Annotated in this window: 58 protein-coding genes and 2 pseudogenes (1 of these 60 running past the window's edge); 22 read left to right on the top strand and 38 right to left on the bottom strand. The window is 72.4% G+C overall.

Features of this window, described 5'->3' with window-relative positions; genetic code table 11:
- Positions 1-114 (top strand): annotated as a pseudogene (locus tag AC57BS_RS20175) (IS30 family transposase); the annotation flags it as partial.
- 48 nt (positions 115-162) lie between these two features.
- Entirely contained in the window at positions 163-1671 is a 1509-nt protein-coding gene (locus tag AC57BS_RS20180; protein WP_496413238.1) for an HNH endonuclease signature motif containing protein, read from the top strand.
- A gap of 267 nt (positions 1672-1938) precedes the next feature.
- Here AC57BS_RS20180 and AC57BS_RS20185 read toward each other — a convergent pair whose 3' ends face one another.
- The 4 genes from AC57BS_RS20185 to AC57BS_RS20200 form a co-directional block, all read right to left on the bottom strand.
- Complete coding sequence (locus AC57BS_RS20185) at positions 1939-2568, bottom strand: YwaF family protein (RefSeq protein WP_496413239.1); 630 nt, start codon at positions 2566-2568, stop codon at positions 1939-1941.
- Between the two features lie 99 nt (positions 2569-2667).
- Positions 2668-3168, bottom strand: a complete 501-nt coding sequence (locus AC57BS_RS20190; RefSeq protein WP_496413240.1) for a P-loop nucleotide/nucleoside kinase family protein — start codon at positions 3166-3168, stop codon at positions 2668-2670.
- Between the two features lie 12 nt (positions 3169-3180).
- Complete coding sequence (locus AC57BS_RS20195) at positions 3181-3423, bottom strand: glutaredoxin family protein (RefSeq protein WP_496413241.1); 243 nt, start codon at positions 3421-3423, stop codon at positions 3181-3183.
- Entirely contained in the window at positions 3420-4970 is a 1551-nt protein-coding gene (locus AC57BS_RS20200) for a class I adenylate-forming enzyme family protein (protein ID WP_496413242.1), read from the bottom strand. Before AC57BS_RS20200 ends, AC57BS_RS20195 begins: the two co-directional genes overlap by 4 nt.
- 31 nt (positions 4971-5001) lie before the next feature.
- Here AC57BS_RS20200 and AC57BS_RS20205 point away from each other — a divergent pair, with 31 nt between their 5' ends.
- The 3 genes from AC57BS_RS20205 (at position 5002) to AC57BS_RS20215 (ending at position 8062) form a co-directional block, all read left to right on the top strand.
- Positions 5002-5889, top strand: a complete 888-nt coding sequence (locus tag AC57BS_RS20205; protein WP_496413243.1) for an HAD family hydrolase — start codon at positions 5002-5004, stop codon at positions 5887-5889.
- A 129-nt stretch (positions 5890-6018) separates the two neighbouring features.
- Positions 6019-6759 (top strand): sigma-70 family RNA polymerase sigma factor, encoded by a 741-nt coding sequence (locus AC57BS_RS20210; RefSeq protein WP_496413244.1) that lies wholly within the window; start codon positions 6019-6021, stop codon positions 6757-6759.
- Positions 6760-6838: 79 nt separating this feature from the next.
- Positions 6839-8062, top strand: a complete 1224-nt coding sequence (locus tag AC57BS_RS20215; protein WP_496413245.1) for a DUF5667 domain-containing protein — start codon at positions 6839-6841, stop codon at positions 8060-8062.
- Positions 8063-8071: 9 nt separating this feature from the next.
- On the opposite strand, the gene AC57BS_RS20220 is transcribed toward AC57BS_RS20215, so the two are convergent.
- From AC57BS_RS20220 to AC57BS_RS20260, 9 genes are all read right to left on the bottom strand, one after another.
- Complete coding sequence (locus AC57BS_RS20220; RefSeq protein WP_496413246.1) at positions 8072-9211, bottom strand: lysophospholipid acyltransferase family protein; 1140 nt, start codon at positions 9209-9211, stop codon at positions 8072-8074.
- Positions 9204-10190, bottom strand: coding sequence for an SDR family oxidoreductase (locus AC57BS_RS20225; RefSeq protein ID WP_496413247.1), 987 nt, complete (start codon positions 10188-10190; stop codon positions 9204-9206). The genes AC57BS_RS20220 and AC57BS_RS20225 overlap by 8 nt, the downstream gene beginning before the upstream one ends.
- An 11-nt stretch (positions 10191-10201) precedes the next feature.
- A complete protein-coding gene (locus AC57BS_RS20230; RefSeq protein ID WP_008356322.1) occupies positions 10202-10303 on the bottom strand; it encodes a 30S ribosomal protein bS22 in 102 nt (33 codons plus the stop codon).
- 120 nt (positions 10304-10423) lie between these two features.
- Positions 10424-10630, bottom strand: coding sequence for a helix-turn-helix domain-containing protein (locus AC57BS_RS20235; RefSeq protein ID WP_129454864.1), 207 nt, complete (start codon positions 10628-10630; stop codon positions 10424-10426).
- A 182-nt stretch (positions 10631-10812) separates the two neighbouring features.
- The gene (locus AC57BS_RS20240; RefSeq protein WP_496413248.1) at positions 10813-11994 is read right to left on the bottom strand and encodes an acetoin utilization protein AcuC; all 1182 of its coding nucleotides are present in this window, start codon (positions 11992-11994) and stop codon (positions 10813-10815) included.
- Between the two features lie 26 nt (positions 11995-12020).
- Positions 12021-12638: a class F sortase gene (locus AC57BS_RS20245; protein WP_496413249.1), complete on the bottom strand. Its 618-nt coding sequence runs from the start codon at positions 12636-12638 to the stop codon at positions 12021-12023.
- Positions 12639-12712: 74 nt separating this feature from the next.
- Positions 12713-13651 (bottom strand): hypothetical protein, encoded by a 939-nt coding sequence (locus AC57BS_RS20250; protein ID WP_496413250.1) that lies wholly within the window; start codon positions 13649-13651, stop codon positions 12713-12715.
- A 132-nt stretch (positions 13652-13783) separates the two neighbouring features.
- Positions 13784-14584: a pyrroline-5-carboxylate reductase gene (gene proC, locus AC57BS_RS20255; protein ID WP_129454866.1), complete on the bottom strand. Its 801-nt coding sequence runs from the start codon at positions 14582-14584 to the stop codon at positions 13784-13786.
- Positions 14585-14631: 47 nt separating this feature from the next.
- A complete protein-coding gene (locus AC57BS_RS20260) occupies positions 14632-15567 on the bottom strand; it encodes a proline dehydrogenase family protein (protein ID WP_496413251.1) in 936 nt (311 codons plus the stop codon).
- An 83-nt stretch (positions 15568-15650) separates the two neighbouring features.
- Between AC57BS_RS20260 and AC57BS_RS20265 the strand changes: the two genes are divergently transcribed.
- Complete coding sequence (locus AC57BS_RS20265) at positions 15651-16031, top strand: hypothetical protein (protein ID WP_496413252.1); 381 nt, start codon at positions 15651-15653, stop codon at positions 16029-16031.
- Here the strand turns inward: AC57BS_RS20265 and AC57BS_RS20270 are convergent.
- From AC57BS_RS20270 to AC57BS_RS20290, 5 genes are all read right to left on the bottom strand, one after another.
- Positions 16012-16749 (bottom strand): ABC transporter permease, encoded by a 738-nt coding sequence (locus tag AC57BS_RS20270; protein ID WP_496413253.1) that lies wholly within the window; start codon positions 16747-16749, stop codon positions 16012-16014. The genes AC57BS_RS20265 and AC57BS_RS20270 overlap by 20 nt on opposite strands.
- A complete protein-coding gene (locus AC57BS_RS20275) occupies positions 16746-17465 on the bottom strand; it encodes an ABC transporter ATP-binding protein (RefSeq protein ID WP_496413254.1) in 720 nt (239 codons plus the stop codon). Before AC57BS_RS20275 ends, AC57BS_RS20270 begins: the two co-directional genes overlap by 4 nt.
- A gap of 74 nt (positions 17466-17539) precedes the next feature.
- On the bottom strand, positions 17540-18133 hold the full coding sequence (locus AC57BS_RS20280; protein WP_496413255.1) for a TetR/AcrR family transcriptional regulator: 594 nt from the start codon (positions 18131-18133) through the stop codon (positions 17540-17542).
- Between the two features lie 7 nt (positions 18134-18140).
- On the bottom strand, positions 18141-18935 hold the full coding sequence (locus tag AC57BS_RS20285) for a sugar phosphate isomerase/epimerase family protein (protein WP_496413256.1): 795 nt from the start codon (positions 18933-18935) through the stop codon (positions 18141-18143).
- A 2-nt stretch (positions 18936-18937) separates the two neighbouring features.
- Positions 18938-19882, bottom strand: a complete 945-nt coding sequence (locus AC57BS_RS20290) for a Ppx/GppA family phosphatase (protein ID WP_496413257.1) — start codon at positions 19880-19882, stop codon at positions 18938-18940.
- A gap of 26 nt (positions 19883-19908) precedes the next feature.
- Between AC57BS_RS20290 and AC57BS_RS20295 the strand changes: the two genes are divergently transcribed.
- From AC57BS_RS20295 to AC57BS_RS20345, 11 genes and pseudogenes are all read left to right on the top strand, one after another.
- Positions 19909-20691: a DUF3109 family protein gene (locus tag AC57BS_RS20295; RefSeq protein WP_496413258.1), complete on the top strand. Its 783-nt coding sequence runs from the start codon at positions 19909-19911 to the stop codon at positions 20689-20691.
- 93 nt (positions 20692-20784) lie between these two features.
- Complete coding sequence (locus tag AC57BS_RS20300; protein WP_496413259.1) at positions 20785-22005, top strand: inositol-3-phosphate synthase; 1221 nt, start codon at positions 20785-20787, stop codon at positions 22003-22005.
- Positions 22002-22862: an SCO3242 family prenyltransferase gene (locus AC57BS_RS20305; protein ID WP_496413260.1), complete on the top strand. Its 861-nt coding sequence runs from the start codon at positions 22002-22004 to the stop codon at positions 22860-22862. Before AC57BS_RS20300 ends, AC57BS_RS20305 begins: the two co-directional genes overlap by 4 nt.
- Complete coding sequence (locus AC57BS_RS20310; RefSeq protein ID WP_496413261.1) at positions 22859-23734, top strand: sugar phosphate isomerase/epimerase family protein; 876 nt, start codon at positions 22859-22861, stop codon at positions 23732-23734. Before AC57BS_RS20305 ends, AC57BS_RS20310 begins: the two co-directional genes overlap by 4 nt.
- Positions 23731-24375, top strand: coding sequence for an EboA domain-containing protein (locus tag AC57BS_RS20315; RefSeq protein WP_496413262.1), 645 nt, complete (start codon positions 23731-23733; stop codon positions 24373-24375). The genes AC57BS_RS20310 and AC57BS_RS20315 overlap by 4 nt, the downstream gene beginning before the upstream one ends.
- Before the next feature lie 59 nt (positions 24376-24434).
- Positions 24435-24878: pseudogene (locus AC57BS_RS20320) on the top strand (TatD family hydrolase); the annotation flags it as partial.
- Between the two features lie 206 nt (positions 24879-25084).
- Positions 25085-25273, top strand: a complete 189-nt coding sequence (locus AC57BS_RS20325) for a hypothetical protein (protein WP_496413263.1) — start codon at positions 25085-25087, stop codon at positions 25271-25273.
- A gap of 5 nt (positions 25274-25278) precedes the next feature.
- Complete coding sequence (gene eboE, locus AC57BS_RS20330) at positions 25279-26448, top strand: metabolite traffic protein EboE (RefSeq protein WP_496413264.1); 1170 nt, start codon at positions 25279-25281, stop codon at positions 26446-26448.
- A gap of 45 nt (positions 26449-26493) precedes the next feature.
- Positions 26494-27864: an alkaline phosphatase family protein gene (locus AC57BS_RS20335; protein WP_496413265.1), complete on the top strand. Its 1371-nt coding sequence runs from the start codon at positions 26494-26496 to the stop codon at positions 27862-27864.
- A gap of 59 nt (positions 27865-27923) precedes the next feature.
- Complete coding sequence (locus AC57BS_RS20340) at positions 27924-28562, top strand: VOC family protein (RefSeq protein ID WP_496414212.1); 639 nt, start codon at positions 27924-27926, stop codon at positions 28560-28562.
- 110 nt (positions 28563-28672) lie between these two features.
- On the top strand, positions 28673-29356 hold the full coding sequence (locus tag AC57BS_RS20345) for a class I SAM-dependent methyltransferase (RefSeq protein ID WP_496413266.1): 684 nt from the start codon (positions 28673-28675) through the stop codon (positions 29354-29356).
- A gap of 22 nt (positions 29357-29378) precedes the next feature.
- Here the strand turns inward: AC57BS_RS20345 and AC57BS_RS20350 are convergent, their stop codons facing one another.
- The gene (locus AC57BS_RS20350; protein WP_496413267.1) at positions 29379-30422 is read right to left on the bottom strand and encodes a LacI family DNA-binding transcriptional regulator; all 1044 of its coding nucleotides are present in this window, start codon (positions 30420-30422) and stop codon (positions 29379-29381) included.
- A 504-nt stretch (positions 30423-30926) separates the two neighbouring features.
- Between AC57BS_RS20350 and radA the strand changes: the two genes are divergently transcribed.
- Both radA and disA read left to right on the top strand, forming a co-directional pair.
- Positions 30927-32324, top strand: coding sequence for a DNA repair protein RadA (radA, locus tag AC57BS_RS20355; RefSeq protein ID WP_496413268.1), 1398 nt, complete (start codon positions 30927-30929; stop codon positions 32322-32324).
- A gap of 114 nt (positions 32325-32438) precedes the next feature.
- Positions 32439-33521: a DNA integrity scanning diadenylate cyclase DisA gene (disA, locus tag AC57BS_RS20360; protein ID WP_496413269.1), complete on the top strand. Its 1083-nt coding sequence runs from the start codon at positions 32439-32441 to the stop codon at positions 33519-33521.
- A gap of 431 nt (positions 33522-33952) precedes the next feature.
- On the opposite strand, the gene AC57BS_RS20365 is transcribed toward disA, so the two are convergent.
- From AC57BS_RS20365 to AC57BS_RS20375, 3 genes are all read right to left on the bottom strand, one after another.
- Positions 33953-34315, bottom strand: a complete 363-nt coding sequence (locus tag AC57BS_RS20365; protein WP_496413270.1) for a hypothetical protein — start codon at positions 34313-34315, stop codon at positions 33953-33955.
- A 5-nt stretch (positions 34316-34320) separates the two neighbouring features.
- Positions 34321-34629 carry a hypothetical protein gene (locus AC57BS_RS20370; RefSeq protein WP_496413271.1) on the bottom strand — a complete coding sequence of 103 codons (309 nt, stop codon included), beginning with the start codon at positions 34627-34629 and terminating at the stop codon, positions 34321-34323.
- Between the two features lie 77 nt (positions 34630-34706).
- Entirely contained in the window at positions 34707-35525 is an 819-nt protein-coding gene (locus tag AC57BS_RS20375; RefSeq protein ID WP_496413272.1) for a hypothetical protein, read from the bottom strand.
- Between the two features lie 68 nt (positions 35526-35593).
- Here AC57BS_RS20375 and AC57BS_RS20380 point away from each other — a divergent pair, with 68 nt between their 5' ends.
- Positions 35594-36475: an HhH-GPD family protein gene (locus AC57BS_RS20380; RefSeq protein ID WP_496413273.1), complete on the top strand. Its 882-nt coding sequence runs from the start codon at positions 35594-35596 to the stop codon at positions 36473-36475.
- Positions 36476-36506: 31 nt separating this feature from the next.
- Here AC57BS_RS20380 and AC57BS_RS20385 read toward each other — a convergent pair whose 3' ends face one another.
- The 10 genes from AC57BS_RS20385 to AC57BS_RS20430 all read right to left on the bottom strand — a co-directional run bounded on the left by AC57BS_RS20385 (position 36507) and on the right by AC57BS_RS20430 (position 47606).
- Positions 36507-39080 carry an ATP-dependent Clp protease ATP-binding subunit gene (locus AC57BS_RS20385; RefSeq protein ID WP_496413274.1) on the bottom strand — a complete coding sequence of 858 codons (2574 nt, stop codon included), beginning with the start codon at positions 39078-39080 and terminating at the stop codon, positions 36507-36509.
- 168 nt (positions 39081-39248) lie between these two features.
- Complete coding sequence (locus tag AC57BS_RS20390) at positions 39249-39578, bottom strand: histone-like nucleoid-structuring protein Lsr2 (RefSeq protein ID WP_496413275.1); 330 nt, start codon at positions 39576-39578, stop codon at positions 39249-39251.
- Between the two features lie 74 nt (positions 39579-39652).
- A complete protein-coding gene (locus AC57BS_RS20395) occupies positions 39653-40423 on the bottom strand; it encodes a type III pantothenate kinase (RefSeq protein ID WP_496413276.1) in 771 nt (256 codons plus the stop codon).
- A gap of 10 nt (positions 40424-40433) precedes the next feature.
- The gene (gene nadC, locus AC57BS_RS20400; RefSeq protein ID WP_496413277.1) at positions 40434-41351 is read right to left on the bottom strand and encodes a carboxylating nicotinate-nucleotide diphosphorylase; all 918 of its coding nucleotides are present in this window, start codon (positions 41349-41351) and stop codon (positions 40434-40436) included.
- Positions 41348-43108 carry an L-aspartate oxidase gene (locus AC57BS_RS20405; RefSeq protein ID WP_496413278.1) on the bottom strand — a complete coding sequence of 587 codons (1761 nt, stop codon included), beginning with the start codon at positions 43106-43108 and terminating at the stop codon, positions 41348-41350. Before AC57BS_RS20405 ends, nadC begins: the two co-directional genes overlap by 4 nt.
- 9 nt (positions 43109-43117) lie before the next feature.
- Entirely contained in the window at positions 43118-43534 is a 417-nt protein-coding gene (gene panD, locus AC57BS_RS20410; RefSeq protein WP_496413279.1) for an aspartate 1-decarboxylase, read from the bottom strand.
- Between the two features lie 12 nt (positions 43535-43546).
- Positions 43547-44479 (bottom strand): pantoate--beta-alanine ligase, encoded by a 933-nt coding sequence (panC, locus tag AC57BS_RS20415; RefSeq protein ID WP_496413280.1) that lies wholly within the window; start codon positions 44477-44479, stop codon positions 43547-43549.
- A complete protein-coding gene (locus tag AC57BS_RS20420; RefSeq protein WP_496413281.1) occupies positions 44476-45378 on the bottom strand; it encodes a Rossmann-like and DUF2520 domain-containing protein in 903 nt (300 codons plus the stop codon). Before AC57BS_RS20420 ends, panC begins: the two co-directional genes overlap by 4 nt.
- Positions 45379-45564: 186 nt before the next feature.
- Positions 45565-46515: a hypothetical protein gene (locus AC57BS_RS20425; RefSeq protein ID WP_496413282.1), complete on the bottom strand. Its 951-nt coding sequence runs from the start codon at positions 46513-46515 to the stop codon at positions 45565-45567.
- Positions 46512-47606 carry a sulfotransferase family protein gene (locus AC57BS_RS20430; protein WP_496413283.1) on the bottom strand — a complete coding sequence of 365 codons (1095 nt, stop codon included), beginning with the start codon at positions 47604-47606 and terminating at the stop codon, positions 46512-46514. Before AC57BS_RS20430 ends, AC57BS_RS20425 begins: the two co-directional genes overlap by 4 nt.
- Positions 47607-47664: 58 nt before the next feature.
- On the opposite strand from AC57BS_RS20430, the gene AC57BS_RS20435 reads away from it, so the two are divergent.
- Positions 47665-48777 (top strand): glycosyltransferase family 2 protein, encoded by a 1113-nt coding sequence (locus AC57BS_RS20435; protein ID WP_496413284.1) that lies wholly within the window; start codon positions 47665-47667, stop codon positions 48775-48777.
- A 110-nt stretch (positions 48778-48887) separates the two neighbouring features.
- Here AC57BS_RS20435 and AC57BS_RS20440 read toward each other — a convergent pair whose 3' ends face one another.
- The 3 genes from AC57BS_RS20440 to AC57BS_RS20450 form a co-directional block, all read right to left on the bottom strand.
- Positions 48888-49835, bottom strand: coding sequence for an ABC transporter substrate-binding protein (locus tag AC57BS_RS20440; RefSeq protein ID WP_496413285.1), 948 nt, complete (start codon positions 49833-49835; stop codon positions 48888-48890).
- Between the two features lie 64 nt (positions 49836-49899).
- The gene (locus AC57BS_RS20445) at positions 49900-50691 is read right to left on the bottom strand and encodes an ABC transporter permease (RefSeq protein WP_496413286.1); all 792 of its coding nucleotides are present in this window, start codon (positions 50689-50691) and stop codon (positions 49900-49902) included.
- Complete coding sequence (locus AC57BS_RS20450; RefSeq protein ID WP_496413287.1) at positions 50670-51368, bottom strand: ABC transporter permease; 699 nt, start codon at positions 51366-51368, stop codon at positions 50670-50672. The genes AC57BS_RS20445 and AC57BS_RS20450 overlap by 22 nt, the downstream gene beginning before the upstream one ends.
- A 3-nt stretch (positions 51369-51371) precedes the next feature.
- Between AC57BS_RS20450 and AC57BS_RS20455 the strand changes: the two genes are divergently transcribed.
- Positions 51372-52355 carry an ABC transporter ATP-binding protein gene (locus tag AC57BS_RS20455; RefSeq protein WP_496413288.1) on the top strand — a complete coding sequence of 328 codons (984 nt, stop codon included), beginning with the start codon at positions 51372-51374 and terminating at the stop codon, positions 52353-52355.
- 93 nt (positions 52356-52448) lie between these two features.
- On the opposite strand, the gene AC57BS_RS20460 is transcribed toward AC57BS_RS20455, so the two are convergent.
- The 3 genes from AC57BS_RS20460 to AC57BS_RS20470 all read right to left on the bottom strand — a co-directional run.
- Positions 52449-53537 carry a GNAT family N-acetyltransferase gene (locus tag AC57BS_RS20460; RefSeq protein WP_496413289.1) on the bottom strand — a complete coding sequence of 363 codons (1089 nt, stop codon included), beginning with the start codon at positions 53535-53537 and terminating at the stop codon, positions 52449-52451.
- Between the two features lie 210 nt (positions 53538-53747).
- The gene (locus AC57BS_RS20465) at positions 53748-54386 is read right to left on the bottom strand and encodes a hypothetical protein (RefSeq protein ID WP_496413290.1); all 639 of its coding nucleotides are present in this window, start codon (positions 54384-54386) and stop codon (positions 53748-53750) included.
- A gap of 10 nt (positions 54387-54396) precedes the next feature.
- Positions 54397-54692: the 3' portion of a DUF3180 domain-containing protein gene (locus tag AC57BS_RS20470; RefSeq protein ID WP_496413291.1), read on the bottom strand. The gene runs 199 nt beyond the window's last position; 296 of the gene's 495 nt are visible here — the last part of the coding sequence; the start codon falls outside the window, past its right edge; its stop codon occupies positions 54397-54399.

The following is a 54692-nucleotide window of genomic DNA, read 5'->3' on the forward strand; positions in this document are numbered from 1 at the left end:
GACACCGACTGCGACGCCGTCGCCCTGCAGCTCAACACCCGACCCCGCAAGACCCTCGAATGGCAGACTCCCGGCCAGGCACTCAACAAGAGGCTCGTTGCAACAGCCGGTTGAACTAGCGAGCCACGGCCACTGTCGGTGGGCTTCCGTAGACTCGAACACATGATCGACGGACTGGCAGCCGGGGCACGGGGGGTCGCAGACGACCTCTCGGCCTCCGAGGTGCTGTCAGAGATCCGCGACCGCAAGGCTGCCGAGGACCGGGCCGCGGCCGAGCAGCTCGTGCTTGCCGCCCGGTGGGCGGACCTGCACCCGCCGGAGTCGATCCACGACGCGGCATCGTTCACGGTGCCGGGGTGTGAGCACGAAGAGCCCATCGCCGGCGAAGGCGCACCCTTGGTGGCGGAGTTCTGCGTCGCCGAGCTCGGCACCACCCTCGGCATCTCGACCACGGCGGCGAAGAAGCTCATCGGCCACGCGCTCGAGCTGCGCCACCGCCTCCCGCGGCTGTGGGGCCAGGTCCAGGCTGGTCGGGTGCCGGCGTGGCGGGCACGCGCGGTGGCGGACACCACCATCCACTCCTCACCCGCACTCACGGCCGAGGCGGCGGGGTTCGTCGACTCCCAGGTCGCCGCCGTCGCCGGACGCATCGGGTCCGCGCAGCTCGACCGGCTCGTGGCCGAGACGATCAAGCGCTACGACCTTGCCGTCGCGGACCCGACGAAGGACCCCGAGGACGGCTACCTCGCCGTCGATCCGCGCCACGTCACGGTCGACAAGGACGACGTGCACTACGCCGGCACCCTGCACCTGGAGGCCGACCTCGACATCGCCGACGCCCTCGACCTCGACCGCGCCGTCGCCCACCACGCAGCGGTCCAGAAGGCACTCGGGTCGAAGCTGCCGCTCGACGCACGCCGGGCCAAGGCCCTCGGCGACCTCGCCCGTACGCAGACCGCACTCGACCTCGCCTTCCAGGACGATGCAGCCCGGGAGGGTGGTGTCGAGGCTCGCGGAACTCATCCTGAGGAGCCGACGGACGAGGCGTCTCGAAGGGCTCGCACCACAACCACCGAAGACAGGGGCGAGGACGACGACCACCCCAACCTGCCCGCCGCTCGCGAGGTCGTCATCCACGCCCACTTCGACGCCACCTTCTCCGGCGACACCACGGTCTTCGGTCCCACCGGACGCATGGAGAACGGGCAGCGGCTCGCTCTGCTCGACCAGGTCCGCTCTTGGTGCTCAGACTCGCGCACCAAGGTCACCGTCAAGCCCGTCATCGACCTCAACGCCCAGCTCACCGCGCAGGGCTACGAGATCCCCGCCCGGATCCGCGAGCAAGTCCAGCTGCGAGATCGGACGTGTGTGTTCGCGTGGTGTACCCGCCCAGCCCGTGGCTGCGACGTCGATCATGTCGTCGCGTACGACCACGACGCCGAAACCGAGGGCAGACCCCAGCCCGGTCCCACACGGACCGACAACCTCGCCTGCCTGTGTCGCTTCCACCACCGGCTCAAGACCCACTCCGCCTGGCGCTACGCGATGGTCGAGAACGGGGTGTTCGAGTGGACCTCACCCCACGGCCACCGCTACCGCCGCGACCACACCGGCACCACCGCGATCGACCCACCCGCCCCGCCCGGCGTCCCGCGACCACGGCGACGATGACCCCGCCCCACACCCCGCCGATCAACGATTGGCGGGGTCACAGGCACGTCCTGACCCGAGATGGGCGCCGACCCGCCTCCGCATGCTGTTCGTCCGTCCGGACTCGAACAGCAGCGACTCCCGGCCCCGGCCATCCGACCTTGCTCATCGACGCTCGCCGGAATCCACCAGCGGGCGTCGGTGTGGCGCGGACCGCGAGGCGGCGGCCAGCCACGGCAAGGTCATCAGAGCCCACACCAGGCACACCACGACGACCTCCACCACGACCTACCCGGGCCAGGGCCCGAAGAGGTCCAGCAAGGTGCCCGACGCCGGCTTCCGGTTGAGATAGCCATAGTTGGTGCCGGCAGCCATGTTGAAGGACATCGCCGCCACAGCCCACGCGAGGGTGACGACCACCGCGAAGCGATAGCTCTTCCACGTCACCGGGACGCGGAGGCCGAAGATGAGGTAGACCGCCGCCCAGACGACCAGGAAGTGCATGCCCCAGAACATCAGGTAGCGCGGGTCCGGGAACGGCTGGCTCAAGGCCGGGGTGATGATGCCCTGGACCGTCAGGGTCAGGCCCCAGAAGTACACCAGCGCGGTCGCCGCCCAGTGCCGCGTCCACAGCGCCACCACGGCCGCGATCCAGGCGAGGTCGCACAGCTGGAGCGGGAGTGACGTGGCGATGTCGTAGTCGCCCGGGAGCAGCTGCAGCACCTGCATGGGCACCGTGAAGCAGATGATGAGGACGGCGAAGCCACGCCGAAAACCGATCTCGGTGGGGCTGCCGCGGTGCGCCCGACCCAACAGGGCCAACGCGACGCAGACTGCCAAGAAGCCGGCGATGAGCACGTAGTGCTCGAGCGAAAAGGTGTCGAAGCGAGTGGCAGCTGCCGAGGCGGTCAGGGTCATGACCTCAGCGTGACCCGGGTCACATGTCGCACGCCCGAGTAGCGGCGCTCAATCACTGTCCGGTCGAGGGCCCTTTGCGCCTGGTCACCGGAAACCGCATCACCCCAGCATCGACCGCACCAGCGCCGCGACCTCTACCACGTCGACGGCACCGGACGTGTCCACCTCGAGGAGCGGCCCGAGCCCGAGGTGGGCCACCTCCTCGCCCCACAGCTCCGCCTCGCCGCGCAGCCCGTCGAGGTGTCGCTGGTCCCTCACCCGACCGAGGTAGCGCTCGCGGGCGATCTCCACCGGCACCAAGCAGCGCACCTCGACGATCGGCCCGGGCAGCGAACGGGCGAGCGGTTCCGCGTAGGGGTACCACGTGCTGTCGATGACGGCAGCCGGACAACCCTGCGCAGCACCGAGCAGCGCGTGCACCGCTGCCCGGCCCAGCCGGCGGGACGCCTCGACGTCGGCCGGTGCGCCCATGGCGTCCATGAGCGCCTCTTTGACCACGTCCTTGGAGAGGTGCGGGACGCCCAGCTCCGCCGCGAGCGCGCTCGACAGCGTGGTCTTGCCCGACCCGGGCCAGCCGCCGACGAGCACGAATCCACGCACGCGACGCTCTCGTCAGCCGGACAGCGCAGCCCGGAGCCGCGCCTCATCCACCCGCCAGAAGTCGTGCTGGCGGCCATCGACCAGGGTCACCGGGATCTCGTCGCGGTAGCGGTCCTCGAGGTCGTCGTCGGTGGTGATGTCGACCTCTTCGTACGCCTCACCGAGGTCGGCGCAGACAGCCTCGATCACGGCGCGGGCGTCGTCGCAGAGGTGGCACCCGGGACGGGAGTAGAGGGTGACGCGTGGGGTGGTCATCCGAGCAGCCCCTGGACCCGGCGGCGCTCGATGCCGCGGAGCCGGCCCTTCTGCACCTTGCCGGTCGCGGTGAGCGGCAGCTCGTCGACGACCTCGATGCGCGACGGCAGCTTGAAGCGCGCGAGGCGCACGATCGCGTGGGCCCGGACCGCCTCCTCCAGGTGGGTCACCGGGCGGGACGGGACGACGTACGCCACCACGGCCTCGCCGGTCTCGTCGTCGGGGACGCCGATCACGGCGGCGTCGGCCACGCCGTCGACCTCGCGGATCACGTCCTCGACCTCGGTGGGATAGACGTTGAACCCGCTGACGATGATGAGCTCCTTCACCCGGTCGACGAGGAAGAGGTCGCCGCTGGCGTCGAGGAACCCGACGTCGCCGGTGGAGTACCAGCCGTCGGCGTCGGGGCCGTCGGACCCGTCGGGCCAGTAGCCGCTGAAGAGGTTGTCGCCGCGGACCTGGATCTGGCCGGGGTCCTCGCCCTCGACCTGTCCCCACGTCTCGTCGACGAGGCGCAGCTCGATGCCGGGCAGGGCCGCGCCGACCGAGCCCGCGTGCGGCTCCTTGCTGCACAGCGTGCTCGTCACGACCGGCGCCGCCTCGGTGAGCCCGTAGCCCTGGTGCACGGGGATGCCGGTCAGGGAGGTGAACTGCTCGATCACCTCGGCCTCGAGCGGAGCCGAGCCCGACAGCACCAGACGGACCGGGCCGAGGCGCTCGCGCAGGTGCTCGTCGGGCAGCCACTGGGCGAAGACGGGCGGCGCGATCGGCACCACGCTGCAGGCCTCGTCGTCGATCAGGTCGAGGACCGCCTGGGGGTCGTAGCGCTCCACGAGAAGCAGCCGCGCGCGATGGCGCAGCACCCCGCCGAGGACGGCGTTGAGGCCGTAGACGTGGAACAGCGGCAGCACGCCGAGCACCACGTCGTCGCCGTGCATCATCGGCGGCTCGACCGCCGCCACCTGCTCGATGTTGGCCAGCAGCGCCCGGTGGCTGAGCATCGCCGCGCGCGGCAGGCCGGAGGTTCCGCTGGTGTAGAGCAGGGCGGCGAGCTTCTCGGGATCGGGCAGCGGCGGCACGGGGCGTACGACGTCCGCGCGCAGGTCGGTGAGGGCCAGCTCCCCCTCACCCGGCTCGACGCCGGTGACCACGACCGTCGGTGGCGTGGCCTCGGGACCGAGCTCGCCCAGCGCGGCGCGTACGACGTCGACCGCCGTCTCGTCGACGACCACGAGGCGGGAGCCGGAGTCGGCGACCATGCGCGCGACCTCGCCGGCCGTCGACCTCGGGTTGACCGGCACGGCGACGACCTGGGCGCGGAGGACCGCGAGGTAGGTCGTGACGAACTCGATCCGGTTGCCGACGACGATCATCACCCGCTGCCCGGCGCGTACGCCGTGGGCGCCGAGACCGGTCGCGAGGCGGGCGACCTCGTCCTCGAGCTGCGCCCACGTGAGCGAGCGTCCACCGCTCTCGACGAGGGCCTGCCGGTCGGGGACGTCCGCGGCGGCCTCGGCCACCAACGCGGAGATGTCGTTGCGCGGCATGGGCAGATCCTTCCACAGCTAGGCTTGACGGGTGACCCCGTCCGAGCGACCGCGACGCCTCAACCTGCAGCAGCGCTCGGCCCTGGCGGGCGAGGCAGCTGCGGCCTCGGCGGAGGTCGAGAACGCGCTGCTGACGCCCAGCGACCCCGCCGCCGCGGCGTTCTTCGACGTCGACAACACGGTCATGCAGGGCGCGAGCATCTTCCACTTCGCCCGCGGCCTGCACCGCCGCCGGTTCTTCACCACGCGCGAGATCGCCGGGGCCGCGTGGAAGCAGGCCTACTTCCGCATCGTCGGCGTCGAGGACCCCGAGCACGTGGCCGACGCCCGCAACTCGGCGCTGTCCTTCATCGCCGGACACACCACCGCCGAGCTCGAGGAGCTCGGCGAGGAGATCTTCGACGAGGCGATGGCCCACCGGATCTGGCCCGGCACCCGCGCACTCGCGCAGCTGCACCTCGACGAGGGCCAGCGGGTGTGGCTGGTGACCGCCGCCCCGATCGAGATCGCCACCATCATCGCCCGTCGTCTCGGCCTCACCGGCGCGCTGGGCACGGTCGCCGAGCACGTCGACGGCGTCTACACCGGCCAGCTCGTCGGCGACCTCCTCCACGGTCCGGCCAAGGCCGAGGCCATCAAGGCCCTCGCCGCCCGCGAGGGACTCGACCTCGCCCGCTGCTCGGCCTACTCCGACTCCAGCAACGACCTGCCGATGCTGTCGATGGTCGGCGACCCGTGCGCGATCAACCCCGACGCCCGGCTGCGCGCCCACGCCCGCGCCCACGGCTGGCGGATCCACGACTACCGCACCGGGCGCAAGGCCGCCCGTGCCGGTCTGGTGGGCGCGGCCGTTGCGGGTGCGGTCACCGGTGCCGTCGCCGCCGGGGTCAGCGTCCGGGGGCGTGGACGCTCCGCCTGAGGTGTAACTCAAAGTTACTCACGGGTTCACAAGACCCTCGCGGCCGCCTATCGTGAATGATGCTGCAACCGGGAGGGGACACACCGCATGCGGTCATCAGACGACCTTCAGCATGCCTTCGACGAAGGCATGGACGCGCTCAGGCGCGCAGTCCTCGCTGCCCTCTCGCCGCAGCTCGTCCCGCAGCCCGCCGGTCACGTCCTCCTCGCGGAGACCGCGATGCCCGACTCCGCTCCGCTGCGGAGCCCCGGCTCGTCCGGGTCGAGCCCCGTCGGCGACGAGGACCGGGCGACGTCCTCGGAGATCGACGAGGCCGAGCGGGAGCGGCTCATCGCGCTGGTCGAGCTGGCCCGTGCCGGCGACAAGGAGGCGTTCGGCCTCCTCTACGACCACTACCACCTCTCGGTCTACCGCTTCCTCTACTACCGCACCCGCTCGCAGACGCTGGCCGAGGACCTGACCTCGGAGACGTTCTTCCGCGCGCTGCGGAGCATGAACAACTTCCGGTGGCAGGGCAAGGACTTCGGCGCCTGGCTGATGACGATCGCGCGCAACCTCACCACGGACCACTTCAAGGCCGGTCGCACCCGCCTGGAGATGACCACCGAGGACATGACGCCGCACGACGACACCACCGAGGGCCCCGAGAGCACGGTGCTCGCGGGACTCACCAACGAGGTGCTGCTCAAGGCCCTCACCGAGCTGCCCACCGAGCAGCGCGAGTGCCTGATCATGCGATTCCTCCAGGGGCTGTCGATCGCGGAGACCGCGCGCGCCCTCGACCGGTCGGACGGCGCCGTCAAGCAGCTGCAGCTGCGCGGCGTACGCAACCTGGCCAAGCTGCTGCCGGAGGGGTTGAGAGACACGTGACACACCCCGTAACTCCCGCCTCGCCTGACTCGTTCGTCCATGTGGGAGGAACCACCCGCAGTGAGACAGGACGACAGCGATGACACCCGCCTTCTCGGCACACCGGCGTGCCGACGAGTTCGAGGCACTCCTCTCCCGAGGCACCGGCACGCCGCTCACCGAGCGTGACGCGGAGCGGTTCGCGGCCCTCCTCGACGTCGTCGCCGACCTGCGGTCGGTCCCCCAGCCGACGCCGCGCGCCGAGTTCGTGGCGTCGCTGCGCGAGGGCCTGATGGCCGAGGCCGACACCGTCCTGGTCCGCCAGCCCGCCGCGCCGTCACGGCTGGCGATGCCCGCCTCCTCCCGCACGCGCCAGCGCCGCATCGGCGCGCTGCTCGGAGGCGCCGCGCTCGTCGGCTCCGCGGCGACGATGGCCGTGGCCGCCCAGACCGCCCTGCCCGGTGAGTCCCTCTACGGCGTGAAGCGGAGCATCGAGTCCGCACAGGTACGCCTCGCGACCGACGACGCCGCCCGCGGCCGCGCGCTGGTGGCGCAGGCCGGCACCCGCCTCACCGAGCTCGAGGAGCTGACGGCCGGCGACGCGGGAGACCAGCTGGTCGCCGACACGCTGGACACCTTCACCCGCCAGTCCGGCGACGGCGTGGGCAGCCTGCTGACCGCCTATGAGGCCACCGGTAGCGACCGCGACGCCCAGGACGCCCGCGACTTCACCACCGCCAGCATGGATCGCCTCGAGGCGCTCGAGGACCAGCTGCCCGAGAGCGCCCGCGACGAGCTGGTCGCCGCCGGCCGTACGCTCACCGACCTCGACCTCGAGATCAGCAACGCCTGCGTGGCGTGCACTGGCGGCATCACCACGACGCCGGACTTCCTGCTGTCCAGCGCGCCGACGGACCTCCTCGAGGGCCTCGACGCGGACGACCTGACGCTCGAGGCGGCCCCGATCTCGGGCCAGGACCTCACGGGCATCACGGTGCCGGAGGAGCTCGACCCGCAGCAGCCGCTGCCCACGGCGGGCCTGCCGTCCACGCCCGCCGCGTCGACGCCGACGCTCCCCGTCCCGACGACGTCCCAGCCCACCAAGACCGAGCCGACCAAGCCGGTCGACGAGGCCACCGAGACCGTCACCGACACCACCGGTGAGCTCGTCGACGAGCTCGACGACGCCACGGGCGGCGCCCTCGGCGGACTCACGACCGACCTCGACGACGCCACCGGCGGCCTCATCGGCGAGGTCACCGGGACGCTCGACGACGCCACCGGCGGCACGCTCGGCGACGCGACGGGCAACCTGCTGCCCTGATGCGAGGCGCTAGCTGAAGACCCCGTCGCGATCGCGGAGCAGGTCGAAGAGCGTGTGCTGGATGGTCTCGCGCACCTGGTCGGTCACGTTGAAGACCAGCATCGGGTCCTCCGCCTCGGCGGCGTCGTAGGAGTCGGTGCGGATCGGCTCGCCGAACTCGAGGATCCACTTGGACGGCAGCGGCACCATCCCGAGCGGACCGAGCCAGGGGAAGAACGGCGTGATCGGGATGTAGGGCACGCCCAGCAGGCGCGCCAGCGACGGCAGGTTGCCGACCAGGGGATAGATCTCCTCCGCGCCGACCACGGAGAGCGGGACGATGGGTACGCCGGTGCGCAGCGCCGCGGACACGAACCCGCCGCGACCGAACCGCTGGAGCTTGTAGCGCTCGCTGAAGGGCTTGCCGATGCCCTTGAAGCCCTCGGGCCACACACCGACCAGGTCGCCGCCGGACAGCATCCGCTCGGCGTCCTCGATGCAGGCCAGGGTGGCGCCGCCCTTGCGCGCCAGGGAGCTGACGACCGGCAGCCGGAAGACGAGGTCGGCGCCGAGCGGGCGCAGGAAGCGGCCCGTGTGGTCATGCACGGTGAGCATCGTCATCAGGCCGTCGAGGGGCACCGTGCCCGAGTGGTTGGACACCACGAGCGCGCCGCCCTCGGCGGGGATGTTCTCCAGTCCGCGGACCTCCAGGCGGAACCACTTCTGCGCGATCGGGCGCAGCGCGGCCATGAAGAAGCGCTCGGTCAGCTCGCGGTCGAAGCCGTAGTCGTCGACCTCGTAGTCGCCCTCCAGCCGGCGGCGTACGAACGCCATCAGCTCGGCGAGGCGGCGCTCCCAGTCGTCGCCGAAGACCTCGTGGGCGGCACCCTGGAGCGCGGACAGCCACTCCCCGACCGGGATCCCGGTCGTGGGCGGCGCCTCGGCGACCGTCTCCTGCTGGGGCGGTCCGGCCTGCGGCTCCGCGCGCGGCGGCTGTGCCTTCTTCGTCGACGCCTTGGCGGGCTTCTTCGGGGACGTACGGGCCGACGGGGCCAGGTTGCGGGCGGCCGAGGACGGCCGTGCGCTGCCGGAGCCACGACCGGGGCGGCCGCCGGTACCGATCGGGATCACGACGGCGCCCTCGGTGCCGTTGCGGGCTTCCTCAGGCACGACCGGCCCCTTGCGTCGGACGGGATCCGGTCGGCGACAGCTCCCGGCAGAAGTCGGCGAAGGCCTCCGCGGTGGTGTAGGTCGGCTCGAAGCCGAGCTCGCTGCGCATCCGGGTGGTGTCCACACCCCGACCGTAGGTCAGGAACCCCAGCTGCTCGGGTGAGAAGTCCGAGATGCGGGCCTGTCGCATGGTCGCACCGAGGCGACCGACGGCGAAGCTCGGCAGCGCGACCGTCGGCCGGCCGAGGCGGCGTACGGCCTGGCTCAGCGTCATCAGCCCGTCGCCGGCGACGTTGAACGTGCCGGGGATGCCGGAGACCGCGGCGTGCCGCAGGACCCGGAGCAGGTCGTCCTCGTGGAGGAACTGCAGCCGCGGGTCGAAGCCGAGGACGCGCGGCACGACAGGCAGGCGGAAGTAGTTGGTGAGCGGGCTCGACACGTGCGGGCCCACCACGTTGGCCGCGCGGATCATCGTGACGTCGACGTCGGGGCGTCGGCGGGCGAAGCCGCGGACGTAGCCCTCGACCTCGAAGACGTCCTTGCCGTAGCCCGAGGAGGGCAGGCGCTTGGGCCCCATGTCCTCGGTGAACATCGCGGGGTCACGGGGGCTGGAGCCGTAGACGGTGGTGGTCGACTTCACCACCAGGCGCTCGACGGTCGTCGACTTCTGGCACGCAGCGAGCAGCTGCATGGAGCCGATGACGTTGAGCTCCTTCATCGTCCCGCGACCGCCGGCCGAGCCGGGCGTCGCGATCACGCTCATGTGGACGACGGTGTCGACGTCCTCCTTGGCGATGACCTTGGCGATGACGGGATTGCGGATGTCAGCGCGGACGAACGAGACGTCCCCGATGTCGCCCCGCGGCGGGACGACGTCGACCCCGATGACTCGATCGATGGACGGGTCGCCGGCCGCGGCGCGCGCGAAGCGTCGCCCTATGTCCCGGGATATCCCGGTGACCAGCACGACCCGCCCCATGGTCGAGGGTGTTACTTGCCGAGCTTGCGGCGCTGGACGCGCGTCTTCTTGAGAAGCTTGCGGTGCTTCTTCTTGGCCATGCGCTTGCGCCGCTTCTTGATGACAGAACCCACGTGGATCAGACCTTTCCTTGCGACCGGCGTTCGCCGGTCGGACCCGCACACCCTACTTGGCAGGGAGGTGGACCGCGGAATCGAGTCGGAGCAGTGGGATCCGGTCCGGGACGGGGGTCGTCAGCCGGCGTTGTAGAAGCTCTTGCGGAGGTACTCGTTGACGTCGTCCTCGGTGACCCGGAACGAGCGGCCGACGCGCACCGCGGGGAGCTCGCCGCCGTGGACGAGCCGGTAGACCGTCATCTTCGAGACGCGCATCTTGGCTGCGACCTCGGCAATGGTCAGGAACTGCGCCTCGGACATGTCGCCAGGGGTGTTCTCAGCCATGGTGTGCACCGATCCTTCGTCGCGGCGACGGCGCCGGCTTCCTCGCCGGCGTCACAGGCGTGCCGCTTTTGGTGAGAATAGGGCTCGCGTGACGCGTGGGGAAGAGGAATGCCAGAGAAACTTGTGTGACTAGCGGCGTGTCGGGTTGAACCTTTACCTTCCCGAGACCTCAGCTGGGGATCTCAGGGCAGCGGGTCGAGGCCGTGCAGCGGGAACACCTCGGTGCGGGTGGCGTTGATCGCGCGGTCGAGCCAGGCATCGGGGTCGTATCCCGCCGACCAGTCGCGATAGGCCGGCGTACGCCCGTCCGTCATCCGGTGCGGGGCCGTCGCGCCCAGCACCTCGGTGACGTACGCCCGCCAGCCCGGCGGCGTCGGGAGCGCGGGGTCCAGTGGGCGACCCGCGGCGATGGCGAGCAGGTGCGCCCAGGCACGCGGCACCACGTCGACGATCGAGTAGCCGCCACCGCCCGTGACGACCCAGCGCCCGCCCGCGACTTCGTGGGCGAGCTCGTGGAGCGCGAGGTAGGCCGCGCGCTGGCCGTCGATGCTGAGCATCATGTGGGCGAGCGGGTCGTTCATGTGGGAGTCGCAGCCGTGCTGGGTGACCAGCACCTGCGGGGCGAACTCGCGCAGCACCGGCGGCACGACGGCGTGGAAGGCGCGCAGCCACCCCGCGTCGGAGGTGCCCGGGGGGAGGGCGACGTTGACGGCCGTGCCCTCGGCGCCCGGGCCGCCGGTGTCGGAGGGGAAGCCGGTGCCGGGGAAGAGCATCTGCCCGGTCTCGTGCAGCGACACCGTGAGGACCCGCGGGTCGTCCCAGAAGATCTTCTCGACGCCGTCGCCGTGGTGGACGTCGATGTCGACGTAGGCCACCCGCTCGGCGCCGTCGGCGAGCAACTGCTTGATCCCGACTGCGACGTCGTTGTAGATGCAGAAGCCGCTGGCCTTCTCGGGCATGGCGTGGTGGAGGCCGCCGGCGATGTTGACCGAGTGCAGGGACTCCCCGCTCCACACCTGGCGGAAGGCCTCGAGGGTGGCGCCGACGACGTGGGCGCTGGCGAGGTGCATGTCGGAGAAGACCGGGTCGTCCTCGGTGCCGAGACCGCGGGAGGCGTCCTCGTAGCCCGGTGTCGCGCCGGCCCGCGTCACCGCGTCGATCAGTCCCTGGTCGTGCACCGTGGCGATCTGCTCGTCGGTGGCGACGGGCGCGTCGACCAGCGTGATCAGCTCGAGGACGCCGAGCTCCTCGGCCAGCCGCATCGTCAGGTCGACCCGCACGGGCGACATCGGGTGGGTGGGCCCGAAGTTGTACTCGCAGAGGGTCTTGTCGAACACGACCGACGTGGGCCCGGAGCACTCCATGTGGCGGACGTTACCCCTCCTTGCCCTCACCGGTCGCGAGCGACCACGACGGTGTTGGCCAGGTAGCGCCCGTCGTCCCATCCGGTGCACGTCACCAGGACGAGGCCGGGGTCGCGGTCCTGGGCGAACAACCGCCCGGCGCGGGCCGCGAGCTGCTCCTTGCTGAGGTCGCGGACGACCCGGACGTCGAAGACGAGGATCCGTGCGCGGGTCACGACCTGGATGGCGTCGCCGACCTCGAGGTCACCGAGGTCGTCGAAGACTCCGGCACCGTCGTGCACGGTGTGGCCGGTCAGCACCGCCGTTCCCCGGCGACTGCCCGGTCGGGCTCCCGCGCTCCACCACCCCACGAGGTTCGGATCGGCAGGTGGGGCCAGCACGCCACCGGACTCCACAGAGACCGCCGCCACCGGAGCGCGCACGCCGAGCGCCGGGATGCGCACGGCGAGCGGCGGCCCGGGAGCGGTCCACGTACGGTCTGCGGCGGGCGGCGGCTCCGTCGCCACAATGGCACCGCCCGAGGCGGCCCCCGACCCCTCGGAGACGTCGGAGACGTCGCGAGCGCCCAGGGACACCGCCATCACCACGGCCAGGGCGAGGCCGAGCACCCCGCCGACCACGGTGGTCCAGCAGGCGACGGTCATGAGGCGAGGTGGTCGCACCGTGCTCTCCCTCCACGAGGACGCCCCCGGCTGGTGCCGGGGGACGTCCGGCAGGGTCAGGACCGACGGATCCTGGTCAGCACACCGCCGGCGATCGCCAGCAGGACCAGCCCGCCTGCGACGAGGCCGAGACCCCATCGCTTCCCCGCGAGAGCGCCGTCAACGGCACTGGCGGACAGGCCGGCGTCCACGACCTTGGGCACCTCCGCCGCCGGAGCGGGCGGTTGCGACGCCTGGGCTCCGAGCACCTCGACGTCGTCGGCCGGGGCCTCCGTTTCCTGGACCGGCTCCTGGCTCGGCTCCTGGCTCGGCTCAGGCGAGGTGGCCGTGGAGGGCAGGACCTCGGGCGGCTGCGTGGTCGGTGGCTGCGTGGTCGGTGGCTGCGTGGTCGGCGGCTGCGTGGTCGGCGGTGGGGTCGGGCAGACCACGGCCGGGTGGTCGAAGGCGTAGCGGAACTCCTCGTGGGTCACGGCCGGGTGGTCCACCACCTCAGTCAGCCGCTGCAGGTAGAACCAGTCGGCCAGGCCCGCGCTCCCGTGGCTCATGTAGTGCAGGCCCCAGCCGGTGTCGTCCAGCCAGGTCACCTGGGGGTTGTTCGTGTGCGGCTCGTGCGTGACGTTGTCCTGCCAGTCCGGGTCGTCGAGGCCGGTCGGCACAGCCGGGATCACGCCAGCCTCCAGCGGGCCACCCGTCCACGAGTAGTGCTGCCAGCCAGCGAAGACCTCCTCCGTCCAGGCAGCCTCGTCGACGACCGTGCGCTGGTCGACCTGCCGCCATCCCTCACCGGGGGCCGCGAGCACCCAGTCGGTGGTCTCGGTCCATGCCTCGGAGGGGACGCACGTGGTGTCCGACCCTGTGGGGGCCGAGCCGGCGCTTCCGGCGGAGAGGAACAACATGCCACCGCTGAGTACCGCGATGGCGCCGGCGAGGGCGAGCACGAAGGCCACCCTGACCATTCCCGAGAGTCGTGAACGTGCGAATCGTGCCGCGGTCATGACCATCACCTAGTTCTGCGGTCCGCGGGAATGACCTGGTCGGTCCCCTCCATCCTCCCTCGCCAGCAGGGCGAAGTCGCTCAGAGGTGACCCACCAGACAGGCCGCGACCAGGCCGGTCTGGACCATGCCGTCAGCTGCCCTCGGCCAGCTCTCGCGAACGGTTGCGCGCGGCCTCCATCGCGGCGAGGAACGCCGCGCGGACCCGATGGATCTCGAGCTCGCGCAGGGCGGAGGCGGTCGTACCGCTGGGCGAGGTGACCTGCTCGCGCAGCACGACGGGGTGGGTGCCGGTCTCGCGCAGCATCGCTGCCGACCCGACGAGGGTCTGCACGACCAGCTCGGTCGCCGTGGCCCGCGGCAGCCCGAGGTGGACGCCCGCCTCGATCATCGACTCGACGACGAAGAAGATGTAGGCCGGGCCGGAGCCGGAGATCGCGGTGACCGCGTCCATCTGCTTCTCGGGGATGCGCAGCACCTTGCCGGTGGAGGCCATCAGCGACTCCACCTCGGCGAGGTGGGCCTCGTCGCAGTGCTGGCCGGGCGAGATCGCCGCCATGCCCTCGTCGACGAGGGCCGGCGTGTTGGGCATGACCCGTACGACGGCGACGCCCTCGGGCACCCGCGACTCGATGAAGGCGGTGGTGATGCCGGCGGCCAGCGACACGACGAGCTGCCCGGCACGCAGGTCGGGCGCGATCTCGTCGAGCACGTCGCCCATGTCCTGCGGCTTGACGACGAGCGCGACGGTGTCGGCCTTCGCGGCCGCCTCGCGGTTGGAGACCACGGCGACGCCGTAGCGCTCCTCGAGCTCGCGGGCGCGCTCGGCACGCTTCTCGCCGACCATCAGCTGGTCGACCCGGCGCCCGGCGCGCACCAGCCCGGAGAGCAGGGTCTCCCCCATCACACCGGCACCGATGATCGCTGTAGTCATGGAGCCCAACCTACTGCTCCCGCTCCTTCGTCGCGGAAGCTGTGCGCTCACTTCTTCGAGACGAGGGAGCGTACGAAGAACGCCAGGTTCTGGGGCTTCTCGGCCAGGCGGCGCATGAGGTAGCCGTACCACTCGGTGCCGTAGGGGATGTAGACCCGCATCGTCTCGCCGGCCGCGGCCAGGCGCTTCTGCTCCTCGGGCCGGATGCCGTAGAGCATCTGGAACTCGTAGGTCCCGGGGCGACGGCCGAACCTGCTGGCGAGGGACGACGCGATCTGGATCATCCGCGGGTCGTGGGTGGCGATCATGGGGTAGCCCTGGCCGCCGAGCAGCACCTTGAGGCAGCGTACGTAGGCCTTGTCGACGTCGAGCCGGTCCTGGAAGGCGACGTCCTCCGGCTCCATGTAGGCGCCCTTGCACAGCCGGACGCGGGAGCCCTCGTAGGCGAGCGCGCGGCAGTCGGCCTCGGTGCGGTGCAGCATCGCCTGCAGCACGGCGCCGGTCTCGGGGAAGTCCTTGCGCAGCTCGCGCAGGATCGTCAGCGTCGAGTCGGTGGTGGTGTGGTCCTCCATGTCGAGGGTCACCGTGGTGCCGGCGTTGCGGGCGGCGCGGCAGATGTCGCGCGCGTTCTCCAACGCGACCTTGTGGCCGTTGTCGGAGAGGGACTGCCCGATGGCGCTGAGCTTGACCGACACCTCGGCGTGCGGCGCGAGGCCCCTGGCGGCGAGGTCGGCGAGCAGCTCCTTGTAGGCGGCGACGGTCGCCTCGGCCTGGGCGGCGTCGGTGGTGTCCTCGCCGAGGTAGTCGAGCGTCACGCGCAGGCCGTCATCGACCAGCACCCGGGTCGCCGCGACGGCGGTCTCCGTGGTCTCGCCGGGGACGTAGCCGGTGACGATGCCGCTCGAGACGGGCATCGTGGAGACCAGCCGCTTCACCCCCTGGCTGCGGGCGAGGAGCAGGATCGGCTGGCGGAGCAACGACATGGCCCGAAGGCTACGCCGATCCGCACCGAACCTTCACACCTCCTCCACCCCTTCCGACGGGGAGCGGGCCTACCGTCGTCTGCATGCCGTCCAGCCCCTCCTCACGCACCACGCGCTACGCGATCGCCATGGCCGTGTCCGTCTGCACGGTCCTCTTCCTGCTCCTCGGCATCGGCGCCCTCGGCATCGTCGGCGACGGCGACCGTGACTGGGTCTACCTCGCGGCACCGGCGGTGCTGCTGCTGGTCGCGATCGCGACCCGCTTCCGCCCGCACGGGATGGCGTACGCCCTCGGCGCCGCGGCGCTGACGACCGTGGTCGCGGGTGCGGTGGCCATCGGCATGGTCGCGACGGACGACGTGGCGGCTTCCGTCCCCGACATCGTCATGCTGACCGCGATGTACGCCGGGCTGTTCGCCGTCGGCGCCTGGCTGTTCGCGCGGGTCAGGGTGTCCGGCGCCTGAGGGTGGCGGCACCCAGCGCCAGCGATGCGAGCGCGAAGCACGCCACGACCGTGACGTCGCGCCACACCTCCAGCGTGTCGGCCGCGCCGACGAGCTCCTGCATCGCGTCGACGGCGTACGACATCGGCAGCACGTCGCTGATCGCCTCGAGCACGCCCGGCATCGCCTCGCGAGGGACGAAGAGCCCGCACAGCAGGATCTGCGGCAGCACGAAGGCCGGCATGAACTGCACCGCCTGGAACTCGGTCGTCGCGAAGGCGCTGACCAGCAGGCCGAGCGCCGTGCCGAGGACGGCGTCGGCGACGGCGACCACGCCGAGCAGCCAGACCGGACCCTGCACCTCCAGGCCGAGCAGACCGACGCTGACTGCGACTGCCAGCGCCGACTGGACCGCGGCGAGCAGGCCGAACGCGAGGGCGTAGCCGAGCAGGAAGTCGAGCTTGCCGAGGGGCATCGTGAGCAGTCGCTCGAGCGTCCCGGACGAGCGCTCGCGCAGGGTCGTCACGCTCGTCACCAGGAACATGACGATGAAGGGGAACATCGCGAGCAGGCCCGGCCCGAAGCGGTCGAACAGCAAGGGGTCGAGGTCCTGGAACATCCACCAGAGCAGGCTGATCAGCGCGCACGGCACCACCAGCAGCATCGCCAGGGTGCGGTGGTCGCGGCGGACCTGGCGCAATACGCGGCCAGCGACGGCGAGGGTGACGCGGGCGTTCACTGCGGGGCTCCTGTCTTCTCGACGAGGTGGAGGAAGGCCTGCTCGATGTCCCGTGCGCCGGTCCGCTCACGGATCTGCTCCGGCGACCCGTCGGCGATGATCCGTCCCTCGCGCATGAGCAGCAGCCGGTCGCTGCGCTCGGCCTCGTCCATGACGTGGCTCGACACGAGCACCGCGGCTCCCCCCTCGGCGATCCGGTGGAACAGCTCCCACAGGTCGCGGCGCAGCACCGGGTCGAGGCCGACCGTCGGCTCGTCGAGCACCAGCACGTCAGGCGTGCCGAGCAGCGCCACCGCCAGGCTGACCCGGCTGCGCTGGCCGCCCGAGAGGCTGCCCACGACCTGCGAGCGGTGGTCGTCGAGCCCGACCGCCGCGACGGCCTCGTCGACCTGGCCCGGGTCGACGCCGAGGACGCGGGCGAAGAACGCGAGGTTCTCGGCAACGGTCAGGTCGTCGTAGACGCTCGCCGCCTGGGTGACGTACCCGACCCGGGTCCGCAGCGGCTGGCTGCCGGCAGGCTCGCCGAGCACCTCGACCGTGCCGGACCGCACCCGCTGCGCACCCACCAGGCAGCGCATCAGGGTGGTCTTGCCGCACCCACTGGGCCCGAGCAGCCCCGTGACGCCGGCCGCGATGTCCAGCGAGATGCCGGGCAGGACCTCACGGGAGCCGCGTACGACGACCAGGTCGCGTACCTCGATGACGTTTTTCATCATGTGTTGAATTGTGCGCGCGGAGGCGGACCCCGTCAACCCCCCGGCGGGCGGACGGACGAGCGGAGGGGCGTACGTCAGGGGAGGTCGCCGGTGAGGTAGTGCTGGATCACCGGGCCGACCCGCCCGACCACGTCCTCGGCGGGCATGTCGGCCATCGCGGGCAGGGCGATGAGGTAGCGGGTGACGAGGAGACCGACGACCTGGCTGGCCACGAGCGGGACCCGTACGTCGGGCCGGTCCGTGACGAGCTGGGCGAGGGCAGGGCCGACGACGACCGGGATGAACCCGTCCTTGAGCAGGGTCGCGCCGTCCTCGCTGAGCACCGATCGCGCCACCGCCAGCAGCCGCACCTGGTGCTCCGGGTCGTCCCAGACCGAGAGCAACGTCCGGACCAGCCGCTCCCCCGCACCGTCCGGCCCCTGGGCGATGACGGGTACGAGCAGCTGGCGCGGGTCGACCGGCATCTCCAGCGCGGCGAGGAAGAGGTCGTCCTTGGTGCCGAAGTAGTGGTGCACCAGGGCCGGGTCGACTCCGGCGGAGGCTGCGACGGCGCGGATCGTCGTGCCGCGGAACCCCTTCCCGGCGAACGACGTACGTGCCGCGGCGAGGACCTCCGCACGGGTGTCCGGGGCGCCCGGGCGACGACCTCGGGACGTGCGGGCAGTCACGGACGGCTCACGGGGTGGTCACCCCGAGGTGCGCCCGGGCGAACTCGAGCGACTCGGCGAGGTCGGCCTCGCGCTCGGCCCGGCTGGCGGCCCGGCGGGTGTTGATCTCGAGCACGACGTGGCCCGAGAAGCCGGTGCCCGCGAGGTGTCGCAGGAACGCGTCGGCCTGCATCACGCCGCGACCCGGCACGAGGTGCTCGTCCTTGGCCGACCCGGTGCCGTCGGTGAGGTGGATGTGGCGCAGGCTCTCGCCCATCCGCTCGGCCATCGCGATGACGTCGCTGCGCGCGATGGCGGCGTGGGAGAGGTCGATGGTGGTGTTGGCGTAGTCCTGCGAGCTGGGGTCCCACCCGGGGAGGTACATCTCCATCCCGCGCCGCGAGGACGCCCGCCAGGGGTACATGTTCTCGACGGCGAAGGCGATGCCGGTGCGGGCCTCGAGCGAGGCGATGCCCTCGACGAACCCCGCGGCGTAGTCCTTCTGCCAGCGGAACGGCGGGTGGACCACCACGACGTCGGCGCCGACCGCCTCGGCCATCTCGGCCGACCGCTCCAGCTTGCCCCAGGGGTCGGTGCCCCAGACCCGCTGGGTGAAGAGCAGGCACGGCGCGTGGACCGCACAGATGGGCACCTGGTGGTGCTCGCTGAGCTTCTTCACCGCGTCGACCTGCTGGCTGAGCGCGTCGATGCCGACCATCACCTCGACCGCGTCGTAGCCCAGCTGCGCCGCCCACCCGAAGGCGTGCGCCGTCGACTCGGGATAGACCGAGGCGGAGGAGAGGCCGATCAGCGGGGCGGCCATCGTCAGCGCTGCCTGGTGACGACGGAGATCTGGTCGAGGCGCTCGAGGATCACACCCTCGCGCAGGGCCCACGGGCAGATCTCGAGCTCGGCGAGCTCGAAGATGTCCATGCAGGCCTCAGCGACGAGCGCGCCGGGGACGATCTGGTGCGTACGGCTGGGCGAGACGCCCGGCAGGTCGGCGAGCTCCTCGGGCGACATCGCCATCAGCTTGGGGATCCAGGCCGACAGGGTCTCGAGCTCGAGGACGCGCGGCACGAGGGGACCGTCGCCGCTGGGCGCGGCACCGCAGATGCGCGCCAGCGAGCGGAACGTCTTCGAGGTGGCCGCCGCCCGGTCCGGACCGCCGGGGCGCAGCAGGTGCCCGGCGTCACGGGCGATGTCGGCGCGGACCTGCCGTCGCAGGTCGCGGACCGTCTCCTCCGACGGAGTGCCGCCGCCGAACCAGGCTCGCGCCATCCGGGCCGCGCCGAGCGGGAGGGACCACGCGACGTCGGGGGCCTCGTCGGTGCCACCGGCGATCTCGAGCGAGCCGCCGCCGATGTCGAACACGGCGAGCCGGCCGGCCGACCAGCCGAACCAGCGGCGTACGGCCAGGAAGGTCAGCCGCGCCTCGTCCTCGCCCGACAGCACCTCGAGCGTGACGCCGCTGTGCTCCTCCACGTGGGCGAGCACCTCGTAGGAGTTGACGGCGTCGCGCACGGCCGAGGTCGCGAAGCCGAGCATCTCCTCGCAGCCCTTGTCCTCGGCGATCCGCGTCGCCGAGGCACAGAAGTCGGTGAGCGCCTCGATGCCCTCCGGCGTGACCGCACCCTCGTCGTCGAGGTGCTCGGCCAGGCGCAGCGGCTGCTTGTGCGAGGAGGCCGGCAGCGGGGCGGCACCGCCGTGCGCGTCCACCACCAGCAGGTGACCGGTGTTGGATCCGATGTCGAGGACGCCCAGGCGCATGATGTCCAAACTACTAGGCTCATGCAGTGCCCGAAGTAGACCTGGTGTTCCCCCGCGCGTTCGTCGAGTTCGCCGACCCGTCCGACGAGACCCAGGTCTTCCGCTGCGACCTGACCTGGCTCACGTCTGCCTACATGTGCATCTTCGGCCAGGGCTGCGCTGGGATCTACGCCGACGCACCCGACGTCGGCTGCTGCACCCTCGGCGCGCACTTCGCCGACAAGGACGACGAGAAGCGGGTGGCGGGCTTCGTCGCCCAGCTCACCCCCGACGACTGGCAGCTCCACCCCGGACGCGCGGTGAAGAAGTCCGACTGGATCGAGACCGACGACGACGGCGAGCGCAAGACGCTGGTGGTGGAGGTCGACGGACAGCAGGCCTGCGTGTTCCAGAACCGCACCGACTTCACCAACGCCGACGGCCACGTGGGCGCGGGCTGCGCGCTGCACGGGCTCGCGCTGCGCCAGGGCCGCAACCCGCTCGAGACCAAGCCCGACGTGTGCTGGCAGCTGCCGATCCGCCGCCAGTTCCGCGAGGTCGAGCGGCAGGACGGCACGGCCTACACCGAGGTCTCGATCGGCGAGTACGACCGCCGCGGCTGGGGTCCCGGTGGCCACGACCTCGACTGGTACTGCTCCGGCAACACCGAGGCGCACGTCGCCCTCGAACCGGTCTGGGTCACGCACGAGGCCGAGCTCGTCGAGCTGATGGGACCCGAGGCGTACGCCGAGCTGAGCTGGCACTGCGAGGCGCACGTGCGCTCCCGCTCGGCGCTCGCGCTCCACCCGGCGGACCCCTCGCACTTCTGACGCACGCACTTCTGACGCACTTTTGACCGCTGCTCGCACAAAAGTCTTGGCCTTAGCGTTGAAAGTGGCTGTGACGTGCATTACGTTCGAGCGGTGGCCTCCCCCTCCACGTCCTCGGACTCCCCCAGCAGCACGCCCAGCAGCCCGCCCAGCCCCGCCCCCGGCATCCTCGGCGTCTGGTTCATCGGCGCGCGCGGCTCGCTCGCGACCACGGCGACCATCGGGCTCAGCGCCCTCGCCGCGCGCCTGACTGACGAGACCGGGTGCGTGACCGGCCACCCCGACCTCGACCCGCGCGGCCTCGCGGCATGGGCCGACATCGTCGTCGCCGGCCACGACGTCGACACCACCCCGCTCGTCAAGCAGGCGGAGCGGCTGGTCGCGGGAGGCGTGGTGCCGGGGATCCTCGCCCACCAGGTCGCGGGTGAGCTCGAGGCGACCGAGGCGCGGCTGCGCCCGGGCGTACGCGGTGGCGAGGCCGCCGACCAGCGTGCCGACGTCGAGCAGCTGGCAGACGACATCCGCGCCTTCGCCGCGGGCGTCGACCGCGTCGTCGTCATCGACGTCTCCAGCACCGAGGCGCCGCACGACGCGGGTCCCGACGCCGCCACGTGGGCCGACCTCCAGGCAGCCTGGGCAGCGGGCCGCGCACCCCTGTCCCCCAGCTCCACCTATGCCTGCGCCGCACTGCTCGCGGGAGCGCCGTACGTCGCGTTCACGCCGAGCCCCGGCATCGACGTCCCCGCCCTGCTCGAGCTCGCCGCCGAGCGCGGACTGCCCTACGCCGGCAGCGACGGCAAGACCGGCGAGACGCTGGTGAAGTCGGCGCTCGCCCCGATGTTCTCCACCCGGTCGCTCGCCGTGCGCTCGTGGACCTCGATCAACCTGCTCGGCGGCGGCGACGGGTCGACCCTGTCGGACCCCGCGGCCCGGGCGAGCAAGACCGGCACCAAGCGCTCCGGGCTGGAGTCCATGCTCGGGCACGAGGTCCCCGGGCCGATGCACATCGACTACGTCGAGGACCTCGGCGACTGGAAGACCGCGTGGGACCACGTGCGCTTCGACGGTTTCCTCGGCACCCGGATGACCATGCAGTTCACCTGGGAGGGCTGCGACTCGGCGCTCGCCGCGCCGCTCGTTCTCGACCTCGCCCGGCTCACCGGCCGGGCCGCGGCCGCCGGGGAGACCGGGCCCCTGGCGGCCCTCGGGTTCTTCTTCAAGTCGCCGCTCGGCTCGCAGGAGCACCGTCTCGCCCAGCAGTGGGAGACGCTGCTCGCGTGGTCGCGGGAGTGCGCCGACCGGGTGTCGTCGTGAGGCTCGGCGACCTCGTCGAGCTGACCCGCGCCCCCGCTGCTCTCTCGATCCCGGGAGACGCCTGGTCCGGCGCCGCGCACGCAGGTGCAGGGCGCGGGTGGGCGATGCCGCTGGCCTCGACGTGCCTCTACTGGTCCGGGATGGCCTTCAACGACTGGTGCGACCGACGGGTCGACGCCGAGGAGCGGCCCGAGCGCCCGATCCCGTCCGGCCGGATCACCCCGGGAGCCGCGCTCGGGATCGCGGCCGGCCTCGGCGCCGCGGGCCTCGGCATCGCGACCCTCGTCGGAGGCCGGTCGGCGCTGGCGATCGGTGCTCCGCTGGCCGTCATGGTCGTGGCCTACGACGCGGTCGCCAAGGACGCCGCGCTCGGGCCGGTCGCGATGGCCTCCACCCGCGGCCTCGACGTGCTCCTGGGCGCCCACGCCTCCCCCGCGAGCGCCTGGCAGCCCGCCCTCGCCGTCAGCGCCCACACCGCCGGTCTGACCTGGCTCAGCCGTGGCGAGGTCCACGGCACCCGACCCGCGGTCGCCGCCGCCGTCACGGCGGGCACGCTCACCGTGGCGGCCGCGACCGCGCACATTGCCCACCACGACCGGGAGGCCGGCCGCGTCGCCCGGCTGGCCGGCGTCGGCCTCTCGGCGGCGTACGCCGTGGTCGTCGGCCGTGCCCAGGTGCGCGCCGCGCTGGACCCGACCGCGGACGCCGCGCGTACGGCCACGCGCACCGGCATCGGCGGCTTCTCGCTGCTCCAGGGCGCCTGGCTCGCCCGTCGCGGCCGGCTCGGCGCCGCCGCGACGGTCGTCGGCGCAGGTCCCGCCTATCGCGCCCTGTCGAAGCGCTGGAGCCCGACGTGAGCTCGGCAGGGCGCGGACTGCGGCTGGGCTACGGCAGCAACGGCTTCTCCGGCCACCGGTTCCCCGACGCCTGCGCCGTGCTCGCCGGGCTCGGCTACGACGGTGTCGCGCTGACCCTCGACCAGCCGCACCTCGACCCCTTCGCCGACGACGCGGCCGCGCAGACCGCGCGGGCGGCCAAGGCGCTCGCCGACCACGGGCTCGCGGTCGTCATCGAGACGGGCTCGCGCTACGTCCTCGACCCGTGGCACAAGCACGAGCCCACCCTCGTCAGCGACGGTGACCGCGGCCCGCGGGTCGAGCTGCTCACCCGCGCCGTACGCATCGCCGCCGAGCTCGGCGCCGAGGCGATGTCGTGCTGGTCGGGGGTGCTGCCTGAGGGGGCGAGCGCCGAGGAGGGGTGGCGGCGCCTCACCGACGGCCTCGGCCCGGTCCTCGACCTCGCCCACGAGCTCGGCGTCACCGTCTGCTTCGAGCCCGAGCCGGGCATGCACGTCGACACCGTCGAGGAGGCCCTGGAGCTGCGCCGACGCCTCGGCGAGCCCGACCACCTGCGCCTGACCCTCGACCTGGGCCACCTGGTGTGCAACGAGCCGCGCAGCCCCGAGGCGTCGATCGCGCTCGCCGGTCACCTGGTCGGCAACGTGCAGGTCGACGACATGGTGCGCGACGTCCACGAGCACCTCGAGCTCGGCAGCGGCACGCTCGACCTCGACGCGGTGCTGCGGGCGCTGCTCGACACCGGGTTCGCCGGGCTCGCCAGCGTCGAGCTCCCCCGCCACTCCCACGCCGCCCCGGCCGTCGCGGCCCGGCAGATGACGGCCCTGCGCGCGTCGCTGGACCGGCTCGACGAGGACGAAGCCCAATCGTGACGGACATCCGACCCCTGGCCGACCCCGACACCGTGCGCGCCGCGCTCGACGACGCGGCACGCGAGCGCCACGACGCCCTCACCGCCGAGGTCGCCGCCGACCCCTCGCGCCTGGGCCGTACGTTCCCCGCCGCCGCCCGGCAGACCGGGCGCGGACCGCTGCCCGGCGCCGACGGCGTGCTCGTCGAGGACGCCGTACGGGTCGGGCTGGTGCGCGCGGCCGCCCGGGGCCTCGACGCCGACGCACTGCTGGCCGAGCTGCGCGAGCTCTACCGCTACGGCGACAACGACGAGAAGCGGGCGGTCCTGCACGCCCTCGCCGGGGCGCCCAGCGAGCTCGACGGCAGCGACGTGCTGCTCGACGCGCTGCGCACCAACGACACCCGGCTCGTCGCCGCGGCCATGGGGCCGCACAGCGACCGACTCGACGACGACGCGTGGCGCCAGGGCGTCCTCAAGTGCCTGTTCACCGGCGTCCCGGTCGCCGCCGTCACCGGGCTCGCGACCCGCGCCGACCGCGAGCTCGCCGAGATGGTGCAGCGCTACCGGCGCGAGCGCGAGGCGGCCGGGCGCGACGTACCTCCCGACGTGCAGGTCGTGCTCGACGCCTGCGCCGCGTCCCCCCACCAGACGGAGTCCTGATGCGCATCTTCGACCCCCACATCCACATGACGTCGCGCACCACCGACGACTACGAGGCGATGCACGCCGCCGGCGTACGCGCCGTCGTGGAGCCGGCGTTCTGGCTCGGCCAGCCGCGCATGAGCGTCGGCTCGTTCACCGACTACTTCGACGCGCTCGTCGGCTGGGAGCGGTTCCGGGCAGCGCAGTTCGGCATCGCCCACCACTGCACGATCGCGCTCAACCCCAAGGAGGCCAACGACCCGCGCTGCGCCGAGGTGCTCGACGTGCTGCCGCGCTACCTCGCCAAGGACGGCGTCGTCGCGGTCGGCGAGGTCGGCTTCGACTCGATGACGGCCGCGGAGGAGAAGGCCTTCGTCCGCCAGCTCGAGCTGGCGGTGGAGTTCGAGCTCCCGGCGATGGTCCACACCCCGCACCGCGACAAGGAGCAGGGCACCCGCCGCACCCTCGAGCTGGTCGCCGAGTCGGGACTGGCGCCGGGGATGGTCGTGGTCGACCACCTCAACGAGGTCACGGTCGACCAGGTCGACGAGGCCGGCTGCTGGATGGGCTTCTCGATCTATCCCGACACCAAGTTGGACGAGCACCGCATGGTCGCGATCCTCCGGCGCCGGGTCGAGCTGGGCCGCGGGCTCGGCCGGGTGCTGGTCAACTCGGCCGCCGACTGGGGCGCAGCGATCCGCTCAAGACCGCGAAGACCGGCGCGGCGATGCTCGAGGCCGACTTCACCGAGGACGACGTCGACCGGGTGCTCTGGCGCAACCCGGTCGAGTTCTTCGGCCAGAGCGGCCGGCTCCTGCTGGGCGACGACGCCACCGCCGACGCCACCTCTGACGCCATCTCTGACGCCACCGCGACCTTCGAGGGCAACTCGATCCTCCGCGGCTCGCGGGACTGATCGCGATGCGGCTGCGCCACCCCGACGGCACCGTCGTCCACCTCGGCTACGGCACCAACGTGCTGCCCGCCGAGGACGTCGACGGGCTGGTCCGGCAGGTCGGGGCGTACGGCGACCGCCTCCGCCGCCACCTCGACACCGATCGCATCGGGCTCGGGATGTGGCTCCCGGCAGCGGCCGCGCGCACCCTCGCCGCCGACCTCGGTGCCGTCGAGCGGCTGCGCGAGGCGATCGACGCGCACGGCGTCGAGATCGTGACGCTCAACGCCTTCCCCTACGCGGCGTTCCAGGACGAGGTCGTCAAGAAGCGCGTCTACCACCCGACCTGGGCCGAGCAGGCCCGGCTCGACTACACCCTCGACGTCGCCCGGGTGCTCGCCGCGCTGCTGCCCGACGACGCCGCGCGCGGCAGCATCTCCACGCTCCCGCTCGCCTGGCGCGCGCCGTGGCTGGCCGACCGGCAGTCCCACGCCGAGCTCCACCTCAAGACGCTCGCCGAGGGCCTCGCCGAGATCGAGGCCGACACCGGGAGGACCGTACGGGTCGCCTTCGAGCCCGAGCCGGGGTGCGTGATCGAGACGATCGCGGAGGCCGTGGAGCGGCTCGACTCCGCCGACCGCGAGCGCATCGGCGTCTGCCTCGACCTGTGCCACCTCGCCGTCGGGTTCGAGGACGCGACCGACGCGCTCGCACGCCTCGACGCCGCCGGCCTCGACGTGGTCAAGGTGCAGCCCGCCGCCGCCCTCGTCGTCGACGACCCGGCCGACCCGGAGGCACGCGCGGCGCTGGCGGCGTACTCCGAGGACCGCTTCCTGCACCAGGTGCGCCAGCGGGTGGGCACCCGCCTCGCCGCCCGCGACGACCTCCCCGACGCGCTCGGGGGGCGGCGCCCGCTCGACGACCGCTCACCGTGGCGGGTGCACTTCCACGTGCCGGTGCACGCCGACCCCGCCGGTCCCCTGCGCAACAGCCGCGACGAGCTGCGCGAGTCGTTGACGGCGCTGCTCGGCGGCGACACGGCCCGCACCGACCACCTCGAGGTCGAGACCTACACCTGGTCCGTGCTGCCCGGCGGCGCGCCGGCCGACGACGACGCGCTGGCCGCCGGGCTCGCCGCGGAGCTGCGGTGGGTGCGCGACGAGCTGGTCTCCCTCGGCCTGACGCCTCTCGACTGACCTTCCCCGACCCCTCTCGGAACCGCACAGAACAGGACCCCCGCCGTGGCCCACCCCCAGCTGCTCGTCGTCGACCTCGTCGGCCTCACGCCCGACCTGCTCGCCCACATGCCCAGGCTGCGCCGCCTGGCCGACCAGGGCTCGCAGGCGACGCTCGAGCCGGTCCTCCCGGCCGTCACCTGCTCGGTGCAGTCGACCTTCCTGACCGGGCTGCCGCCCTCGGGGCACGGCGCCGTCGGCAACGGGTGGTACTTCCGCGAGCTCGGCGAGGTGTTCCTCTGGCGCCAGCACAACAAGCTCGTCGCGGGGGAGAAGGTCTGGGAGACGATCCGTCGCGAGCGACCCGACTACACGGTCGCCAACGTCTGCTGGTGGTACGCCATGGGCGCGACGACCGACTGGACGGTGACGCCGCGACCGATCTACTACGCCGACGGCAAGAAGGCGCCCGACTGCTACACCCGCCCGCCGGAGCTGCACGACGAGCTCGTCGGCGAGCTGGGCGAGTTCCCGCTGTTCACCTACTGGGGACCGACCGCCGCGATCACCTCGAGCGAGTGGATCATCGCGGCCACCCGCCGGCTGATGCCCCGCGCCGACCTCACCCTCTGCTACGTCCCGCACCTCGACTACGACCTCCAGCGCTTCGGCCCCGACTCCCCCGAGGCCGCCCAGGCCGCGCGCGACGTCGACGCCGCCCTCGCCCCGCTGCTCGACGACGCCGAGCGCGCCGGGGTGACCGTGCTGGTGCTCTCGGAGTACGGCATCACCGCCGCCGACCAGCCGGTCGACGTCAACCGGATGCTGCGCCGCAACGGCCTGCTCGAGGTCTACACGCAGGACGGCATGGAGTACCTCGACCCGTGGACCTCGCGTGCGTTCGCGGTCGCCGACCACCAGGTCGCGCACGTCTACGTCGACGACCCCGCCGACCTCGACGCCGTACGCGCGCTGTGCGCCGAGCTGCCGGGCGTGGACCAGGTGCTCGACCGCGCGGGCCAGGCGGCGTACGGCCTCGACCACGAGCGGTCCGGCGACCTGGTGCTCGTCGCGGACGAGACCGCGTGGTTCACCTACTACTACTGGCTCGACGACGCGCGGGCACCCGACTTCGCGCGCGGCGTGGAGATCCACCGCAAGCCCGGCTACGACCCGGCCGAGCTGTTCTTCGACCCCGAGGACCGGGCGGTGAAGCTCAAGGCGGGCCTGACCCTCGCCAGGAAGATGGCGGGCCTGAGGTACGCGATGAAGGTCGTGCCGCTGGATCCCTCGCCCGTCCGCGGCACCCACGGACGGCTCCCCAAGGAGCCCGCCGCCGGGCCGATGCTCGTGTGCAGCACGCCGGGAGCGGTCGCAGGACCCGTGCCCGCCACGGACGTCCGCGACCTGCTGCTCCGCCTCGCCGGCACCTCTTGACATCAAGAGACCCCGACCCCGGTGTCAGGGCCGCCATGCGTCCGGACCAGAATCTGGTCATGCGCCTGGACCACGTCAGCTTCGCCGCAGGACCTGATGGACTCGCCAGCACCGCCCAGCGCATCGGGGGGCTGCTCGGCACCGACTTCGTCGACGGAGGCATCCATCCCCGCTTCGGCACCCGCAACATGACCCTGCCCCTGGCCGGCGACGTCTACATGGAGATCGTCGAGGTCCTCGACCACCCGGCCAGCGACAAGGCCCCCTTCGGCCAGGCCGTCCGCGCCCGCTCCGCCCTCGGCGGCGGGTGGCTGGGCTGGGTCGTCTCGGTCGCCGACATCGCGCCGATCGAGTCCCGCCTGGGCCGCGAGGCCGTCAAGGGCAACCGGCACCGCCCCGACGGCACCGAGCTGCTGTGGCAGCAGATCGGCGTCAACGGCCTGATCTCCGACCCGCAGCTGCCGTTCTTCATCCAGTGGCACTCCCCGGCCGAGCTGCACCCCAGCAACGGCGCCACGGGCGACTTCTCGCTGGCCACCCTCGAGATCGCCGGTGACCCCCAGCGCGTCAGCGAGTGGCTCGGCGAGACCGTCGAGGCGCCGCTGGAGGACGTGAAGGTCGAGTGGGTCGCCCCCAACGGCACCCCCGGCATCGTCGCGGTCCAGCTGCAGACCCCCAACGGGCTCGTACGTATTTGAGACGAGCAGCGGCGAGCGAGGAACGAGCTCGTCGCGTGGGCTCGGCCAGATCGAGCAAGCCCCACGGCCGAGGCACGAGGTCGTGACGGGCGCGTCGAGATCTCCCTTCCATGAACCCTCGCCCCTCCCCCAACATCTGGAACACCCCCGAGCTCTACGAGCTCGAGAACCGCGCCGCCGACCCGCACGGTCGCATCACCGCCGCGATGCAGGAGATCGGCGACTGGTCCGGTCGCACGATGCTCGACGTCGGCTGCGGCACCGGCTTCCACCTGCCCCTCTGGGCGGAGTCCGCGGCGCAGGTCATCGGGGTCGAGCCCCATCCCCCGCTGGTGCCGTTGGCGAGGCGGCGTACGAAGCGGCTCCGGAACGTCACGGTGCTCAAGGGCATGGCCGAGTCGCTGCCCGTGCGCGACGCGTCGGTCGACGTGGTGCACGCGCGCTGGGCCTACTTCTTCGGCCCCGGCTCCGAGCCGGGGCTGCGTGAGCTCGACCGGGTCGTACGCCGGGGCGGCACGGCCTTCGTGATCGACAACGACCCGAACAGGTCCACCTTCGGCGGCTGGTTCCGCCGCGGCTTCCCCGAGGTGGACCCCGACGCCGTGGAGCGCTTCTGGTCGACCCACGGCTGGAGCCGGCGCGAGATCGACATGGGATGGTCGTTCACGTCGCGTGAGGCGCTCGAGGCCGTCGTACGCATCGAGCTACCGCCCGAGGCCGCCGAGGAGGCGCTCGCCTCGCACACCGGCACCGAGGTCGACTACGCGGTCAACCTCTGGTGGCGCGAGTTCTAGCCGGACGCCCGTCGGGGCGTCGCTAGCTCGACTCGCGGATCGCCAGCGTCGGCTCGAGCAGGACGCCCCGCGTCTCGACGGGCTGGTGCGACAGCAGCGCGCGCAGGGTGCGGACGATCTCGACCGCCACGTCCTCCAGCGGCTGGCGTACGGAGGTGAGGCCCACCGGGTAGACCTGGGCCACCTGGGAGTCGTCGAAGCCGACCACCGCGATGTCCTTGCCGGGCGCGAGCTGGCGGATCCAGAGCGTGTGCAGCACCCCCATCGCGAGGGTGTCCGACGCGCACACGAACGCGGTGGGCGCGGACTCGTCGAGCAGGACGGCGGCTGCCTCGGCGCCGCTGTGCACGACGTCCTCGACGCGGGAGGCGAGACCGGTCGTGGAGAGGCCGTTGGCGTGCATCGTGCGGACCCAGCCCGAGCGGCGGTCCTCCCCGATCGGGGAGTCCTTGCGCCAGCCGATCCACGCGATGCGCGTGTGGCCGCGGTCGATGAGGTGCTGGGTGGCGAGCGCGATGCCGGCGGCGCCGTCGACGTCGACCCAGATGTGGCGGGCCCCGTCGTCGTCCCACGGTCGGCCGAACGCGACGAACGGCGCGCGCTGCTGGCTCAGCCACGCGGCCTGGGGGTTGCCGAGGTAGGTGTCGGTGACGACGAAGGCGTCCACCGCCGTCGAGCGGAGCAGGTTGTCGTAGCCGCCGATGGGGTCCTCGTCGTCGCCCGGGAAGAGCAGGACGTGGTAGCCGACCTCCTCGCTGGCCTCGACCAGCGAGTGCACGAAGCGGTCCATCGCCGCGTTGGCCGTGCCCTCCTGCGCGGGCGCGAACCGCAGCCCGATCAGGGACGACGTACGGGTGCGGAGGTTGCGCGCCGCACGGTTGGGCGAGTAGCCGAGCTCGGCGATCGTCTGGCGGACCCGCTCGAGGGTGTCGGGGCGCAGGAGGTCGGGGTTGTTGACCGCGTTGGAGACGGTCTGCCGCGAGACGCCGGCACGCTCGGCGACGTCGGCGAGGGTGGGCGGGGTGACGGGCAACGTGCTGCTCGACCGGTGCTCGCTGCGTGCCATGCCTCACTCCCCCTCGATCGCCCTAGATCGATCCAATGGAGGTGAGCATAAGCCCCGGGGCGCGCGCGACACGCCCGCCCAACGGGTGAAGGGCCCTTGCGAGTATGAGTCGCAAGGGCCCTTCAGTGACCGGATCGTGTGACGACCTCCGGTCGACGGCTCGTCCCCGATGGTCCCCGCGCCTGCGTCACCCAGTCGCGGCGGCCGGTCCGCCGAAGCGTCCCAACCGGATGGACCCTCGTCCCCGAGCTGCCCCGCCGCCCGTTGCCGGGCTGCGTGGGAGAAGTTCTACGCGGTCGTACGAGCCGGGCGCAAGGGGTTCCGACTGCCGATCTGCTCCTCCACGTCCCGTCCACCGATCACGGGCGTCCGTCCCCAGCCGCGGGGCCCTTCGTCCACAGGATCCGGGCGTGATCCACAGGCTGCGGACCGACCTGTGGAGAGGTGGTCCGGACCGGGCGCGCCGGGGCTCGGGTGTCGGTGGGCTCACCTAGCGTTGCCCCCATGTCGACGAAGGCCGCACGGACCCGCTCCTCCTACCGGTGCACCGAGTGCGGGTGGGAGGCGGCCAAGTGGGTCGGCCGGTGCGGGGAGTGCCAGGCGTGGGGGTCGGTCGTCGAGGCCGGCGCGCCGACCCTGCGCGCCGCCGCCGGCCCCGTGTCGACCCCGGCCGTGCCGATCGGCCAGGTGGCGATCACCGAGTCCGTCGCCCGCACGAGCGGCGTGCCCGAGCTCGACCGCGTCCTCGGCGGCGGGCTGGTGCCGGGCGCGGCGATCCTGCTCGCCGGCGAGCCCGGTGTCGGCAAGAGCACCCTGCTGCTCGAGGTCGCCGCGCAGACAGCCCGGACCCGCCAGCGCACCCTCTACGTCACCGGCGAGGAGTCCGCGGCCCAGGTGCGCCTGCGAGCCGACCGCACGGGCGGCGTGCACGACGAGCTGTTCCTGGCCGCAGAGACCGACCTCGGGGCCGTGCTGACCCACATCGAGGACGTACGCCCCACGCTGCTGGTCGTCGACTCCGTGCAGACCATCGGCGCTTCGGGCGTCGACGGCGTGCCGGGCGGCGTGACGCAGGTCAAGGAGGTCGCCGCCGCGCTCATCCGCGTCGCCAAGACCCGCAACATCACCACGATGATCGTCGGCCACGTCACCAAGGACGGCTCCATCGCCGGTCCGCGGGTGCTCGAGCACCTCGTCGACGTGGTCCTCCACTTCGAGGGCGACCGCAACTCCCGCTTCCGGATGGTCCGCGCGATGAAGAACCGGTACGGCCCGGTCGACGAGGTCGGCTGCTTCGACCTGTCCTCCGATGGCATCCAGGCCGTCACCGACCCGACCGGCCTCTTCGTCGAGCACCACACCCAGGACGTCTCCGGCACCTGCGTGGCGGTGACCATGGAGGGCCGGCGCCCGCTGCTCGCCGAGGTGCAGGCGCTGCTGACGCCGTCACCGCTGGAGCGCCCGCGCCGTACGGTCTCGGGCGTCGAGTCGTCGCGCGTCGACATGGTGCTCGCGGTCCTCCAGCGCCACGCCGGCCTGCGCATCGCCGGCAGCGACACCTTCGTGGCGACCGTCGGCGGCGCCAAGCTCCACGACCCGGCGGTCGACCTCGCCCTCGCCGTGGCCGTCGCCAGCTCCCACCTCGGCGTCCCGCCGCCGCGCGGGGCGGTGGCCATCGGCGAGATCGGCCTCGCCGGCGAGCTCCGCCGGGTCCGCGACCTGCCGCAACGCATCGCCGAGGCGTCCCGGCTCGGCTTCAAGGTGGCCGTGGTCCCCCGCGGCCGGGCGCTTCCCAGCGAGCGCGGGATCCCGTCGCGCCGCGTGGTCGACGGCCTGCGCGTGGTCGAGGTCGACGACGTGGTCGGGGCCCTGCTCACGCTCGACCTGACGCCGCCGCTCTAGACGACGAGCCCGGCAGGTCACGGCTTGCTCACGAAATCGGCGCGGTGGCACGACTCGCCCCTACACTGCACCGGGGCGCACGGGGTCGCCCACGGAGGGCAGGTGGAGGGACCGGTGGCAGAGCGCATCGACGAGCAGCTGCGGCTGCGCGCGACCCTGGCCTCGATAGCACCGGGCACCCCGCTGCGCGACGGGCTCGAGCGGATCCTGCGCGGGCGTACGGGCGCGCTGATCGTGCTCGGCCAGGACAAGACGGTCGAGTCGATCGCGACCGGCGGCTTCACCCTCGACGTGCCGTTCACCGCCACCGGCCTGCGCGAGCTCGCCAAGATGGACGGCGCGATCATCCTCGACAAGGACATCACCCGGGTGCACCGCGCGGCGGTCCACCTGATGCCCGACCACACGATCCCCTCGGAGGAGACCGGCACCCGGCACCGGACGGCGGAGCGGGTGGCCAAGCAGACCGGGCACCCGGTCATCTCGGTGTCGCAGTCGATGCAGATCATCGCGGCCTACGTCGGCGAGATCCGCCACGTCCTCGAGGACTCCGGCAAGATCCTGTCCCGCGCCAACCAGGCGCTCGCGACGCTCGAGCGCTACAAGCTGCGCCTCGACGAGGTCTCGGCCACGCTGTCCGCGCTCGAGATCGAGGACCTGGTGACCGTGCGCGACGTCGCGGTCGTCGCCCAGCGCCTCGAGATGGTCATCCGGATCGCCCGCGAGATCGAGGACTACGTCCTCGAGCTCGGCACCGACGGACGCCTGCTGTCCCTCCAGCTCGAGGAGCTCGTCACCGGCGTCGACGCGGAGCGCGAGCTGGTCGTGCGCGACTACCTCCCCGGCGGCCGGCGACGCCACGCCAGCCCCGCCTCCCACCTCGCCGAGCTCGAGGCGCTGTCGCCGACCGAGCTCGTCGACCCCGCCTCGGTGGCCCGCGCGATCGGGCTGGGCGGCGCGGAGCACCTCGACGCAGCCGTGGCCCCCCGCGGCTACCGGCTGCTCGCCAAGGTCCCGCGGCTGCCGCCCGCCGTCGTCGACCGCCTCGTCGACCACTTCGGCGGGCTCCAGCAGCTGCTCTCCGCCGGCATCGACGACCTCCAGGCCGTCGAGGGCGTCGGCGAGCTGCGCGCGCGGAGCGTGCGCGAGGGGCTCTCACGCCTCGCCGAGTCGAGCATCACCGAGCGCTACATCTGAGACGCGCAGCCGGCTGCGAGGAACGAGCAGTCGGCGTGGGCGCGGCCAGATCGAGTAGGCCCGCGGCTGAGGAACGAAGCCGCGCAAGGCCGTATCGAGATCTCCCCACGGGAGGTCCGCGATCATCGGAGATCCTCGGGCCACATCCGCCGCACGTGCCCGACTCCTGGCCCCTGATCCGCCGGTCCGGGGGCCAGGACCGCCGCACGTGCGGACGTACGGCGTACGGCGTCCCGCCCGCACACCCGCGACACGCCCGCGAGCGGTGGCCCACCCACACTCCGAGTGCCGCGAATGTCGCGCAGGCACCGCCCACCCGCGCGGCGTACGCCGACACGCCCGCGAGCGGTGGCCCACCCACCATCCGAGCTACCCGAATGTCGCTCACCCACCGCCCACCCGAGCGGCGGCGCGGCGCCACATCGGCGGCCTCACTCCAGCAGCAGCACGCCGATCGCGGACACGAGGTTGAGCAGCACGAATCCGCCCGCCACGACCACGGCGATCACCACCGGGTAGCGGCCACGGGGTTCGCCGAGCCGCATCGCCCGGCGCCCGTAGTGCACCACCAGCACGGCCGGCAGCACGAAGACGACGAGCGCCGGCCCCGCGGCGAGCACCATGACCCACCACTCCGCGGTCTCGGAGCCGCCCGACGGGTGGCCCAGCGCGGAGGCGATGCCCTCGCCGATGCCGAAGGCGAGGAAGAAGGTCGCGACGAAGCCGAGCAGCGACCACCAGGCCCGGGTGAGGGACGTCCGGGCGTCCGACCCGGTGCGTACGTCGGTCGACATCTCCCTCACCCCAACGCGACCACGAGACCCACGAAGGCCACCACGCCGAGCAGGGCGAGGGCGACCCCGACCTCGGCCAGGCGCTGCCGGTCCCCGTCCCGCGACCAGTAGTAGCCGATGGGTACGCCGGCCAGGCCGACCGGGAGCCACACCAGCCCGACGACGCGCGCCCAGTCGGGCGGGTTCACACCATCGGCGAGGCTGAGCACGTACGCATACGCGACGGCCAGCGTGAACAGCACCCCCAGCACCAGGGTGACGGGGCCGGCGACGCTCGCGCCGGGAAGGACGCCGCGCCTCTCGAGGGTCCTCATGACACACCTCCTCCGACACCACCATCATCCCGCCAGGCGGTGGGAAACGGCAGGGTCGAAGGACCTGACTGCGGCACTCAGCCGGCAGAGTTGCCCGCGCCGTCCTCACCGGGCGTGTGCGAGGTGTCCGCGTCCTTGTCCGTCTGCTTGCCACCCTGCTGCTGCGGCTCGGCGGTCTGCGTGATCACCTCGGGCTGCCGACCGACCAGCTCGAACTGGACGTCGGTGCCGGAGCCGCCGAGAGCGGCCGCCTGCACGTGGTAGAAGCCGACCCTCGCCCAGTCGGTCCACTTCGTGCACCCCTCGTCGGAGCGCCTGCCCGACCACGTGACGACGACGGGCGCGTCGACGGCCTGCCGGACCACGACGTCCTGCGGGGGGATGGACGCGGGGCACTCCCGGCTGCTCCAGATGTAGTCGCTGCCGGACGTGATGGTCACCGTCATCGTCTCCGGCGACGCCTGCCACGTGCAGGCCTCGGTGACGACGGTGCGCAGGTTGATCGTGATCGGGATGTCGGCGCCACCTGCGGCCGACGCGAGTGCAGGCGTGGCGACGATGTCGGACGGATCGCACGGCCCCGACGGCTCGGCCAGGACCGGCTCGGGCGGAACGGTCTCCTGCGGGACCTGGTCGCGCTTCTTGCCCTTCTTGCCCTTCTTGCCCTTGCCGGGCGCCACCTGCGAGGTCGGCCCCGCGGCCGGGGCAGGCGTCGTCTCGACGGTGGCGCCGGCCTGCGTCGCGGTCCCGCTCGCGTCGTCCCTGGCGTCGGACGAGCCGCCGAGCACGCGCGCGAGCACGACGACGAGCAGCAGCGGGATGCCGAGGACCACGAGGCGCCGGGTCCAGTAGACCCGGGCCGGCAGCGGCCCGCGAGGTCGTACGGTCGTCGCCATGGGGTCAGGCTAGGCAGCGAGCGGCCCGTCTCTGCGGAGGCGCACCGGCTCACCTACGATCGCGGGCGATGGACGCTCCCGAGACCCGTGCGCTGCACGACGCCGTGCTCGACTGGTTCGACGCCCACGCGCGTGAGCTGCCCTGGCGCGGTGACGCCGCGACGCCCTGGTCGGTGATGGTCAGCGAGTTCATGCTCCAGCAGACCCCGGTCGCCCGGGTGCTCCCGGTGCACGCGGCCTGGCTGGAGCGCTGGCCCGCGCCTGCCGACCTCGCCGCGGACACCACCGGCGTGGCCGTACGCATGTGGGGCCGGCTCGGCTACCCGCGCCGCGCCCTGCGCCTGCACGCCGCCGCCGTCGCCATCGTCGAGCGGCACGACGGCGAGGTGCCCCGCTCGTACGGCGACCTGCTCGCGCTGCCCGGCGTCGGGGACTACACCGCCTCCGCCGTCGCCAGCTTCGCCTTCGGCCAGCGACACGTCGTCCTCGACACCAACGTCCGGCGGGTCCTGGTGCGCGCGGTCTCCGGCCGGGAGTTCCCGGCACCGGCCGTCACCCGCGCCGAGCGCGACGTGGCGACCGCGCTGCTCCCCGACGACGAGGCCACCGCTGCCACGTGGGCGGTCGCGACGATGGAGCTCGGCGCCCTCGTGTGCACCGCGCGCCAGCCGACGTGCGACGCCTGCCCGATCGCGACGGAGTGCCGGTGGCGAGCGGCCGGCTTCCCGGCGTACGACGGCCCGCCCCGCCGCGGCCAGGCGTGGGACGGCACCGACCGGCAGTGCCGCGGACGCATCATGGCGCTGGCGCGCGAGGGCGACTCGGTCTCGGCCGACCAGGTCGCGGCGGTGTGGCCGGCCGCGGACCAGCGCGAGCGGTGCCTGACGGGGCTGGTCGCCGACGGGCTCCTGACGCAGATCACCCCGGGGCGCTGGGCGCTCCCGGGGTGATCAGTGACCGCCTGTCTCCAGGCGGCCGTGATCAGGCCTCGTTGGTCTTCGGCACGTCCGTCGGGCCGGCCGAGTCGTCCGGACCGTCACCGGTCGGGCCCTCGACCACCGTCTCGAGCGGCGGCATGTCGGGGACGGCGGAGTTCTTCTGGCCGCGGAAGGTGAACTTCGCCTCCACGCCCTCGCCCTCGACGCCCACCAGCACGATCTGGCCGGGGCCGACCTCGCCGAAGAGCATCTTCTCGGCGAGCACGTCCTCGATCTCGCGCTGCACCGTGCGGCGCAGCGGTCGGGCACCGAGGACCGGGTCGAACCCGCGCTCGGCCAGCAGGTCCTTGGCGGGCTGCGTGAGCTCGAGGGACATGTCGCGGTCCTTGAGCCGCAGCTCGACGGCGTCGATCATGTTGTCGACCATCGCGATGATCTGCTCGCGCGACAGCGGCGGGAAGACCACGATCTCGTCGACACGGTTGAGGAACTCGGGGCGGAAGTGCTGCTTGAGCTCCTCCGACACCTTGCTCTTCATCCGCTCGTAGGAGCCCGCGGCATCGCCGGTCTGGCCGAAGCCGAGGTTGACCGACTTGGAGATGTCGCGCGTGCCGAGGTTGGTGGTCATGATGATGACGGTGTTCTTGAAGTCGACGACGCGACCCTGGGAATCCGTCAGGCGACCCTCCTCGAGGATCTGCAGCAGGCTGTTGAAGATGTCGGGGTGCGCCTTCTCGACCTCGTCGAAGAGCACCACGCTGAACGGCTTGCGGCGCACCTTCTCGGTGAGCTGGCCGCCCTCTTCGTAGCCGACGTAGCCGGGAGGCGAGCCGAACAGGCGTGACACCGTGTGCTTCTCGGAGAACTCGCTCATGTCGAGCTGGATCAGCGCGTCCTCGTCGCCGAAGAGGAACTCGGCGAGCGTCTTGGACAGCCACGTCTTGCCGACGCCGGACGGGCCGGCGAAGATGAACGAGCCACCGGGGCGCTTGGGGTCCTTGAGCCCGGCACGCGTACGACGGATCGCGCGGCTGAGGGCCTTGACGGCCTCCTCCTGCCCGATGACGCGCTTGTGGAGCTCGTCCTCCATCTTGAGCAGGCGGGTGGACTCCTCCTCGGAGAGCTTGACGATCGGGATGCCCGTGGCCACGGCCAGGACCTCGGCGATCAGCTCCTCGTCGACCTCGGCGATCTCGTCGAGGTCACCGGCGCGCCACTGCTTCTCGCGCTCCGAGCGGCGGGCGGAGAGCTGCTTCTCCTCGTCGCGCAGGCGGGCCGCGGCCTCGAAGTCCTGCCCGTCGATCGCGGCCTCCTTGCGCTGGCGTACGTCGGCGATCTTCTCGTCGTACTCGCGCAGGTCCGGCGGTGCGGTCATCCGGCGGATGCGCAGTCGCGAGCCCGCCTCGTCGATGAGGTCGATCGCCTTGTCCGGCAGGAACCGGTCGGAGATGTAGCGGTCGGCCAGCGTCGCGGCCGAGACCAGTGCCTCGTCGGTGATGGTGACGCGGTGGTGCGCCTCGTAGCGGTCGCGCAGGCCCTTGAGCATCTCGATGGTGTGCGCGATCGAGGGCTCCTGCACCTGGATCGGCTGGAAGCGACGCTCGAGCGCCGCGTCCTTCTCGAGGTACTTGCGGTACTCGTCGAGGGTGGTGGCGCCGATGGTCTGCAGCTCGCCGCGGGCCAGCATCGGCTTGAGGATGCTGGCGGCGTCGATCGCGCCCTCGGCCGCGCCGGCGCCGACGAGGGTGTGGATCTCGTCGATGAACAGCACGATGTCACCGCGGGTGCGGATCTCCTTGAGCACCTTCTTGAGGCGCTCCTCGAAGTCACCGCGGTAGCGCGACCCGGCGACCAGGGCGCCGAGGTCGAGGGTGTAGATCTGCTTGTCCTTGAGCGTCTCGGGCACGTTGCCCTTGACGATGTCCTGGGCGAGGCCGGCCACGATGGTGGTCTTGCCGACGCCGGGCTCGCCGATGAGGACGGGGTTGTTCTTCGTGCGGCGCGACAGGATCTGCATGACGCGCTCGATCTCCTGCTCGCGACCGATCACCGGGTCGAGCTTGCCCTCGCGCGCGGCTTGGGTGAGGTTCTGGCCGAACTGGTCGAGGACCAGCGAGCTGGACGGCGCCTCGCCGCCCGATCCGGACGTCTGGGCGCCGGCCGTGGCCGACTCCTTGCCCTGGAAGCCGCTGAGCAGCTGGATGACCTGCTGGCGGACCCGGTTGAGATCGGCGCCGAGCTTCTGCAGGACCTGGGCCGCGACGCCCTCGCCCTCCCGGATCAGGCCGAGCAGGATGTGCTCGGTGCCGATGTAGGAGTGGCCGAGCTGGAGCGCCTCGCGCAGCGAGAGCTCGAGCACCTTCTTGGCGCGCGGGGTGAACGGGATGTGGCCGGACGGGGCCTGCTGGCCCTGGCCGATGATCTCCTCGACCTGGGCGCGCACGGCCTCCAGGGAGATGTCGAGGGACTCGAGGGCCTTGGCTGCGACGCCCTCGCCCTCGTGGATGAGGCCGAGCAGGATGTGCTCGGTCCCGATGTAGTTGTGGGAGAGCATGCGGGCCTCTTCCTGGGCCAGCACGACAACTCGCCGGGCTCGGTCGGTGAACCGCTCGAACATGTGCGCTCCTCTACGTCTGCGTGGTCCGCCTGCCCCCCGCCGGGACGGGAGCGCGAACACTGGGCTCAACGCCCGACCTCAGCCTACGTGTTCCCGCCCGACTCACCAGAGCGTCCGCTCACAGCGAACGGCCCCGGCAGGTGCCGGGGCCGTCCGGGGGGGCGGAGATCAGTGCGCGGCGTCGTACGCCTGCTGCACGTCGGCGGAGATGCGGCCGCGCTCCGAGACGTCCATGCCCTGGGCCTTGGCCCACTCGCGGACGTCCTTGGTGTTGGAGGACGACGAACCGCCGCCGCTCGACTTGCGACCGCGGCGGCCGCCACCGGTGACCTTGCGGGCGTGACCGACGTAGCCGCTCATGGCCTCGCGCAGGGCGGCGGCGTTGGCGTCGTTGAGGTCGATCTCGTAGGTGGTGCCGTCGAGGCCGAAGGTCACCGTCTCGGTGGCCTCCGTGCCGTCGAGGTCGTCGACGAGAACGATGTTGACCTTTTGAGCCATGGTCTATTCCTTTGCATTCGGCGGGCCCCGTGAATGCGATTGTGGCAGCAATTCACCACGCAGCACAAAAGGACTCAGGAATTGCGCTCGAAGACGAGTCGCAATCCCTGCAGCGTCAACCACGGAGAATGCTCGGTGAAACACGCACAATCGTCGACGAGAAGCGCGGCCAAATGGCCCGTCGAAATCACAGTGACGTCCTCGACCGGCTCTCCGAGCTCGGCGATCATCCGCGCCACCAGGCCCTCGACCTGCGCCGCGACACCGAAGACCATGCCGCTCTGGAGGGCCTCGACGGTGTTCTTGGCGATCACCGAGCGTGGCCGGACGAGCTCGACCTTGCGCAGCTGGGCGCCACGGCGGCCGAGCGCCTCGAGGGATATCTCGATGCCCGGCGATATCGCACCACCGACGTACTGGCCCGCCCCGTTGACCACGTCGAACGTCGTGGCCGTGCCGAAGTCGACGACGATGGCCGGACCGCCGTAGAGCGTCGCGGCGGCGAGCGAGTTCACGATCCGGTCGGTGCCGACCTCGCGAGGGTTGTCCATCAGCACCGGGATCCCCGTGCGGACGCCGGGCTCGACCACGATCGAGGGGACGTCGCCGAAGTGCCGCTCGAGCATCTCGCGCCACTCGTGCAGGACGGCCGGGACGGTCGCGCACACCGAGATGCCGTCGACGTCGTCGATGCGGTCACCGAGCAGCCCGCGGATCACGATCGACCACTCGTCGGCCGTGCGGCGCTCGTCGCTGTTGACGCGCCAGTGGGCGGTGACCTCGTCGCCGTCGAGCAGACCGAGGAACGTGTGGCTGTTGCCGATGTCGGCCGCAAGCAGGCTCATGGCAGCACGTTCATCGGGGGTCCTGGGTCGTCACCAGGTCCATGCCGATGTCGAAGACCACGACCGAGTGGGTGAGCGCCCCGACCGACACGAAGTCGACGCCGGTCGCGCCGATGCGGGCTGCCCGCTCGAGGGTGATCCCGCCGCTGGCCTCGAGCGGCACGCGACCCGCGGTGCGGCGTACGGCCTCGGTCATCAGCTCGTCGCTCATGTTATCGAGCAGGATGCGCTCGGGCGGCTCGGGGAGCGCGAGCAGCTCGTCGAGCTGGTCGAGGGTGGTCACCTCGACCTCGACCGGCAGCCCGGCGAAGCGCCCCCGGATCGACTCCAGGGCGGGCAGCACTCCCCCGGCGGCGATGACGTGGTTGTCCTTGACCATCGCCATGTCCTGGAGGCTGGTGCGGTGGTTGACGCCGCCGCCGCAGCGCACGGCGTACTTCTGCAGTGCGCGCAGGCCGGGCAGCGTCTTGCGGGTGTCGAGCACCCGCGTCGGCGAGCCGGCCAGCGCGTCGACCCAGCGCGACGTGGCGGTGGCGATGCCGGAGAGGTGGCAGGCCAGGTTGAGGGCGGTCCGCTCGGCCACCAGCATCCGCTGGGTCAGGCCGGTGATGCGCATGACCACGTCGCCCTTCTCGACCCGGGTGCCGTCGGGCAGGCGGTCGGTCACGGTCGCGTCCGCGCCGACCATGTGGAACGCGACCGCCCCGACGCCGAGGCCCGCCACGACGCCGGGCTCGCGGGCGGCGAAGACGGCCTCGCCGCGGGCGTCGGCAGCGATGGTCGAGGAGCTGGTCGGGTCGTCCAGGCGGTGGTCCGGCAGGTCCTCCCCGAGCGCGCGCCCGACGACCTCCCGGACGTGCTCGGGGTCGAGCCCGGCGGCGGTCAGCTCGTCGCGCAGCTCCAGGGGTACGGCGTCGAGGCTCGTCATGCCGTGACCTCCGCGGTCGTGGGGGCGGTCGAAGGGGCGGTCGAAGGATCGGTCGAGGGGGCGTACGTCCACTCCGCCGCGACGGTGCCGTCGGCCTCGAGCCACGAGTCGACGTGGCCGGCCCTGCTGTCGTCGCGGTCGGGGAAGTCCTCGCGCCAGTGCGACCCGCGGGTCTCGGTGCGCAGCGCCGCCGCCTCGGCCAGCGCGGTGCTGACCGTGAGCAGGTTGGTCGTCTCCCACGCAGCCGGACCGACCTCGGCGTCGCCGTGGTCGAGCGAGCCGAGGACGGCGAGCGCCTCCGTGAGGCCGTCGGCCTGCCGGAGCACGCCGACCCGTGAGGTCATCACGTCCTGCATCTCCGGGCGCCGCTCGCCCGACACCAGTCCCTCGGGCCCCTCGTCGACGACGGGTTCGGCCCACGCGCGGAGCTCGCCCGGCAGCACGTCGGCGATGCGGCGGGAGAACACGAGGCCCTCGAGGAGCGAGTTGGAGGCCAGCCGGTTGGCGCCGTGGACGCCGGAGCAGGCCACCTCGCCGGTCGCGTAGAGGCCGGGCACGGTCGTACGCCCCCACAGGTCGGTGGCGACGCCGCCGGAGGCGTAGTGCTGGGCCGGCGCGACCGGGATCAGCTCGGTGACAGGGTCGACGCCGTGCTCGCGGCACACGCCCAGGATCGTGGGAAAGCGCCGCTCCCAGAATCTCGATACGGCGTCTCGTGCCTCACCGCCTACTCGATCACCGAGACGGCTCGCTTCGCTCGCAGGCGTCCCCAGGTGACGCGCGTCGAGCCACATGTGGGGCCTGCCGGTCTCGATCATCCGGCGGGTGATCGCCTTGGCCACCACGTCTCGGGGCGCGAGGTCGGCGAGCTCGTGCTCGCCCTGCATGAAGCGGGTGCCGTCGAAGTCGACGAGGAACGCGCCCTCGCCGCGCACGGCCTCGGAGATCAGCGGCTGCTGGCCCTGCGACTCGGGGCCGAGCCACATCACCGTGGGGTGGAACTGGACGAACTCGAGGTCGCGCAGCCGAGCCCCGGCGCGCATCGCAACGGCCATCCCGTCGCCGGTGGAGACGCTCGGGTTGGTGGACTGGCTGAACACCTGCCCCAGCCCGCCGGAGGCGAGGACCACCGCGCGACAGTGCACGGCGCCGACGCCGTCGTGCTGGCCCTCGCCGAGGACGTGCAGCGTCAGCCCCGCCACCCCGCCGTCGGCGGCGCGGAGCAGGTCGACGGCCAGGGCGTGCTGGATGACCTCGATCTCCCGTGCGTGGTCGACCGCGGCGATGAGCGCCCGCTGGATCTCGGCGCCGGTGGCGTCACCGCCGGCGTGGGCGATGCGGTCGCGGAGGTGGCCGCCCTCGCGGGTCAGGGAGAGCTCGCCGTCGGGGTGGTGGTCGAACTGCGTCCCGAGGGCGATCAGCTCGCGGACGGCGTCGGGCCCCTCGGTGACCAGGATGCGTACGGCCTCGACGTCGCACGCGCCGGCCCCGGCGACGAGGGTGTCGTGCTCGTGCTGCTCGGGGGTGTCGCCGGGCCCGAGGGCCGCGGCGATGCCGCCCTGGGCCCACTGCGTGGAGCCGGCGTTGAGCACGTCCTTGGTGACGACGAGGAGGTGGAGCGAGGGATCAGCCGCGTGGATGCGCAGCGCGGCGGTGAGCCCAGCGATGCCGGACCCGACGACCACGACGTCGGCGCGGGTGGTCCAGCCGGGAGCGGGCGCGCGGAGGCGACCCGGGACCGGCCGGTGCGATGTCATCCGCGCAGGCTACCGAGCAAGCGCGTCACCGCGCTGCAGGGTCTCGTCGCCGAACGTCTCGGCGGGGTCGAACCCCGTGGCGAGGATCTTGTTGTCGGCGTCGACGAACACGACGTGCGGCTTGAGCTCCTTGGCCTCGGCGGTCTCCATCTGGGCGTAGCCGATGAGGATGACGATGTCGCCGGGGTGCACGAGGCGGGCGGCTGCGCCGTTGATGCCGATGACGCCCGAGCCGCGCTCGCCGGCGATCGTGTAGGTCTCGAGGCGGGCGCCGTTGGTGACGTCGACGATGTGCACCAGCTCCCCGGCCAGCAGGTCGGCCGCGTCGAGCAGGTCCTGGTCGACGGTCACCGACCCGACGTAGTGGAGGTCCGCCTGGGTCACGGTGGCCCGGTGGATCTTGGACTTCATCATCGTGCGCAGCATGAGCTGTTCCTCTCAGTGGGTGGTCGAGGCCGCGTACGCGGTCCCCGCCGGTCGCGCATCGGGGGCGATGCGGTCGAAGACGATGGGCAGGTTGTCGATCAGGCGCGTGGTGCCGACCCGCGCCGCGACGAGGATCCGTCCCTCGCCGATCTCCGGCGCCTCGCCGAGGTCGGGCGAGGTGAGGGCGAGGTAGTCGAGCTCGAGCCCGTCCGCCGTCGCCTGCTTGAGGACCGACATCGCGGCCCAGCGCGCGGCCGGCACGCCGTACGGTGCGCGCTCCTGCGCCGCCCGGAGCGCCCGGCTGAGGGCCGTGGCCACCTGCCGCTGGTCGGCGTCGAGATAGCGGTTGCGGCTGGACAGGGCGAGGCCGTCGGGCTCGCGCACGGTCTCCGCCCCGACGATGTCGATGCCGAGGCAGAGGTCGCGGACCATCCGGCGGATGAGGACGAGCTGCTGGTAGTCCTTCTGCCCGAAGACCGCGACGTCGGGCCGGACCAGGCCGAAGAGCTTGGCCACGACCGTGAGCACGCCGTCGAAGTGGCCGGGGCGGGACTCGCCGTCGAGGATCGTGGCCAGCTCCCCGGGGGCGACGGTGACGCCGGCGTGGACAGACTCGTGGCTGAAGCCGCCGGGGTACATCTCCTCGACGCCGGGCGCGAACACGACGTCGACGCCCTCGGCGGCACAGACCTCGAGGTCGGCGTCGAGCGTGCGCGGGTAGCGGTCGAGGTCCTCGGTCGGGGCGAACTGCATCGGGTTGACGAAGATGCTCACGACGACCGGTCCGGACGTGGACGTGCGGGCCGTACGCATGAGGCTGGCGTGGCCGTCGTGCAGTGCGCCCATGGTGGGGACGAACGCGATGCGGTCACCGGACCTGCGGGGCTCGGCGAGCAGGCCGGCGAGCTCCTCGCGGGTGTTCGCGAGGACGGGGGTCGAGGTCATCGACGCGGTTCGATCGGGGTCGGCAGGTGCGCCTGCGCTGCCGCGAGGACCTGCAGCATCTTGGACGCCCGGATCGGCAGCAGCCGGCCGTCGGTGACGGCGCGGTCGAGCGTGGCGTGGGCCATCGCGACGTAGGACGGGAGCGTCTGCGGTGCGTTGGCGACCAGGTCGGCGACGTGGGCGCGCACGGTCTCGACGTCGCCCCGCACGATCGGACCGGTCAGAGCAGCGTCTCCCTGGGCCAGGGAGTTGTCGAGGGCCGCGGTGAGCAGGGGGCGCAGCGTGGCGGCCGGGTCCTCGGCACCGGCGGCCGAGAGGATCTCCATCGCCTCGGCGACAAGGGTGACGAGGTGGTTGGCGCCGTGCGCGAGGCCGGCGTGGTAGAGCGTGCGCCGATCCTCCGGCACCCACATCGGACGGCCGCCGAGGTCGGCGACGAGGGACTCGACGAGCTCGCGGTCGGCCTCGTCGGCGGTGACGCCGAAGACGCAGCCGGCGAGCCGGGGCAGGTCGACCTCGGTGCCGGTGAAGGTCATGGCCGGGTGCATCGCGACCGTACGGGCGCCGACGGCGCGGGCCGGCTCGAGGACGGCGAGCCCGTGGCGGCCGCTCGTGTGCACGACGACCTGGCCCTCACGGATCGCGCCACTGGCGGCGAGCATCGTGACGACGTTGGAGAGCATGTCGTCGGGAACGGTGAGCAGCAGGAGGTCGCAGGCTCGCGCCACGCCGGTCGGCTTGCCGGGGCGTACGCCCGGGAGCAGCGCCTCGATCCGGCCCCGGGAGGCGTCCGACTCGCCCGCTGCGGCGACCACGTCGTGGCCCGCGGCGCGGAGTGCGGCTGCCAGGACGGCGCCGACGCGGCCCGCTCCGACCACGCCGATGTGGTGCTTCGTCATGTCGACCTCTTCGTTTCAGTCCCTCGCGGGTACCGATCTACTGCGATCAACATCGAGCCTACGCCTGCGGATTCCGTGGTGGGAACGCCCCGCGGGCGTGACGCACGCCACGGTCGCCCCGATATCTGAGGACGTGGCGGACGTGACCAGGCCCCTCGGACGTCCACCGCGTCCTCAGATATCGCCTCAGGCGCGCAGGTGCAGCCTGGCGTGGTCGGGGTCGTCGACGACGAACGGGCGCGGGGCGCGGGGCAGCCAGGCGTGGGTGACGTGGTCGACCACGTGGACGCCCTCGGGCGCCGTGATCTCCACGACCCCCTCGGGCACCTCGCCGTCGTGCAGCGCGTTCCAGACCAGCCACTCGCGGCGCTTGCGGCGGTTGCGGATCGAGGTGGCGAAGGACTCCGGGTTGGTCCAGTGGGCGAACTCGTCGCCGTCGAGCCACTTGAGCTCGACGCACAGCCCCTGCGGCAGCGCGAACATCTCGATGCGGTCGGGAGTCGTGCGGATCTCCCACTCCGGCGCCTTGGTGTAGACGTAGTCGGGGCTCATCGGGAAGCCCCACTCCTCGATGTTGCGCAGGCCGAGGTCGAGGTAGGCCTTGCGGTCCGACTCGATGTAGAGCCCGTGGCGCGGGAAGCGGATGACGGCCTCGGCCATCCCGACCTGCCAGGACAGGTCGGCCATCGACACCTCCCCCTCGGTGGTGAGGACCATGTCGCCGTCCCACTTCCACGAGTAGCGGGTGCGGACGTGGGAGAAGCACCAGTTGTAGAAGTAGGCCAGCGAGTGCACGGAGCGCTCGTTGACCGCGAGGTGCTCGGCGCCGGCGCGGGCCACCTGGAAGGGGTACTCCTTCAGCGTGAACTTGTCGGACAGGCCGTGCTCGGCCGCGACGCGCAGCGCCTCGTCGCCGGTGCCGTCGTCGGAGCCGTTGTCGACCAGCAGCACGTGGTCGCAGGCCCGCAGCAGCGGGGGCAGGACGAACCGCAGCCCGGGCGCCTCGTTCTTGACCCGCAGCACGGCCGTGGCGCCGCGGCGCAGCCCGCCGGGCTGGTTCCACGGCCACACGATGTCGAAGTCGCTGTGCCCCTCGAGGTTGGTGATGCCGTGGCCGGAGCCGATGGGGATCGTCACGGCTGGTCGTCCCGGGTGCGTCCCAGGGCCTTGCGCACGCCCCGGCGCACGGACGGCGGGATCGCGGCGCGTACGTCGTGGGGGACCCGGTCGGCGAGGGACCTCGACGCCTCGGCGGCCTCGGCCCGGGCGCGCCGGCGCGCCTGGTGGCGGGCGTGCTCGGCGGTCGAGCGGCTGATCGCCGCGGCCTCCTCGTAGAGGTCGACGTACTCCGCGCGGAGCTCGTCGAAGGTCGCGTGGGCGGCCGCGGTGTCGCCGCCCTCGTCGGCCAGCTTGTTGAGCTCGTCCCACGTGGCGGCGGTGAGCTCGTGGAGCCGGCTGGGCAGCCCGAGGTCGTCGAGGGTGGAGGTGACCCGGCGCAGGTTGGGGTCGATGAAGCGGTGCACCTCGCGGATCTGGTCGCTGCGGGTGTGGATGATCGTCTGGAGGTCGAGGGCGTGACCGAGCGCGGTGGCGGTCCTGACCCAGTCGGTGAGCAGGTCCTCGTAGCGGACGAAGACGCGGCCCCCGTCGCCCTCTGCGGGACGGGTGGCGCGCTCGGTGTGCAGCAGCATGTTGACCCAGCTCGCCGCGAGGTGGGCCGAGCCGAGCTTGTTGGCGTAGTACTTCTGCTTGGAGCCGACGACCTCGGCCGGCGGGCGCAGCATCGTGGCGAACACCGGCGTGGCGCCCGTACGAATCGCCGCGACCCGCCAGAGGCCGAGGAACCAGCTCAGCCGCGGGTCCTTGATCACCAGCTCGGGGTGCTCGGCGAAGTGCGGCTCGAGCCACTCGCTCACCCGGATGCGGGCGGGCTCGCGACTGCAGATGCGCCCGGTGTCGAACCAGGCCTCGGGGCGGCTGTCGCTGACCTGGACCAGGGCCTCGGCGAGCCACTCGTCGTGCACGTCCACGACCCACTGCGGCTCGCTGAAGCCGCGCGGGTTGGAGTCGTCCGGCGGCACCTCGGGGAGCGGGACGTGCATGCCGAGCCTCGACACGATGCCGGCCAGCGTGCTGGTGCCGCTGCGGCCGGCGCCGGCGACGAAGAGCACCTTGCGCGGCACTCCGTCGGGGTTCATCTCGTCGATCGCTCTGGGCTGCTCGGTCACGGCGGGCAGCCTACCGGCGGCCCGGCCCGCGCCTCCCGCACCACTAGGCTCGCGGCCCATGAAGAGGCTCTTCCAGCGCGCTCCCCTCGTCGGCGTGGTGATCCCCGCCTGGGGCGTGGAGGACTACCTCGACGACTGCATCCGCTCGCTCCTCGCCCAGACGCACCGCCGCTGGGAGGCGGTGATCGTGGACGACGGCGCCACCGACCGCACCGGGGAGGTCGCCGACGACTGGGCGCGGCGCGACAACCGGATCAGCGTCGTGCACTCCGTCAACGGCGGCCTCGGCGCCGCCCGCAACCTCGGCGTCTCGCACGTGCGAGGCGACTACCTCGCGTTCCTCGACTCCGACGACGTGCTGCCGGCGACGGCGTACGCCGACCTGGTGGGCGCGCTCGAGGAGTCGGGCTCGGACTTCGCGACGGGCTCGATCGTGCGCTGGGAGGGGGACGCGCTGGTCGAGCCGCCGTGGATGCACCGGCTGCACCGCCCGCTGCGGGGCGCGCGCGTCGAGGACCGGCCGGAGATCCTCGGCGACGTCTTCGCGTGGAACAAGGTGTGGCGCCGCTCCGCCTGGGACGCCGCCGGCCTCTCCTGGCCCGAGGGGATCCGCTACGAGGACCAGCCGACCACGACCCGGGCCTTCCTCGACGGCACCTTCGACGTCCTCGACGAGGTGGTCTACCGCTGGCGGATCCGCGAGGGCTCGATCACCCAGACCCGGGCCTCCTCGGTCCAGGACCTCTCCGACCGGTGGGAGACCAAGCGGATGTCCCTCGCGGCTGTCCGCGAGCACGGCTCCGCGGAGGTCGAGGAGGTCTTCGTCGACCGGGTGCTCGCGGGAGACCTGTGGCGCTACTTCCTGCTGGTGCCGGGGTGCACGCCCGAGTGGTGGCGGCTGTTGCGTTCCGGCGTGCTGGAGCTGTGGGGGCAGCGCTCGCTGGTGCACAGCGGGCTGCCGCCGGTGCACCGGCTCGCGGGCTGGCTCGTCGAGCAGGACCGCCGCGCAGAGGTTGCCTCGCTGATGGAGTGGGTCACCACCCTCGACGGACCGGCACCGCGGGTCCAGGACGTCGAGACCGGTGCGTGGCGGCTGTCGGTGCCCCACGCGGTGGTCGACGAGACCACCGTGGCCCCGGAGGCGTTGGCGCTCCGGGACCACGAGGTGTGACGCCCTGGATCTCGATACGCCCGATCAGCGGCTTCGTGCCTCAGCCGCTGGGCTACTCGATCTGGCCGGGCCCACGCCGCGAGCTCGTGCCTCGCTCGCAGCTGCCCGACTCACAGCAGGCCCTCGGACTCGAGGAACTCCTGCGCGACGTCGGCCGGCTGCTCGCGGTCGATCTGGACGCTGACGAGCAGCTGCCCGAGCGTGTCGTTGTCGAGCGCGGCCATCAGGTCGTTGAGCGGGCCCTCGATGTCGGGGTTGTCGGCGAGGAACTCGGTCGACACCGCCGGGATGAGGTTCTGGGCGGGCTGGATGCCGCGGTCGTCCTCGAGCAGGAGCAGGCCCTGCTCCTCGAGCGTGCCGTCGAGCGTGCTGGTCTGGCCGAGCTGCGCCTCTCCGTCGAGCACGGCCTGGAACGTCTCGGTGGAGGCGTAGCCCAGCGGCTCGAGGGTGATGTCGATGCCGTAGGTGTCGACGAGGCCCTTCTCGCAGTCGGTGCGGCCCTTGCAGTCGGGCGCAGCGGCGAGCGTCACGGACTGGCCCTCGAGGTCGGACAGCTTGGTGACGCCCTCGGCGTCGGAGAACTCCTGGCTGGTGAAGTAGCCGTTGGCCGAGAACGCCTCGGACGGCTCGAGCAGCGTGATGCCCTTCTCCTCGAGCAGGTCGGCGCCGGCGTCGATGGTCTCCTGGGCGTCGCTGGTCGACAGCGGCTCGGCGTCAGGGCCGTTGGCGTCGGTGTTGAGCTGGTCGACGATGCCGGCGACGTACTCGGGGGCGATCTGGACCGCGTCGGGCATCTCGTTGAGGTAGACCGGGCGGGTGTCGACCAGGCGGGTCTCGACCTCGTAGCCCTGGGCCTCGAGGACCTGCTGGTACATCGCGGTGACGAGGGCGGCCTCGTCGAAGCTCTGGGAGCCGATGACGACGGACGTGCCCTCACCCCCGCCCGAGCCCGAGGTGGGCTCGTCGTTCTCGGCTGCGAGGTCGTCGCCGGCGCAGCCGGCCAGCAGGGCGGTCAGGGCCAGCCCGGTCACCGCCAGCAGCGGACGTCGTACGTGCATGAGTGTCAACCTTCTGTGTCCCGCGGCACGGGCCGCGCGTGTCCGGTGATGCGAGCGAGTCCGCTCAGCTCCCGGTGGGAGCCTCTTCCACCGTAGCCGGGGCCGCCGACAGCGGCTCCACTCCACCGGGTGACGATGAGCGCGACGGTGCGCTCGGCATGGGGTCGACGGCGCGCTGGACCGCTGCCGCGGCGAGCTCGAGCACCAGCGCCACGAGCGCGACCACCACCGCCCCCGCCATGCCCTGGGCGTAGTCGTTGCGGGCGAAGCCCTCGGTGATGATGCGCCCGAGTCCCGGCCCGGCGACGAGGGCGGCGATGGTGGCGGTCGCCCACACCTGCACCAGCGCGAGGCGTACGCCCGAGGCCACCACCGGCAGCGCGAGGGGCAGCTCCACGCGCCAGAAGCGTTGCGCGGGCGACATCCCCATGCCGTCCGCGGCCTCCTGCACGTCGGAGGGCACCTCGCGCATCCCGACGTAACCGTTGGTGATGAGCGGCGGCAGCGCGAAGAGCACGAGGGCGATCAGCGTCGCGAGCCCGGCGCGGCCGTACGGCCCGAAGTCCCCCGAGCCGGGCCAGTCCGCTGCGACCAGCAGGGCCAGCAGCGCGAAGGTCGGCACGGCGCGGCCGACGTTGGACACGTTGACGGCGAGGAAGCCGCCGCGGCCGAGGTGGCCGAGCCACAGCGCGAGCGGCAGTCCGAGCAGCATGGCCGCGGCGAGGGCGGTCGCGGTGAGCAGCAGCTGCTCGAGCAGGCGCGCGACGAGCCCGCCGCCACCGGTCCAGCTGTCGGCGTCGAGGAGGTACTGCCAGGTCTCGGCGAAGAGCTCCATCAGCGCGCCCCCGCCGTCCACGGCGTCAGCACCCGCTGGAGCGCGACCAGCACCACGTCGAGCACGACCGCGAGCACCACGCACAGCACGGCGGCGGTCATCAGCTCGGCGCGGAAGTCGCGTTGCACGCCGTGGGCGATCAGGTCACCGAGGCCGCCGTACGCCACCAGCGTCCCGACGGTGGTGAGGGCGATCGTCGACACCGCGGCCACCCGCAGCCCGGCCATCGCGACCGGCAGCGCCAGCGGCATCTCGATGCGGGTCAGCATCCGCGCGCGGCCGTAGCCCAGCCCCGTGGCCGCCTCGCGCACCTCGTCGGGCACCGACCGGAGTCCGTCGAGGAGCGCGCGGACGAGGATCGTCAGGGCGTACAGGCCGAGACCGATCACCACCGTCGCCGCCGACAGGCCGGTGAACGGGACGAGCAGGGGCAGCAGGGCCAGCGAGGGAACCGTGTAGACCCCGGTGCTGAAGCCGAGGACCGCCGACTCCAGCCGCGGCACGCAGCGCGCCACGAGAGCGAGCGGGAGCGCGATCGCGAGCCCGAGCAGGAGCGCGGCCATCGTGATCAGGACGTGCTCGACGAGCGCGTCGGTGATCTGCTCGTGGCGATCCTCGACGTACTGCCAGCAGAACCACTCGTTGACGAACCGGCTGTAGCAGCTCGGTCCGGAGTCGGCGGCCCCCAGTATGGTCACCGCATGGACGCTACACGGGGCGACGAGTCGATGATCCGGCTCGAGGGTGTCGGCAAGACCTACCCCGACGGGACCGTGGCGGTCCACGAGCTCGACCTCGACGTCGCGCGTGGCGAGATGGTCTGCCTCGTCGGCCCCTCTGGCTGCGGCAAGTCCACGACGCTCAAGATGATCAACCGGCTCATCGAGCCGACCACCGGCCGGATCTGGCTCGACGGCAAGGACGTGACCGACGTCGACCCGGTCGAGCTGCGCCGCGGCATCGGCTACGTCATCCAGCAGATCGGCCTGTTCCCCCACCAGCGCATCGAGCAGAACGTGATGACCGTGCCGCTGCTCTACGGCGAGTCCAAGGCCACGGCCCGCGAGCGGGCGCACGAGCTGCTCGCCACGGTGGGCCTCGACCCCGACCAGTACGCCCGTCGCTACCCCCACGAGCTCTCGGGCGGTCAGCGCCAGCGCGTCGGCGTGGCCCGCGCGCTCGCGGCCAACCCGCCCGTGCTGCTGATGGACGAGCCGTTCGGCGCCGTCGACCCCGTGGTGCGCGGGCGCCTGCAGGACGAGTTCCGGCGGCTCCAGGCCGAGCTCGGCAAGACCGTGGTGCTCGTGACGCACGACATCGACGAGGCGATCCGGATGGGTGACCGGGTCGCCGTCTTCGCCGCCGGCGGGCGCCTCGCCCAGTACGCCACGCCAAGCGAGCTGCTGGCCCGTCCGGCCGACGAGCAGGTGGCCGACTTCGTGGGCTCGGGCGGCCTGCGCACGCTGACGGTCACGCGGCTGCGCGAGGACCACCTCGAGCCGCTCGACGGCGTCTCGACCGGTGACCTGGGCGCGGCGATCGACATCGACTCCTCGCTCGAGGACGCGCTCGCCGCGATGCTGCGTGACGACAAGCCGATGGTCGGCGTGCGCCGCGGCCCGATCTTCCTCGGCGTGCTCACGCCTGCCGGGGTGCACCGGGCGCTGCGCGAGTCCCTGCGCTGACGGGTCCGTCCACCCTGTCGGGACCACCGGCCAACCGGTGGTTGCCGAGGTTCTGGCCCGTTGCAGCGGCCGACAACCGTCGAAAAGGGACTGTCAGCTGACCGGCACATCCTTGTGCCAGGACTCCGTGACGTACTTCGTGCCCCACCCCATCGAGGTGTAGAGCCCGTCGGCGCCGGTCGGTGAGTCGGCGTCCACCTCGAGGCCCACGCGGTCGCGGCCGCGGGAGGCCGCGTCGGCGATGATCGTGCGCAGCAGGCCGGTGGCCACGCCACGGCCGCGGGCGGACTCGAGCACGCCGAGGTAGGCGACGTAGGACCCGTCGGGGCCGGTGTCGGACTCGCTGACCGTTCCGACCAGGGCGCCCGCGGCCTCGACCTCGTCGCCGTCGGTGATCTCTGCCAGCCACCAGTGGTCCCAGCGGTGACCGGGGTCCTCGCGGAGCCGGTGGATGAACTCGTCGAATGTCTCCTCGGTCGAGTTGAAGTGGTCGGTGAAGGCGCCTTCCAGCACGTCGTGGACGGCGCGGAGGTCGGCTTCGTCGGGCATGCCGCCGGGGCCGCCCTGGCGCTCGACCTGGCGGAACACGACGCCCTTGCGCTCCCAGCGCGCCGGGTCGGGCACCAGATCGGCCTCCGCGGCCTCCACCGACCGGCTCATCTGCCACCACGTGCGTACGCGGGTGAACCCGGCGTCCTCCAGCCAGCCGTGCTGCCGCTCGTCCTCGGCGAAGGCGCCCGTGTCGATCTGCTGCTCGGCCAGCCCGCGCGCGGCGCCGACGGCCTTCGCCTGGGCCTCGGCCCACTCGAAGAGGACGTCGCTGCACCGGTCGGCGAGCCGCTCGTCGAGGTCGCGGTCGACGATGTGGACGAACAGCATCCGGCCCTCGGCGCGGTCGTGCACGCTGCCCCAGGCCTGGATGCGGCCGTCCGGGTCGCGTACGACGAGGTTCTCCCGCATCGCCAGGCCACGCTCGGAGACCTCGACCAGGACCTCCTCCTCGCCCGAACCGGCCCACCCGCGCCCGGCCCGCTCGTGGCCGCGCAGGAGCTCGGTGAGCCGCTCGACGGTGGCGGGGTCGTCACCGTCGGGACTGTCCGCGGACCATCCCGCGGGAAGTCCCGGGTCCTCGGGCAGGGCGTCGGCGGGGTCGCTCTCGAACCGGTTGTCCTCGGGGATCACGGTCGACCATTCTTCCGTACGCCCGGCCGGACGGGCTGCCGGGCGGTGAGTGAGACAGGTTCTGGCAGCAGAAAACCTGCCTCACGCACCGCTCCCCGGCGCGAGTCGGGGCTAGGGGTGCGTGACGCAGGTTCTCGGCGTCGAAAAGGTGCCTCACTCACCGCTCACGGCGGCGGGCGGCAGGCGGCAGGCGGGGGGCGTACGGGCGCGTCAGGCGCTGCGGTGGTTGCGGCGCGCGGCGGCGGCGCGGAGCGAGTCGAGCTCGGCGCGGACCACGTCGATCTCGGCCTCGAGCTCGGCGACGAGGACGATCGCCTCGGCGGCGCGGGACTCGGCCTCGTCGCGACCCCGCTCGGCCTCGTCGCGACCCCGCTCGGCGGTGTCGCGGCCCTGCTCGGCGGCGTCGGCGCGACGGGCCTCCTGGGCGCGCTTGAGGCCCTGCTCGGCGGCGTTCTTCTGCGCGTCGGAGAGGGCGCGCTCGAGCACGCCGATGGCGTCCTCACGCTCGGCGATGCGCCGCGACATGTCGGCGGCGAAGGCGGCCGACTCGGCCGTACGGCGCTCGGTCAGCGCGCGGTACTCCTGGGCCTGGACGGCGCGGTCGCGCGCGGCGTCACGGCGGGTCTGCATGAGCTCGGAGTGGGTGATCCGGGTCGCGGCGGCACCGGCGAGCACGGCCACGACGGCAGCGACAGCGGTCAGTCCGGTCGAGGTGGACACGAGGGCGCCGGACACGAGCGCCGCGCCGGCGGCGAGGAGCGCGACGGCAACGACCAGGCGCGTGCTGCGCTGGCGCCGACGAGCAGGCGTCCTGGACGCCTGTGACTGCTGGGGCTGCTGGGAAGGCATGGCGCCCAGACTAGGGCTGCGACCGGCCGCCGTCGGCGCGACACGCACGCTCCAGCGCGAGCGAGGCGAGCGTCACCCCGGCCGCTCCGGCGGCCGCGACGACCGACCGGAGCACCCAGCGGTCGGCGAGCTGCGACGCGTCGCCCAGCCAGCTGACGGCGTACCCGACGTAGCCGGCGGCCACCAGCGTCCCGCCGATCGCGCAGGCACGCGCCAGGACGAGCCGGTTCACCGCCTGGTGCGGCTCGAGCCGCTCGCCCCGCACGTGCACGGTCTGCCAGGTGTGCCAGGCGAGGAACGTCATGA

The sequence above is a fragment of the Nocardioides sp. BGA-UO-ETr-FS32 genome, from assembly GCF_059567905.1.

Coding starts and splice junctions, on each gene's coding strand:
- AC57BS_RS20180 (WP_496413238.1), top strand. CDS start 163: ATGATCGACGGACTGGCAGCCGGGGCACGGGGGGTCGCAGACGACCTC.
- AC57BS_RS20185 (WP_496413239.1), bottom strand. CDS start 2,568: ATGACCCTGACCGCCTCGGCAGCTGCCACTCGCTTCGACACCTTTTCG.
- AC57BS_RS20195 (WP_496413241.1), bottom strand. CDS start 3,423: ATGACCACCCCACGCGTCACCCTCTACTCCCGTCCCGGGTGCCACCTC.
- AC57BS_RS20200 (WP_496413242.1), bottom strand. CDS start 4,970: ATGCCGCGCAACGACATCTCCGCGTTGGTGGCCGAGGCCGCCGCGGAC.
- AC57BS_RS20210 (WP_496413244.1), top strand. CDS start 6,019: ATGGACGCGCTCAGGCGCGCAGTCCTCGCTGCCCTCTCGCCGCAGCTC.
- AC57BS_RS20215 (WP_496413245.1), top strand. CDS start 6,839: ATGACACCCGCCTTCTCGGCACACCGGCGTGCCGACGAGTTCGAGGCA.
- AC57BS_RS20225 (WP_496413247.1), bottom strand. CDS start 10,190: ATGGGGCGGGTCGTGCTGGTCACCGGGATATCCCGGGACATAGGGCGA.
- AC57BS_RS20235 (WP_129454864.1), bottom strand. CDS start 10,630: ATGGCTGAGAACACCCCTGGCGACATGTCCGAGGCGCAGTTCCTGACC.
- AC57BS_RS20240 (WP_496413248.1), bottom strand. CDS start 11,994: ATGGAGTGCTCCGGGCCCACGTCGGTCGTGTTCGACAAGACCCTCTGC.
- AC57BS_RS20245 (WP_496413249.1), bottom strand. CDS start 12,638: ATGACCGTCGCCTGCTGGACCACCGTGGTCGGCGGGGTGCTCGGCCTC.
- AC57BS_RS20250 (WP_496413250.1), bottom strand. CDS start 13,651: ATGACCGCGGCACGATTCGCACGTTCACGACTCTCGGGAATGGTCAGG.
- proC (WP_129454866.1), bottom strand. CDS start 14,584: ATGACTACAGCGATCATCGGTGCCGGTGTGATGGGGGAGACCCTGCTC.
- AC57BS_RS20260 (WP_496413251.1), bottom strand. CDS start 15,567: ATGTCGTTGCTCCGCCAGCCGATCCTGCTCCTCGCCCGCAGCCAGGGG.
- AC57BS_RS20265 (WP_496413252.1), top strand. CDS start 15,651: ATGCCGTCCAGCCCCTCCTCACGCACCACGCGCTACGCGATCGCCATG.
- AC57BS_RS20275 (WP_496413254.1), bottom strand. CDS start 17,465: ATGATGAAAAACGTCATCGAGGTACGCGACCTGGTCGTCGTACGCGGC.
- AC57BS_RS20285 (WP_496413256.1), bottom strand. CDS start 18,935: ATGGCCGCCCCGCTGATCGGCCTCTCCTCCGCCTCGGTCTATCCCGAG.
- AC57BS_RS20290 (WP_496413257.1), bottom strand. CDS start 19,882: ATGCGCCTGGGCGTCCTCGACATCGGATCCAACACCGGTCACCTGCTG.
- AC57BS_RS20325 (WP_496413263.1), top strand. CDS start 25,085: ATGCTCGAGGCCGACTTCACCGAGGACGACGTCGACCGGGTGCTCTGG.
- eboE (WP_496413264.1), top strand. CDS start 25,279: ATGCGGCTGCGCCACCCCGACGGCACCGTCGTCCACCTCGGCTACGGC.
- AC57BS_RS20340 (WP_496414212.1), top strand. CDS start 27,924: ATGCGCCTGGACCACGTCAGCTTCGCCGCAGGACCTGATGGACTCGCC.
- AC57BS_RS20345 (WP_496413266.1), top strand. CDS start 28,673: ATGAACCCTCGCCCCTCCCCCAACATCTGGAACACCCCCGAGCTCTAC.
- AC57BS_RS20350 (WP_496413267.1), bottom strand. CDS start 30,422: ATGGCACGCAGCGAGCACCGGTCGAGCAGCACGTTGCCCGTCACCCCG.
- radA (WP_496413268.1), top strand. CDS start 30,927: ATGTCGACGAAGGCCGCACGGACCCGCTCCTCCTACCGGTGCACCGAG.
- AC57BS_RS20365 (WP_496413270.1), bottom strand. CDS start 34,315: ATGTCGACCGACGTACGCACCGGGTCGGACGCCCGGACGTCCCTCACC.
- AC57BS_RS20370 (WP_496413271.1), bottom strand. CDS start 34,629: ATGAGGACCCTCGAGAGGCGCGGCGTCCTTCCCGGCGCGAGCGTCGCC.
- AC57BS_RS20375 (WP_496413272.1), bottom strand. CDS start 35,525: ATGGCGACGACCGTACGACCTCGCGGGCCGCTGCCGGCCCGGGTCTAC.
- AC57BS_RS20380 (WP_496413273.1), top strand. CDS start 35,594: ATGGACGCTCCCGAGACCCGTGCGCTGCACGACGCCGTGCTCGACTGG.
- AC57BS_RS20385 (WP_496413274.1), bottom strand. CDS start 39,080: ATGTTCGAGCGGTTCACCGACCGAGCCCGGCGAGTTGTCGTGCTGGCC.
- AC57BS_RS20390 (WP_496413275.1), bottom strand. CDS start 39,578: ATGGCTCAAAAGGTCAACATCGTTCTCGTCGACGACCTCGACGGCACG.
- AC57BS_RS20395 (WP_496413276.1), bottom strand. CDS start 40,423: ATGAGCCTGCTTGCGGCCGACATCGGCAACAGCCACACGTTCCTCGGT.
- nadC (WP_496413277.1), bottom strand. CDS start 41,351: ATGACGAGCCTCGACGCCGTACCCCTGGAGCTGCGCGACGAGCTGACC.
- AC57BS_RS20405 (WP_496413278.1), bottom strand. CDS start 43,108: ATGACATCGCACCGGCCGGTCCCGGGTCGCCTCCGCGCGCCCGCTCCC.
- panD (WP_496413279.1), bottom strand. CDS start 43,534: ATGCTGCGCACGATGATGAAGTCCAAGATCCACCGGGCCACCGTGACC.
- panC (WP_496413280.1), bottom strand. CDS start 44,479: ATGACCTCGACCCCCGTCCTCGCGAACACCCGCGAGGAGCTCGCCGGC.
- AC57BS_RS20420 (WP_496413281.1), bottom strand. CDS start 45,378: ATGACGAAGCACCACATCGGCGTGGTCGGAGCGGGCCGCGTCGGCGCC.
- AC57BS_RS20435 (WP_496413284.1), top strand. CDS start 47,665: ATGAAGAGGCTCTTCCAGCGCGCTCCCCTCGTCGGCGTGGTGATCCCC.
- AC57BS_RS20440 (WP_496413285.1), bottom strand. CDS start 49,835: ATGCACGTACGACGTCCGCTGCTGGCGGTGACCGGGCTGGCCCTGACC.
- AC57BS_RS20455 (WP_496413288.1), top strand. CDS start 51,372: ATGGACGCTACACGGGGCGACGAGTCGATGATCCGGCTCGAGGGTGTC.
- AC57BS_RS20465 (WP_496413290.1), bottom strand. CDS start 54,386: ATGCCTTCCCAGCAGCCCCAGCAGTCACAGGCGTCCAGGACGCCTGCT.